General features: G+C 62.0%; 54 protein-coding genes (2 of these 54 running past the window's edge). 36 read left to right on the top strand and 18 right to left on the bottom strand.

Going from position 1 to position 57671, the window contains the following annotated elements:
• From nuoL to A4A58_RS07655, 11 genes are all read left to right on the top strand, one after another.
• Nucleotides 1-1968: the 3' portion of an NADH-quinone oxidoreductase subunit L gene (gene nuoL, locus A4A58_RS07705; RefSeq protein WP_068730882.1), read on the top strand. It extends 111 nt beyond the left edge of the window; only the last 1968 of its 2079 coding nucleotides appear in the window; its start codon lies beyond the left edge, outside the window; the stop codon is at nt 1966-1968.
• Between the two features lie 2 nt (nt 1969-1970).
• Complete coding sequence (locus tag A4A58_RS07700; protein WP_068730881.1) at nt 1971-3488, top strand: NADH-quinone oxidoreductase subunit M; 1518 nt, start codon at nt 1971-1973, stop codon at nt 3486-3488.
• Nucleotides 3489-3513: 25 nt separating this feature from the next.
• Nucleotides 3514-4950, top strand: coding sequence for an NADH-quinone oxidoreductase subunit NuoN (gene nuoN, locus A4A58_RS07695; protein ID WP_068730880.1), 1437 nt, complete (start codon nt 3514-3516; stop codon nt 4948-4950).
• On the top strand, nt 4951-5769 hold the full coding sequence (locus A4A58_RS07690) for a biotin--[acetyl-CoA-carboxylase] ligase (protein ID WP_068730879.1): 819 nt from the start codon (nt 4951-4953) through the stop codon (nt 5767-5769).
• Complete coding sequence (locus A4A58_RS07685; protein ID WP_068730878.1) at nt 5766-7430, top strand: ribonuclease J; 1665 nt, start codon at nt 5766-5768, stop codon at nt 7428-7430. The genes A4A58_RS07690 and A4A58_RS07685 overlap by 4 nt, the downstream gene beginning before the upstream one ends.
• Nucleotides 7431-7461: 31 nt before the next feature.
• Entirely contained in the window at nt 7462-7884 is a 423-nt protein-coding gene (gene mce, locus A4A58_RS07680) for a methylmalonyl-CoA epimerase (protein ID WP_068730877.1), read from the top strand.
• A gap of 7 nt (nt 7885-7891) precedes the next feature.
• Nucleotides 7892-8167 carry a DUF1467 family protein gene (locus tag A4A58_RS07675; RefSeq protein WP_068730876.1) on the top strand — a complete coding sequence of 92 codons (276 nt, stop codon included), beginning with the start codon at nt 7892-7894 and terminating at the stop codon, nt 8165-8167.
• Between the two features lie 56 nt (nt 8168-8223).
• Nucleotides 8224-8604 (top strand): hypothetical protein, encoded by a 381-nt coding sequence (locus A4A58_RS07670; protein WP_068730875.1) that lies wholly within the window; start codon nt 8224-8226, stop codon nt 8602-8604.
• A 567-nt stretch (nt 8605-9171) separates the two neighbouring features.
• On the top strand, nt 9172-10491 hold the full coding sequence (proS, locus tag A4A58_RS07665) for a proline--tRNA ligase (RefSeq protein WP_068730874.1): 1320 nt from the start codon (nt 9172-9174) through the stop codon (nt 10489-10491).
• A gap of 76 nt (nt 10492-10567) precedes the next feature.
• A complete protein-coding gene (locus A4A58_RS07660; RefSeq protein WP_068730873.1) occupies nt 10568-11848 on the top strand; it encodes a lipoprotein-releasing ABC transporter permease subunit in 1281 nt (426 codons plus the stop codon).
• Between the two features lie 9 nt (nt 11849-11857).
• The gene (locus A4A58_RS07655; protein ID WP_068730961.1) at nt 11858-12556 is read left to right on the top strand and encodes an ABC transporter ATP-binding protein; all 699 of its coding nucleotides are present in this window, start codon (nt 11858-11860) and stop codon (nt 12554-12556) included.
• Nucleotides 12557-12615: 59 nt separating this feature from the next.
• Here the strand turns inward: A4A58_RS07655 and A4A58_RS07650 are convergent, their stop codons facing one another.
• Entirely contained in the window at nt 12616-12915 is a 300-nt protein-coding gene (locus A4A58_RS07650) for a DUF3551 domain-containing protein (RefSeq protein WP_068730872.1), read from the bottom strand.
• A gap of 671 nt (nt 12916-13586) precedes the next feature.
• On the opposite strand from A4A58_RS07650, the gene dnaE reads away from it, so the two are divergent.
• Entirely contained in the window at nt 13587-17066 is a 3480-nt protein-coding gene (gene dnaE / locus A4A58_RS07645) for a DNA polymerase III subunit alpha (RefSeq protein WP_068730871.1), read from the top strand.
• A gap of 12 nt (nt 17067-17078) precedes the next feature.
• Here the strand turns inward: dnaE and A4A58_RS07640 are convergent, their stop codons facing one another.
• Entirely contained in the window at nt 17079-17306 is a 228-nt protein-coding gene (locus A4A58_RS07640) for a hypothetical protein (protein WP_068730870.1), read from the bottom strand.
• 518 nt (nt 17307-17824) lie between these two features.
• Here A4A58_RS07640 and A4A58_RS07635 point away from each other — a divergent pair.
• The 11 genes from A4A58_RS07635 to fabZ all read left to right on the top strand — a co-directional run bounded on the left by A4A58_RS07635 (nt 17825) and on the right by fabZ (nt 29640).
• On the top strand, nt 17825-18817 hold the full coding sequence (locus tag A4A58_RS07635) for a 30S ribosomal protein S2 (RefSeq protein ID WP_068730869.1): 993 nt from the start codon (nt 17825-17827) through the stop codon (nt 18815-18817).
• Between the two features lie 200 nt (nt 18818-19017).
• Nucleotides 19018-19941, top strand: coding sequence for a translation elongation factor Ts (gene tsf / locus A4A58_RS07630; RefSeq protein WP_068730868.1), 924 nt, complete (start codon nt 19018-19020; stop codon nt 19939-19941).
• Between the two features lie 67 nt (nt 19942-20008).
• Nucleotides 20009-20725, top strand: a complete 717-nt coding sequence (pyrH, locus tag A4A58_RS07625; RefSeq protein ID WP_068730867.1) for a UMP kinase — start codon at nt 20009-20011, stop codon at nt 20723-20725.
• A 70-nt stretch (nt 20726-20795) separates the two neighbouring features.
• Complete coding sequence (gene frr / locus A4A58_RS07620) at nt 20796-21353, top strand: ribosome recycling factor (protein ID WP_374725665.1); 558 nt, start codon at nt 20796-20798, stop codon at nt 21351-21353.
• 90 nt (nt 21354-21443) lie between these two features.
• On the top strand, nt 21444-22199 hold the full coding sequence (locus A4A58_RS07615) for an isoprenyl transferase (protein ID WP_068730865.1): 756 nt from the start codon (nt 21444-21446) through the stop codon (nt 22197-22199).
• A gap of 5 nt (nt 22200-22204) precedes the next feature.
• Nucleotides 22205-22915, top strand: coding sequence for a phosphatidate cytidylyltransferase (locus tag A4A58_RS07610; protein ID WP_068730960.1), 711 nt, complete (start codon nt 22205-22207; stop codon nt 22913-22915).
• Nucleotides 22916-22919: 4 nt separating this feature from the next.
• Nucleotides 22920-24143: a 1-deoxy-D-xylulose-5-phosphate reductoisomerase gene (gene dxr, locus A4A58_RS07605; RefSeq protein WP_068730959.1), complete on the top strand. Its 1224-nt coding sequence runs from the start codon at nt 22920-22922 to the stop codon at nt 24141-24143.
• A 43-nt stretch (nt 24144-24186) separates the two neighbouring features.
• Nucleotides 24187-25338: an RIP metalloprotease RseP gene (rseP, locus tag A4A58_RS07600; protein ID WP_068730864.1), complete on the top strand. Its 1152-nt coding sequence runs from the start codon at nt 24187-24189 to the stop codon at nt 25336-25338.
• A 173-nt stretch (nt 25339-25511) separates the two neighbouring features.
• Nucleotides 25512-28046 carry an outer membrane protein assembly factor BamA gene (bamA, locus tag A4A58_RS07595; protein WP_068730863.1) on the top strand — a complete coding sequence of 845 codons (2535 nt, stop codon included), beginning with the start codon at nt 25512-25514 and terminating at the stop codon, nt 28044-28046.
• 32 nt (nt 28047-28078) lie between these two features.
• On the top strand, nt 28079-29164 hold the full coding sequence (gene lpxD, locus A4A58_RS07590) for a UDP-3-O-(3-hydroxymyristoyl)glucosamine N-acyltransferase (protein ID WP_068730862.1): 1086 nt from the start codon (nt 28079-28081) through the stop codon (nt 29162-29164).
• Nucleotides 29161-29640: a 3-hydroxyacyl-ACP dehydratase FabZ gene (gene fabZ, locus A4A58_RS07585; protein ID WP_068730861.1), complete on the top strand. Its 480-nt coding sequence runs from the start codon at nt 29161-29163 to the stop codon at nt 29638-29640. The genes lpxD and fabZ overlap by 4 nt, the downstream gene beginning before the upstream one ends.
• Before the next feature lie 128 nt (nt 29641-29768).
• Here the strand turns inward: fabZ and A4A58_RS30215 are convergent, their stop codons facing one another.
• The 4 genes from A4A58_RS30215 to A4A58_RS31435 form a co-directional block, all read right to left on the bottom strand.
• Nucleotides 29769-30593: a hypothetical protein gene (locus A4A58_RS30215; protein WP_139069800.1), complete on the bottom strand. Its 825-nt coding sequence runs from the start codon at nt 30591-30593 to the stop codon at nt 29769-29771.
• Nucleotides 30594-30745: 152 nt separating this feature from the next.
• On the bottom strand, nt 30746-31399 hold the full coding sequence (locus A4A58_RS07575) for a hypothetical protein (RefSeq protein WP_139069799.1): 654 nt from the start codon (nt 31397-31399) through the stop codon (nt 30746-30748).
• 119 nt (nt 31400-31518) lie between these two features.
• Nucleotides 31519-31761 carry a response regulator transcription factor gene (locus A4A58_RS31440; RefSeq protein WP_068730858.1) on the bottom strand — a complete coding sequence of 81 codons (243 nt, stop codon included), beginning with the start codon at nt 31759-31761 and terminating at the stop codon, nt 31519-31521.
• Nucleotides 31758-32015, bottom strand: coding sequence for a response regulator transcription factor (locus tag A4A58_RS31435; RefSeq protein WP_068730857.1), 258 nt, complete (start codon nt 32013-32015; stop codon nt 31758-31760). The genes A4A58_RS31440 and A4A58_RS31435 overlap by 4 nt, the downstream gene beginning before the upstream one ends.
• 156 nt (nt 32016-32171) lie before the next feature.
• Between A4A58_RS31435 and lpxA the strand changes: the two genes are divergently transcribed.
• From lpxA to lpxB, 3 genes are read left to right on the top strand one after another with little or no spacing between them, the layout of a single operon-like run.
• Complete coding sequence (gene lpxA / locus A4A58_RS07560) at nt 32172-32975, top strand: acyl-ACP--UDP-N-acetylglucosamine O-acyltransferase (protein ID WP_068730856.1); 804 nt, start codon at nt 32172-32174, stop codon at nt 32973-32975.
• A 23-nt stretch (nt 32976-32998) separates the two neighbouring features.
• Nucleotides 32999-33880, top strand: a complete 882-nt coding sequence (locus A4A58_RS07555; RefSeq protein ID WP_068730855.1) for an LpxI family protein — start codon at nt 32999-33001, stop codon at nt 33878-33880.
• Nucleotides 33877-35037 (top strand): lipid-A-disaccharide synthase, encoded by a 1161-nt coding sequence (gene lpxB / locus A4A58_RS07550; RefSeq protein ID WP_068730854.1) that lies wholly within the window; start codon nt 33877-33879, stop codon nt 35035-35037. Before A4A58_RS07555 ends, lpxB begins: the two co-directional genes overlap by 4 nt.
• A 66-nt stretch (nt 35038-35103) precedes the next feature.
• Here the strand turns inward: lpxB and gltA are convergent, their stop codons facing one another.
• The gene (gene gltA / locus A4A58_RS07545) at nt 35104-36408 is read right to left on the bottom strand and encodes a citrate synthase (RefSeq protein ID WP_068730958.1); all 1305 of its coding nucleotides are present in this window, start codon (nt 36406-36408) and stop codon (nt 35104-35106) included.
• Between the two features lie 154 nt (nt 36409-36562).
• Nucleotides 36563-37987: a glutamate--tRNA ligase gene (gltX, locus tag A4A58_RS07540; protein ID WP_068730853.1), complete on the bottom strand. Its 1425-nt coding sequence runs from the start codon at nt 37985-37987 to the stop codon at nt 36563-36565.
• 199 nt (nt 37988-38186) lie between these two features.
• Here gltX and A4A58_RS07535 point away from each other — a divergent pair, with 199 nt between their 5' ends.
• Together A4A58_RS07535 and A4A58_RS07530 are read left to right on the top strand one after the other, a co-directional pair.
• Complete coding sequence (locus tag A4A58_RS07535) at nt 38187-39857, top strand: glutamine--tRNA ligase/YqeY domain fusion protein (protein WP_068730852.1); 1671 nt, start codon at nt 38187-38189, stop codon at nt 39855-39857.
• Nucleotides 39858-39958: 101 nt separating this feature from the next.
• Complete coding sequence (locus A4A58_RS07530; protein WP_068730851.1) at nt 39959-42241, top strand: ComEC/Rec2 family competence protein; 2283 nt, start codon at nt 39959-39961, stop codon at nt 42239-42241.
• Nucleotides 42242-42259: 18 nt separating this feature from the next.
• Here the strand turns inward: A4A58_RS07530 and lexA are convergent, their stop codons facing one another.
• The 4 genes from lexA to A4A58_RS07510 form a co-directional block, all read right to left on the bottom strand.
• On the bottom strand, nt 42260-42982 hold the full coding sequence (lexA, locus tag A4A58_RS07525) for a transcriptional repressor LexA (RefSeq protein WP_068730850.1): 723 nt from the start codon (nt 42980-42982) through the stop codon (nt 42260-42262).
• Nucleotides 42983-43284: 302 nt separating this feature from the next.
• On the bottom strand, nt 43285-43854 hold the full coding sequence (locus A4A58_RS07520) for a GNAT family N-acetyltransferase (protein ID WP_276509735.1): 570 nt from the start codon (nt 43852-43854) through the stop codon (nt 43285-43287).
• 21 nt (nt 43855-43875) lie between these two features.
• The gene (locus A4A58_RS07515) at nt 43876-46233 is read right to left on the bottom strand and encodes an Orn/Lys/Arg decarboxylase N-terminal domain-containing protein (RefSeq protein WP_068730849.1); all 2358 of its coding nucleotides are present in this window, start codon (nt 46231-46233) and stop codon (nt 43876-43878) included.
• A 158-nt stretch (nt 46234-46391) separates the two neighbouring features.
• Nucleotides 46392-47600, bottom strand: a complete 1209-nt coding sequence (locus A4A58_RS07510) for a molybdopterin molybdotransferase MoeA (RefSeq protein ID WP_068730848.1) — start codon at nt 47598-47600, stop codon at nt 46392-46394.
• Nucleotides 47601-47708: 108 nt separating this feature from the next.
• On the opposite strand from A4A58_RS07510, the gene A4A58_RS07505 reads away from it, so the two are divergent.
• Genes A4A58_RS07505 through A4A58_RS07495 form a run of 3 tightly spaced genes read left to right on the top strand, consistent with a single transcriptional unit; the run spans nt 47709 to nt 48968 of the window.
• Nucleotides 47709-47999 carry a hypothetical protein gene (locus A4A58_RS07505; RefSeq protein WP_068730847.1) on the top strand — a complete coding sequence of 97 codons (291 nt, stop codon included), beginning with the start codon at nt 47709-47711 and terminating at the stop codon, nt 47997-47999.
• A gap of 57 nt (nt 48000-48056) precedes the next feature.
• Nucleotides 48057-48239, top strand: a complete 183-nt coding sequence (locus A4A58_RS07500) for a CbtB domain-containing protein (RefSeq protein WP_068730956.1) — start codon at nt 48057-48059, stop codon at nt 48237-48239.
• 3 nt (nt 48240-48242) lie between these two features.
• Entirely contained in the window at nt 48243-48968 is a 726-nt protein-coding gene (locus tag A4A58_RS07495; RefSeq protein WP_068730846.1) for a CbtA family protein, read from the top strand.
• Here the strand turns inward: A4A58_RS07495 and A4A58_RS07490 are convergent.
• Nucleotides 48965-49591: an HAD-IA family hydrolase gene (locus A4A58_RS07490; protein ID WP_068730845.1), complete on the bottom strand. Its 627-nt coding sequence runs from the start codon at nt 49589-49591 to the stop codon at nt 48965-48967. The two genes, A4A58_RS07495 and A4A58_RS07490, sit on opposite strands and share 4 nt — an antisense overlap.
• A 246-nt stretch (nt 49592-49837) precedes the next feature.
• On the bottom strand, nt 49838-50386 hold the full coding sequence (locus A4A58_RS07485) for a MarR family winged helix-turn-helix transcriptional regulator (protein ID WP_081421770.1): 549 nt from the start codon (nt 50384-50386) through the stop codon (nt 49838-49840).
• Between the two features lie 233 nt (nt 50387-50619).
• Between A4A58_RS07485 and A4A58_RS07480 the strand changes: the two genes are divergently transcribed.
• From A4A58_RS07480 to A4A58_RS07465, 5 genes are all read left to right on the top strand, one after another.
• Nucleotides 50620-51768: a cytochrome P450 gene (locus A4A58_RS07480; RefSeq protein WP_244499697.1), complete on the top strand. Its 1149-nt coding sequence runs from the start codon at nt 50620-50622 to the stop codon at nt 51766-51768.
• A gap of 7 nt (nt 51769-51775) precedes the next feature.
• Nucleotides 51776-52099, top strand: a complete 324-nt coding sequence (locus A4A58_RS07475) for a 2Fe-2S iron-sulfur cluster-binding protein (protein WP_068730843.1) — start codon at nt 51776-51778, stop codon at nt 52097-52099.
• 68 nt (nt 52100-52167) lie between these two features.
• A complete protein-coding gene (locus A4A58_RS07470; RefSeq protein ID WP_068730842.1) occupies nt 52168-53382 on the top strand; it encodes an ABC transporter substrate-binding protein in 1215 nt (404 codons plus the stop codon).
• Between the two features lie 185 nt (nt 53383-53567).
• Nucleotides 53568-53744, top strand: a complete 177-nt coding sequence (locus tag A4A58_RS30760) for a hypothetical protein (protein WP_158005663.1) — start codon at nt 53568-53570, stop codon at nt 53742-53744.
• Between the two features lie 232 nt (nt 53745-53976).
• On the top strand, nt 53977-54339 hold the full coding sequence (locus A4A58_RS07465) for an H-NS family nucleoid-associated regulatory protein (RefSeq protein WP_158005662.1): 363 nt from the start codon (nt 53977-53979) through the stop codon (nt 54337-54339).
• Between the two features lie 5 nt (nt 54340-54344).
• Here A4A58_RS07465 and moaC read toward each other — a convergent pair whose 3' ends face one another.
• From moaC to A4A58_RS07445, 4 genes are all read right to left on the bottom strand, one after another.
• On the bottom strand, nt 54345-54866 hold the full coding sequence (gene moaC / locus A4A58_RS07460) for a cyclic pyranopterin monophosphate synthase MoaC (protein ID WP_068730840.1): 522 nt from the start codon (nt 54864-54866) through the stop codon (nt 54345-54347).
• 2 nt (nt 54867-54868) lie between these two features.
• Nucleotides 54869-55675 (bottom strand): indole-3-glycerol phosphate synthase TrpC, encoded by an 807-nt coding sequence (trpC, locus tag A4A58_RS07455; RefSeq protein ID WP_068730839.1) that lies wholly within the window; start codon nt 55673-55675, stop codon nt 54869-54871.
• Nucleotides 55676-55682: 7 nt separating this feature from the next.
• Nucleotides 55683-56702, bottom strand: coding sequence for an anthranilate phosphoribosyltransferase (gene trpD, locus A4A58_RS07450; protein WP_068730838.1), 1020 nt, complete (start codon nt 56700-56702; stop codon nt 55683-55685).
• Nucleotides 56703-56820: 118 nt separating this feature from the next.
• Nucleotides 56821-57671, bottom strand: partial view of a peptidylprolyl isomerase gene (locus A4A58_RS07445; RefSeq protein ID WP_068730837.1) — the final stretch only. It continues 1075 nt past the right edge of the window; only the last 851 of its 1926 coding nucleotides appear in the window; its start codon lies off the right edge, out of view — the gene reads right to left on this strand; it ends in the stop codon at nt 56821-56823.

The raw sequence follows: 57671 nt of genomic DNA, 5'->3' as shown, positions 1-57671 counted from the left end.
CATGACGACCACGGTCACGGCGATGCCAGCGCACATGCTGCGCATGGGCATGACGATCATGGTCACGATGATCACGACGACCATCACCATGTTGCCGAGCCGGCCGCGCTCGGCTCGCGTGCGGCCGAGCTGATCACCGCCGGTCTGCTGGTGGTGTCGGCGGTGCTGTCCTGGATGACCTTCGTGGACGTCGCCTTCATGCATCACGATGCCCGTATCGTGCTGCTGAACTGGATCAATTCGGGCGACCTGCAGCTGTCCTGGACGCTGCGCGTCGATACGCTGACCGCCGTGATGCTGGTCGTCGTCACCACGGTGTCGTCGCTCGTGCACATCTATTCGCTCGGCTATATGGAAGATGATCCGAACCGGCCGCGCTTCATGGCGTATCTGTCGCTGTTCACCTTCATGATGCTGATGCTGGTGACGGCGGATAACCTGCTGCAGCTGTTCTTCGGCTGGGAAGGCGTGGGTCTGGCCAGCTACCTGCTGATCGGTTTCTGGTTCAAGAAGCCCTCGGCCAATGCGGCGGCGATCAAGGCGTTCGTCGTCAACCGCGTCGGCGACTTCGGCTTCCTGCTCGGCATCTTCGCGCTGTTCATGCTGGTTGGCTCGACCGATCTCGACACCATCTTCGCCAGCGCGCCTAGCCTGACCGGCAAGACGATCAACTTCTTCGGCTGGCACGCCGATGCGCTGACACTGACCTGTCTGCTGCTGTTCGTCGGCGCCATGGGCAAGTCAGCCCAGTTCCTGCTGCACACCTGGTTGCCGGACGCGATGGAAGGCCCGACGCCTGTGTCGGCGCTGATCCACGCGGCGACCATGGTCACCGCGGGCGTGTTCATGGTGGCGCGCATGTCGCCGCTGTTCGAGCTCGCGCCGAACGCGCAGGCCGTCGTGATGCTGGTCGGCGCGACCACGGCGTTCTTCGCGGCGACTATCGGTCTGGTGCAGAACGACATCAAGCGCATCGTCGCTTACTCGACCTGTTCGCAGCTCGGTTACATGTTCGTGGCACTGGGGACGGGGGCTTACTCGGTCGCCATGTTCCACCTGTTCACGCACGCCTTCTTCAAGGCTCTGTTGTTCCTAGGCTCGGGCTCGGTGATCTACGCGATGCATCACGAGCAGGACATCCGGAAGATGGGTGGCCTGTGGAACAAGATCCCGTTCACTTATGCGATGATGACCATCGGCACACTGGCGCTGACCGGATTCCCGTTCACGGCCGGCTACTTCTCGAAGGACGCGATCATCGAAGCGGCTTACGCCTCGCACAATCCGTTCGCCTTCTACGGCTTCCTGATGACCGTCGTCGCGGCCTTGCTGACCTCGTTCTATTCATGGCGTCTGGTGTTCAAGACGTTCCATGGCGAGCCGCACGACAAGAAGCATTACGATGCCGCACATGAAGCGCCGCTGTGGATGCTGGTCCCGCTGGCCGTGCTGGGCATCGGATCGTTCGCCGCCGGCTTCCCGTTCAAGGAGCTGTTTGCTGGTCATCATGTCGGCGAGTTCTTCCGGGAATCGCTGAAGATGAACCCGCACATCATCGAGGAGATGCACCACATTCCCGGCTGGGTGCCCTATGTGCCGACCGTGATGATGGTGCTCGGTTTCCTGATTTCGTATCTGTTCTATGTTCGCAAACCCTACCTGCCTGTCGAGCTCGCGAACCAGCATCCGCTGCTCTACAAGTTCCTGCTCAACAAGTGGTACTTCGACGAGCTCTACGAGATCATCTTCGTTCGCCCGGCCAAGTGGATCGGCCACTTCCTCTGGAAGAAGGGCGACGGCATGATCATCGACGGCCTCGGGCCTGATGGTGTCTCGGCCCGCGTGCTCAATATCACGCGCGGCGTGGTCAAGCTGCAGACCGGCTACCTCTATCACTATGCCTTCGCGATGCTGATCGGCGTCGCCGGGTTGATCACCTGGTTCATCTTCGGCCTGGGGGGCCAGTAACAATGGCGTCCGTCATGACATGGCCGGTTCTTTCGGTCGTCACTTTCCTGCCGATCGTCGGCGCGATCCTGATTTATCTCAGCCGCGGCGATGACGAGGCTGCGCAGGGCAACGCCCGCTGGATCGCGCTCTGGACCACGCTGATCACTTTTGCGGTCTCGCTGATCCTGGTGATGCGCTTCGATCCGTCGAACGGCGACTTCCAGTTTGTCGAAAAGGCGCCGTGGCTGGCCGCGACCATCAACTACCATATGGGTGTGGACGGCATTTCGCTGCCCTTCGTGATCCTGACCACGGCCCTGATGCCGTTCTGCATCCTGTGCAGCTGGAAGTCGGTCACCAAGCGCGTTCGCGAATACATGATCGCGTTCCTGTTCCTGGAAACGCTGATGATCGGCACCTTCTCGGCGCTGGATCTGGTGCTGTTCTATCTGTTCTTCGAAGGCGGCCTGATCCCGATGTTCCTGATCATCGGCATCTGGGGCGGCCCGCGCCGCGTCTACGCCTCGTTCAAGTTCTTCCTCTACACGTTCCTCGGCTCGGTGCTGATGCTGCTGGCCATCATGGCGCTGTACTGGAACGCCGGGACGACCGATATCCCGACGCTGATGCACACCGCCGTGCCGCGCAGCCTGCAGACATGGGCGTGGCTGGCATTCTTCGCGTCCTTCGCGGTCAAGATGCCGATGTGGCCGGTACACACCTGGCTGCCTGACGCGCATGTGGAAGCGCCGACGGCAGGTTCAGTCGTGCTGGCCGCGATCATGCTGAAGATGGGCGGTTACGGCTTCCTGCGCTTCTCGCTGCCGATGTTCCCGGATGCCTCTCTCTATTTCGCACCGATGGTCTGGACGCTCTCCGTGATCGCGATCGTCTACACGTCGCTGGTCGCGCTGATGCAGGAAGATATCAAGAAGCTGATCGCCTACTCGTCGGTCGCGCATATGGGCTATGTGACCATGGGCATCTTCGCCGGCACGACACAGGGCGTCTCCGGCGCAGTGTTCCAGATGGTGTCGCACGGCATCGTGTCGGGCGCTCTGTTCCTCTGCGTCGGCGTCGTCTACGACCGCCTGCATACCCGCGAGATCGCGGCCTATGGCGGCCTCGTCAACCGGATGCCGATCTATGCGGCGCTGTTCATGGTGTTCACCATGGCCAATGTCGGTCTGCCCGGCACCTCCGGCTTCGTCGGTGAATTCCTGACGCTGATCGGCACCTTCAAGGTCTCGATCCCAACGGCGACATTCGCCAGCATCGGCGTAATCCTGTCGGCGGCCTATGCACTGTGGCTGTACCGCAAGGTCGTGTTCGGTGAACTGACCAAGCCGGCGCTGCAGGGCATCAAGGACATCACGTTCCGGGAAGGCCTGGTGCTGGTGCCGCTGGTCATTCTCACCATTCTGTTCGGAGTCTATCCGAAGCCGGTGCTCGACATGTCGGCGGCTTCGATCCAGCTCCTCGTTAACAATTACGCTGCTGCAACGTCTGCCGTGAAGGCAGCCGCGCTGCTGCAATGACCGCAGCAGATCAGGATAACGCGCAATGACGATTACGACCGCCGGATATTCCCTGCTGCCCGTACTGCCGGAGCTGATGCTCGCGGTTGGGGCCATGGTGCTGCTGATGATCGGTGCCTTCAACGGACCGAAGGTCACGGGCCTGGTCACCACGCTTGCCGTCTGCCTGCTGGTGGTGGTCGGTGCGGCTGAAATCATGCTGCCCGCCGGCAAGCATGTCACCTTCGGCGGCAGCTTCATCGTCGATGACTATGCGCGTTTCCTGAAGGTGCTGGCGATCATCGCGTCGGCCGTGACGTTGATCCTGTCGCGCGAATTCCTCGCGGACCAGTCCCGTCGCATTTTCGAATACGCCATCCTGGTGCTGCTCTCGACGCTCGGCATGATGGTGCTGATCTCGGCCGGCGACCTGATCATGCTGTATCTCGGCCTCGAACTGATGAGCCTTGCGCTCTATGTCGTCGCAGCCTCCAACCGCGACAATGCAAAGTCGACCGAAGCCGGCCTGAAGTATTTCGTGCTGGGCGCGCTGTCGTCCGGTATGCTGCTCTACGGCGCTTCTATGATCTACGGCTTTACCGGCACGGTGTCCTTCGCCGGCATCGCCGCCGAAGCCAAGACCGGCAGTATCGGCCTGGTGTTCGGGCTGGTGTTTTTGCTTGCCGGCCTCTGTTTCAAGGTTTCGGCTGTGCCGTTCCACATGTGGACGCCCGATGTCTACGAAGGCGCACCGACGCCCGTTACCGCCTTCTTCGCCTCGGCCCCGAAGGTTGCAGCACTCGCTGTGTTCACCCGGGTCACGCTGACGGCGTTCCCAGGCATTGTCGTGCAATGGCAGCAGGTCGTGGTGTTCGTGTCGCTGGCCTCGATGGTACTGGGCTCGTTCGCCGCCATCGGCCAGTCTAACATCAAGCGCCTGATGGCCTATTCGTCGATCGGCCATATGGGCTTTGCGCTGGTCGGTCTTGCCGCCGGCACGCAGGAGGGGGCGCAGGGCGTGCTGGTCTATATCGCGATCTATGTCGCGATGACCCTCGGCACCTTCGCCATCATCCTGACCATGAAGCGGGGTGGCCAGCCTGTTGAGACGATCAAGGATTTCGCTGGCCTGTCGCGCACCAATCCGATCATCGCCTTCTTCTTCGCGATGTTCCTGTTCTCGCTGGCAGGCGTGCCGCCGCTGGCCGGTTTCTTCGGCAAGTTCTACGTCTTCATGGCGGCCATCAAGTCGGGCCTGTTCGTACTGGCCGTGGTCGGTGTGTTGGCCAGCGTGGTGGGCGCGTTCTACTACCTGTCCATCGTGAAGCTCATGTATTTCGACGAGCCGGTCGGGAAGCTCGATCCGATGCGCGTTGAACTGCGCACGGTGCTGGCTGTCGCGGGTCTCTTCAACGTGCTGTTCTTCGTCTATCCGGCGCCTCTGGTCAGCGCGGCGGCATTCGCAGCGAAGTCGCTGTTCTAGATGGTATTTTCGCTCGGTCCCCGAGCCCTCGCGGCGGGCACGAAGCTCGCCGCATTCGACTCAACCGGTTCGACCAATACTGAAGCCATGGACCGCGCGCGCACAGGCGAGCGCGGTCCGATGTGGTTTGTCACAACGGAACAGACCGCGGGACGTGGGCGACGGCATCGGCCGTGGGTCGCTCCCCGCGGGAACCTCGCCAGTTCGGTTCTGGAAGTTCTTGATGTGACGCCGTCAGTTGCGGCGACACTGGGCTTCGCCGCTGGCGTTGCCGTTGAGAAGGCACTCCGACAGATCAGCGTCGAAGCTGCGATGCGGGCGCCGCAGTCGGCCGCGAATGACTATCGGCTGAAATGGCCGAACGACGTTCTGGCTGGCGGACATAAGCTTGTCGGAATGAATCTGGAGGCGGAGGCAGCGCCGAACGGCCAGCTTGCTGTTGTCGTCGGCATCGGCACCAATGTGGTGGCGGCCCCCGACAATATGCCTTATCCGGTTGCTTGCCTGCATGCGATGGGCGTCAGCGCCAGCGCCGAAGACCTGTTTGCGGCGCTTTCGGACACCTGGCAGGAGATGCGCGGCATCTGGGATTCCGGCCGCGGGTTTGCCGAGATCCGGCGACAGTGGTTGGAACGCGCAGCAGGGATCGGTCAGCCGGTGTCCGTGGACAACGGGGTACAGACGATTTCGGGAATTTTCGACACCATTGATGAGGCCGGTTGTATGATTGTCGCGACAGCGGATCGCCGGCGAATCCCTATTACCGCCGGCGACGTTCATTTCGGATCGGCCGCGTCGACAAGGACAGCACGCAAATGACGCGACCCAACGAATTGACCTTCGCACCGCTGGGAGGCGTCGGCCAGATTGGCATGAACCTGTCGATCTATGGCCTGGCCGGGAAGTGGCTGGCGATCGACCTCGGCGTCTATTTCGGTGACGAGGAACATCTGCCCGGCATCGATCTGGTGATGCCCGACGTGCGCTTCCTGGAAAAGGAAAAGAAGAACCTCGTCGGTCTCGTCCTCACCCACGCCCATGAGGATCACTTCGGCGCCATTATCGACCTGTGGCCCAAGCTGAAATGCCCGATCTATGCGACGCAGTTCAGCGCCGCATTGTTTGAAGCCAAATGCGCCAGCGAGCGCAATCCGCCGAAGATCCCCGTCACCGTGGTGCCATCGGGCGGCCGCATCAATCTCGGCCCGTTCGATCTCGAATTCATTCCGGTTGCGCATTCGATTCCGGAATCCCACGCCATCGCGCTGCACACGCCGCTCGGCACCGTGCTGCATACCGGTGATTGGAAGATTGACCCGACGCCGATCATCGGCCTGCCAACCGACGAAAAGCGGCTGCGCGAACTCGGCGATGCCGGCGTGCTGGCCATCATCGGCGACTCCACGAATGCGGTGCGCGATGGCCGCTCACCGTCCGAAACGGAGGTTGCCGCCACGCTCACCAAACTGGTGAAGGCTGCCAAGGGCCGCGTCGCCGTCACGACTTTTGCATCGAACGTGGCGCGGTTGCGGGCCGTTGCCGAAGCGGCGCAGGCCGCGGGCCGCGAAGTGGTGTTGGTCGGCCGCGCTATGGAGCGCGTCGTGCAGGTGGCCCGCGAATGCGGTTATCTCGATGGACTGCCGGCGTTCCGCAACGCCGACTATTACGGCCATTTCCCGCCGGACAAGGTGGTGGCGCTGTGCACGGGCAGCCAGGGTGAAGCGCGCGCGGCGCTGGCGCGTATCGCCAGCGACGACCATCCGATGGTGACCCTCAACAAGGGCGATACGGTGATCTTCTCGTCGCGGACCATTCCCGGCAATGAGAAGGCGGTCGGCACCATCATCAACGGTCTTGTCACGCAGGGCATCGAGGTGATCACCGATCGCGATGCGCTGGTGCATGTGTCCGGCCATCCGCGCCGCGACGAATTGCGCGACATGATCTCCTGGGTGCGGCCGCAGCTGCTGATCCCCGTCCATGGCGAGGCGCTCCATCTTCATGAGCATGCCAAGCTCGCGCGCGCCTGCGGCGTGCCGCGGACCATGATCGTCAAGAACGGCGACCTGGTGCGCCTGGCGCCCGGCGATGCTGCCGTCATCGACGAACTGCCGTCTGGCCGCATGTTCAAGGATGGCCTCATTCTCGAGGACTCCAAGTCCCGCGCCGTAAGCGAGCGGCGGCGGCTGTCCTTTGCCGGCTGTGCTTTCGTGGCACTGGCCGTGACCATGAAGGGCGAACTGGTCGATGACCCTGCGGTCGACCTGATCGGCATTCCCGAAAAGAACCTCAAGGGCGAGGTGATGGAAGATGTCGTGTTCGACATCATCGTCAACGTCGTCGAGAACCTGCCCAAGGCGCGCAAGCGCGATCCCGATGCGATGGCGGAGTCGGTGCGACGCGCGGTCCGCTCGTCACTCGCCGATCAATGGGGCAAGAAGACGATGTGCTACGTTCACATCCTGCAGGTCGAAGACTAAAAGCAAAGAAACAAAGACTACGGAGGACACCATGCTGGGCCGGCTCAATCATGTGGCGATTGCCGTCGCCGATGCGGAGAAAGCTGCGAAGATCTACGGCACCGCCTTCGGCGCCGAGATTTCCGCGACCGTGCCGCTGCCGGAGCATGGCGTGATCACGGTGTTCGCGACGCTGCCGAATACCAAGATCGAGTTCATCCAGCCGCTCGGCGCGGATTCGCCGATCGCCAAATTCGTCGAGCGCAACCCTGACGGCGGCATTCATCACATCTGTTACGAAGTGCCGGATATCATCGCGGCACGCGACAACCTGATCAAGGAAGGCGCGCGCGTGCTTGGCGACGGCCAGCCGAAGATCGGCGCCCACGGCAAGCCTGTGCTGTTCCTGCATCCCAAGGATTTCTCGGGCGCGCTGGTAGAGATCGAACAAGCTTCCGAAATCGAACAGTCCTGAGGACACGATGGCCTATACGATCTCGACGTCGCTCGCGGTCTATTTCGTCATCTGGTGGATCACGCTGTTCCTGACGCTGCCATTCGGCGTGCGCAGCCAGCATGAGGACGGCAAGGGCACCGACGGCACCGATCCCGGTGCGCCTGTGCTGGCCCGGATGGGGCGCAAGCTGATCTGGACCACGGTGATTTCCGCGGTGCTGTTCGCCGCCGGCATGTATGCGTATCGCATGGGCTACTTCAACATCGAGAGGCTCTCGAAGCTGATGGGCGTGCCGATCTGAGAGCGATCTTTAACCTGCGGAGTCTGTCCTTTCAGGTGTCGATACGGAGCTGACGCATGAAGCGCTTTCTGCTTTTTCTGTTGCTTGGGCCGGCTGTCGGCTTTGCGGTTTTCGAGCTGCGCGAAATTGCCAGCGGCAGGATCATCGGCGGCTTTCCCGGCTTCATCATGGGATTGCCCTTTGCCTACTGGTTCGGGCTGATCCCGTCGCTGGTGATGTGGCTTGAGGACTGGTTTCTGGAAGACAAGATGCGGCTATGGCCGAAGGTGCTGACCTCGGCATTGACCGGCTATGTGGTGAGTATCGGGATGATGTTGATCTGGACGTCGGTGTCGATTCCGCTGCGTCAGATCCTTACATTCGGGATCGTCGGCGCGGTGCAGGGCCTGGTCTGTTCGTGGCTGTCGGGCATCAAGCCGAAGGGTGGTGCGCTGTAATACGCAGCGCGTTGCATCTCCGAAAAAAGGCCGGCATTGAGCCGGCCTTTTTTGTCTCGGACGATATGAAGCGTCGCTATCGTTGTCGGGAATCTGTCGAAAAAAAAGAGCAGGGCCGCAGCCCTGCTCGGAAAATTGTGTCGACCCTATTACCCCAAACTTTGGATTTTATCCTTGCTTAGCGGGTTGACGCTGCTTGAGCGCGTCAGGGCTCCTCCCGAGACTTGGACCACCAGACTCTGTCCTTACGAACCGCCTGAGGCGTGAGTCGTAGCTTAACTTTTTTTGTTTGTCACCAATTTCGGCAATGTGTGTTCAAAATTTAGGCCAAGGGTAGAATCGCGACCTTTTACGCGATTTCCGGTCACGCTGGGTCGCTCTGGCCGACATCGGAAATGGCGATATTTGACAGCCTGGGAGGCAATTCGCCAGGCGAACGGAATTAAGCCCCGATTGCCGGCTCCATGTCCTAGACTGTCCGGCGTCCGACCTGTCGCCCTTGTATTTTGGCGGCCGATCCGGTTTCACTCGCGTTCTCCCGTGTCCCTCCGATTCCCAGGCCTAACCATGCGATTGTCGCGCTATTTTCTGCCCATTCTCAAGGAAACGCCGAAGGAAGCCGAGATCGTCTCGCACCGGCTGATGCTGCGCGCGGGCATGATCCGTCAGGAGGCCGCCGGCATCTATGCCTGGTTGCCGCTGGGCCTGCGGGTGCTGAAGAAGATCGAGCAGATCGTCCGCGAGGAGCAGAACCGGGCGGGCGCCATCGAACTTCTGATGCCGACATTGCAGCTCGCCGATCTCTGGCGCGAAAGTGGGCGCTACGACGCCTATGGGCCCGAGATGCTGCGCATCCTCGACCGCCACAAGCGGGAGCTTCTCTACGGGCCGACCAACGAAGAAATGATCACCGAGATCTTCCGCGGCTATGTGAAGTCCTACAAGAGCCTGCCGCTGAACCTGTACCACATCCAGTGGAAATTCCGCGACGAGCAGCGTCCGCGTTTCGGCGTGATGCGCGGCCGCGAATTCCTGATGAAGGATGGCTATTCATTCGACATCGATGAGGCAGCAGCGAAGCGCTCCTATAACCAGATGTTCGTCGCTTATCTGCGCACCTTTGCGCGGATGGGCCTGAAGGCGATCCCGATGCGCGCCGAGACCGGCCCGATCGGCGGCGATCACAGCCACGAATTCATTGTGCTTGCGGAGACCGGCGAGTCCGGCGTGTTCTGCGACAGCGACGTCCTCAATCTGCCAGTGCCGCCAGCAGACATCGATTACAACGGCGATCTCACGGGCATCATCGATCAGTGGACCTCGATCTATGCGGCCACCGAAGACGTTCACGACGCCGCGCGGTTCGAGAGCGAAGTGCCGGCCGAGCGGCGGCTCAACACCCGCGGTATCGAAGTCGGCCAGATCTTCTATTTCGGCACCAAATATTCCGACGCGATGAAGGCGACCGTCGCCGGCGCCGACGGCGCGGAGACGGCGATCCATGGCGGCTCCTACGGCGTCGGCGTGTCGCGGCTGCTGGGTGCGATCATCGAAGCCTGCCACGACGAGAACGGCATCAAGTGGCCCGAGGAAGTGGCGCCGTTCCGCGCCGCCATCCTCAACCTGAAGCAGGGGTCGGCCGATACGGATGCGGCCTGCGAGGCGCTCTACAAGGAGCTCTCGGCCAAGGGCGTCGATGTGCTCTATGACGACACCGACCAGCGCGCCGGCGGCAAGTTTGCCACCGCTGACCTGATCGGTGTGCCCTGGCAGATCCTCGTTGGCCCGAAGGGGCTGGCCGAAGGCAAGGTCGAGCTGAAGCGGCGCGATGACGGTTCGCGTGAGAATATCAGTGCCGCTGAGGTCGTCGCAAAGCTGACGTCCTGACGACTTATCCACTGCGTGGTCGCCGCATCACTCACGATGCGGCTAGAATAAGCCCGATTCGTATGGGAGTCGGGCGATGGATGATGCCATGAGCGAGCCAGTTCGAACCCCACCCTTCGCCGCCTTCGAATGGCTGCTGTCCGGACGCTATCTCCGTGCGCGCCGTAAAGAGGGATTCATCTCCGTCATTGCCGGCTTCTCGTTCCTCGGCATCATGCTCGGCGTCGCCACGCTGATCATCGTGATGGCCGTGATGAACGGCTTCCGTAAGGAGCTGCTCGACAAGATCCTGGGTCTGAACGGGCATCTGCTGGTGCAGCCGCTGGAAAGTCCTCTGACCGACTGGAAGGATGTCGCCGACCGCATCAGCGGCGTGAATGGCATTCGTCTCGCGGCGCCGGTCGTGGATGGCCAGGGACTGGGATCATCCGCGTTCGGTGCTGCCGGCATCTTTATCCGCGGTATCCGCTCTGGCGATCTCAATAACCTCACGTCGATCGCCAAGAACATCAAACAGGGCACGCTCGAAGGCTTCGATGACGGGCAGGGTGTGGCGATCGGTCGGCGGCTGGCAGATCAGCTCTCGATCCATGCCGGCGACATGATCACGCTGATCTCGCCGAAGGGGGCGGTGACCCCGATGGGCACGACGCCGCGCATCAAGCCGTACAAGGTTGCTGCCGTCTTCGAGATCGGCATGTCCGAATATGACTCGACCTTCGTGTTCATGCCGTTGGCCGAGGCGCAGACATATTTCAATCGCCCCTCTGACGTGACCTCGATCGAGGTCTACACCAACAATCCCGACAGGATCGACGAGTATCGCAAGCTCGTGACCGAGGCGGCCGGGCGGCCGATCTTCATCGTCGATTGGCGGCAGCGCAACTCGACCTTCTTCAATGCGCTGCAGGTCGAGCGCAACGTCATGTTCCTGATCCTGACGCTGATCGTGCTGGTGGCGGCGCTGAACATCGTCTCCGGCCTGATCATGCTGGTGAAGGACAAGGGCAGCGACATCGCGATCCTGCGCACCATGGGCGCCTCTCAAGGCTCGATCATGCGGGTGTTCCTGATCACGGGTGCTGCGATCGGCGTGGTTGGCACGCTGGTCGGCTTCTTCGTTGGACTACTGGTCTGCTTCAACATCGAGACGATCCGGCAATTCATCTCGTGGATGACATCCACGGAGCTGTTCTCGCCGGAACTGTATTTCCTGTCCAAGCTGCCGGCCGAGGTCGACGTCGGCGAAACCAGCGCGGTGGTCATCATGGCGCTGACGCTGTCGTTCCTGGCGACCCTCTACCCGTCGTGGCGCGCCGCGCGCCTCGATCCCGTCGATGCGCTAAGATACGAGTGAGTGACTGATATGGCGCAAGGGGCAGATGATGTACCGGTGGTCTATCTCCACGATATCAAGCGGCAATACACCCAGGGCGAAAGCGTTCTGACCATTCTTGACAATGCCAAGCTGGCATTATGGGCGGGGCAGTCGGTCGCGCTGGTGGCGCCGTCCGGCTCGGGCAAGTCGACGCTGCTGCATATTGCCGGCCTGCTCGAGAGCCCGGATGACGGCGAGGTCTATGTCGGCGGCACCGCGACCTCGGGCCTGTCGGACACCGAGCGCACCCAGATCCGCCGCACCGATATCGGGTTCGTCTACCAGTCACATCGGCTGCTGCCGGAATTCACCGCGCTGGAAAACGTCATGCTGCCGCAGATGATCCGCGGCCTGAAGCGCTCCGAGACGGTTGCCCGCGCCAAGGAAATCCTGGCCTATCTGGGTCTGGCCGAACGCATCACCCATCGCCCTGCGGAGTTGTCGGGCGGCGAGCAGCAGCGCGTTGCAATTGCCCGCGCGGTAGCCAATGCGCCGCGCGTGCTATTTGCGGATGAGCCGACGGGAAATCTCGATCCGCATACCGCGGATCACGTCTTCAAGGCGCTGATGCAGCTGGTGAAGGCGACCAAGGTGGCGATGCTGATCGCGACCCACAACATGGAATTGGCCGGCCGCATGGACCGGCGGGTGTCGCTGGAAAACGGCAAGGTCGTCGAACTCGACTGACCCCGCCACTCGTTTCATTTGAGAGAGAAAAAGCGAGGCGCCGCGGACGGCGCCATCGCTCAGTAGCTGCTCTTACGCTTGCGCTTCACGCGCGGCTGCTGCGGTGCGTAGCTCTGCGCATAGGCCAGTGCAGGATTGGCAAAGCAGGTCAGGCCGATGCCCGATGCCGTCGCGGCGCACTGCGCATAGGTGCGGTAGCTGCAGTCGTCGTCATCATAGAGCGAGCGCATGCAGAACGGATAACCGCTCGGCGTGTTGAACGAGAACGGGCCGGGATCGGTGCGCTGTGCTGCGGCTGGCGTGACATTGAGGGCCGAAACGGCGCCGAGGGCGACCAGGGCAAGCAGGGCTGCGCGCATCGAATTCTCCTGCCGACTCAGATGGCCGGCTGCATGTGATCTCTGACCGGCACAAAGCCGGTCTGACCGGTATTCGTCAACTCACAAAGCCGGATTCCGCTCCGCATCTGGCGTCGGAAACATGCCGTAACAGGGCTTGTTCGGCACATGCGACGCTATACGGCGCAGGTGATTCCCGGCGAGGGAGAGTTGGCTGGTGGGCGCAAAGCGTGCCGGCTCGCCGTCTTAACCATTCGGAATATGAGGCGCGGCGCGCCGGATCGGCCGCTTGACTCCAGGAACAGAATGAGAACAATGTTCTTCATATGTTCCAGAGATCACGGAGGCCACCATGTTGAAGACCTTTGTTGAAGAAGCCGCTGCACTGGCATCGATCGTTCTGTTCGTCGGCATGATTGCGGTCTGGGCGCAACTGATCCCCCAGCTCTGATCCTGCTCCCGGACGCTGGCTGCGAAGCCGGCGCCGGAACACCAGGGAAGCGCTCCCCGGGGAATGACAAGCATCCCCTAGGGAATGCGGGGACGCTTCCGGGCCCGAGCGGGTTTCACATGGACTTGGCCGGGGGCAGGCATCACCATGGGGCAGCGAGTCGGCCTGAACAGGCTGCCGCGATCCCCAGTGTCGATGACTGCCCAGATCGGGCGCTGCAAAGTCCGGAACGCCCCACGCCATGAGTCAGAAGCCCGCCGCGTCGAATGCCGGATTTGTCCATCTCCACGTGCATTCGGCCTATTCGCTGCTGAAGGGCTCGATCAAGATCCAGAAACTGGCGGAACTGGCGAAGGCCGACCACCAGCCGGCGCTGGCGCTGACCGACAGCGACAACATGTTTGGCGCGCTGGAATTCTCCGAAAAGCTGGTGGGCTACGGCATCCAGCCGATTACCGGCTGCGAGGTCGCGATCGATTTCGGCGACCAGGATCCCAACGCCCGTAATGCGCTGAACGCCGTGATGCCGCGCATTGTGCTGCTGGCCGCCAAGGAGCGCGGCTATCAGAGCCTGATGAAACTCAACTCGCGCGCGTTTCTGGAAACCCCGGTCAATCATGCGCCCCACATCAAGCTGGAATGGCTGCTGGAGGAAACAGAAGACCTGATCGCGTTGAGCGGCGGTCCTGACGGCCCGATCAATCAGGCGCTGCTCGCCGATCAATCCGCGCTTGCCGCTGCGCGCTGCGACCGGCTCGCGTCGCTATTCGGCGATCGGCTCTATATCGAACTGCAGCGTCATGGCGCCGAGAAGGAGCGCCGCGCCGAAGCCGGTTTGATAGACTTGGCTTACGCCAAGGGCCTGCCGCTGGTGGCGACGAACGAGCCGTATTTTGCCGCCGCGGATGACTATGAGGCCCATGATGCGCTGCTATGCATCGCCGGTGGCAGGATCATTGCCGAAACGGACCGCGAGCAGCTCACCACCGATCATCGCTTCAAGACCCGCGCCGAAATGGCGGTTCTGTTTGCCGACATTCCCGAGGCATTGGCGTCAACCGTCGAAATTGCCGAGCGCTGCTCGTTCCGGCCAAAGACGCGCAAGCCGATCCTGCCGCGCTTCACGGTGGGCGCCGGCAGTAACGCCGAAGGTGCGGCCCAGGAGGAATCCGACGAGTTGCGCCGTCAGGCCGAGGAGGGCCTGCGCAAACGTCTCGCCGTCCACGGCGTGTCACAGGGCAAGAGCGAAGAGGAATACCACGCGCGGCTCGACTTCGAACTCAACGTGATCTCCCGCATGAACTATGCGGGTTACTTCCTGATCGTGTCCGACTTCATCAAATGGGCGAAGGCGCAGGGCATTCCGGTCGGACCGGGCCGCGGTTCGGGCGCTGGCTCACTGGTCGCCTGGGTCTTGACCATCACCGACCTCGATCCGCTGCAGTTCAATCTGCTGTTCGAACGCTTTCTCAATCCGGAGCGCGTGTCGATGCCGGACTTCGACATCGACTTCTGCCAGGACCGCCGTGGTGAGGTGATCTCTTATGTGCAGCAGCGCTACGGCCGCGATCAGGTCGCGCAGATCATCACCTTCGGTACGCTGCAAGCGCGCGGCGTGTTGCGCGACGTCGGCCGGGTGCTGCAGATGCCCTACGGCCAGGTCGACAAGTTGACCAAGCTGGTGCCGCAAAATCCGGCCGCACCGGTGACACTTGCAGCCGCGATCGAGGGCGAGCCGAAACTCCAGGCGCTCCGCGACGAGGATCCGATCGTCGCCAAAGCCTTCGATATTGCGCAGCGTCTCGAGGGCCTGACACGCCACGCTTCGACCCACGCCGCAGGCATCGTGATTGGCGACCGGCCGCTGTCGCAGCTCGTGCCCATGTATCGCGATCCGAAATCGGACATGCCGGTCACCCAGTTCAACATGAAATGGGTTGAGCCAGCAGGTCTCGTGAAGTTCGACTTCCTCGGCCTGAAGACGTTGACGGTGCTTGACGTCGCCGTGAAGCTGCTCAAGCAGCGCAATATTGACGTCAATCTTGCGACCACGCCGATTACCGATCCCAAGAGTTACGAAATGCTGGCGCGCGGTGAAGTGGTCGGCGTGTTCCAGGTGGAAAGCCAGGGTATGCGGCGCGCGCTTGTGGACATGCGCCCCGACCGTTTCGAGGACATCATCGCGCTCGTCGCGTTGTATCGTCCGGGCCCGATGGCGAACATCCCGACCTATTGCGCGCGCAAGCATGGCGATGAAGAGCCGGAATATCTGCATCCGATCATCGAGCCGATCCTGAAGGAAACCTTCGGAGTCATCATCTATCAGGAACAGGTGATGCAGATCGCGCAGGTCATGGCCGGCTATTCGCTCGGTGACGCCGACCTGCTGCGCCGCGCGATGGGCAAGAAGATCCGCGCCGAAATGGAAAAGCAGCGCGAGATCTTCGTTGCGGGCTCTGTCAAGAACGGCGTGCCGAAGGGGCAGGCCGATACGATCTTCGATCTGCTGGCAAAATTCGCCGACTATGGCTTCAACAAGAGCCACGCGGCGGCCTATGCGCTGGTGTCGTATCACACCGCCTATATGAAGGCGCATTATCCGGTGGAGTTCATTGCGGCGTCGATGACGCTCGACATGGGCAACACCGACAAGCTGTCGGAATTTCGCGCCGAGGCGCAGCGGCTCGGTATCAAGGTCGAGGCGCCGAACATCAATCGTTCGGGCGTCACCTTCGAGGTCAGCGACAACACGATCTATTATGCGCTGGCCGCGTTGAAAGGCGTCGGCGCTGGCGCCGTCGAGCTGATCGTCGCCGAGCGCAACAAGAATGGTTTGTTCACGTCGCTTGCCGACTTTGCGTCGCGCGTGAGCCCACGCGCCGTCAACAAGCGCATCATCGAAACACTCGCTGCGGCCGGCGCCTTCGATACGCTCGATCCACATCGTGCCCGCGTGCATGGCGGCGCGGATGCTATTTTGGCCTCCTGCCAGAGCGCCCACATGGATACGACAATCGGTCAGGGAAACATGTTTGGCGGCGCGGCCGATGCGCCGACCATCATGCTGCCGCAGATCGACAACTGGCTGGCGGCGGAGAAGCTGCGCAAGGAATACGACGCTATTGGCTTCTTCCTGTCCGGCCATCCGCTCGATGACTATGCGACCGCCCTGAAGCGACTGCGGGTGCAGAGCTGGGCCGAGTTCTGCCGCGCGGTCAAAACCGGCGCTACGGCGGGCAGGGTGGCGGCTACCGTCGTGTCCCGCATGGAGCGGAGGACCAAAACCGGCAACAAGATGGGCATCATGGGTCTGTCCGACCCGACCGGCCATTTCGAGGCGGTGCTGTTCTCCGAAGGGCTTGCCCAATACCGCGACGTGCTGGAACCGGGTACCGCGGTGCTGCTGCAACTCGGTGCCGAACTCCAGGGCGAGGACGTTCGGGCCCGGGTTCTCCACGCGGAGCCTCTGGATGCCGCCGCTGCCAAGACCCAGAAGGGGCTCAGGGTGACCATGAAGGACACCAAGGCACTGGATTCGCTGGTAAAACGCCTCCAACCACAGCCGAGCAATGCCGCCGGAGGAGGCGACGTCTCGCTGATCCTGCGCCTCGACCTGCAAACCGAGGTCGAATTCAAGCTCGAAGGCCGGTTCCAGGTGTCCCCGCAGATCGCCGGCGCCATCAAAGCGGTTTCCGGGGTGGAAATGGTCGAAACACTTTGATCGGGTGGGAGCTTAGGGGGCTAGAACGGCCTTTTTGACAGCCTGCTGCAGACTGATCGGGCCGAATAAGGATTTCGGATACAGGTAATCTTCCCCGGACTCATCAATGATGCGGAGGAGGCTGTTCTTCTCGGCTTCAGCATCCGGAAGAGCGACATAAATCTTCCGCCGCTCCAGCGAGGCGGCATAGCCATCATTGTCGAGGCATACGACGAGCCGCTGGGACGAAGTTTTTGTCATGGGCCACAATCAAAGAAGATGTTTGATCTTGTATTCCCGGCGACCGATGCCAGCCGCCTCGTACCAATGTAATTCGGCCAGCCGGACTTGACCATCGGCTAGTCGTACGCGGCAAACGTCCTTTCGCTTGCGCCATCGGCCCCGGCCATAAGCCCTTCGAAGCCGGGCAACCTCTCGGATTCCGGATCCAACAGCAATCGTTTCAATGTCGAGAATTCCGCCCAAAATCTCGAAATGCATCCAGTAGTTGTGGCGTTTGCTGCTTGTTGGGTCAAGATCAGGGTACCTGTTGTGACTGGTGCAGGAGCCGCGGCGGGGGTGGGACAGGCGATTTCATCCGCTCCCCCCGGTCCATATTGCCTTGCTTCTCCCCAGAATCCGGCTATAAGCCGGCCCATCTCACACGGAAGCATGGCTTAATCGCCGTCCGGTGGCATCCGGGCTGCACGGCAGAATCCTCTGCCCGAACGCTCGTTTGCTCACACGCTTCCGGAGGAAACAACCGGAGAATTGATACTATGGCACTACCCGAATTTTCTATGCGTCAACTGCTCGAAGCTGGCGTCCACTTTGGCCACCAGTCGCACCGTTGGAATCCGAAGATGGCGAATTACATCTTCGGCGCACGCAACAACATCCACATCATCGACCTCGCGCAGACCGTGCCGTTGCTGCACACCGCGCTGAAGGCTGTAAGCGACACCGTCGCCAAGGGCGGCCGCATCCTGTTCGTCGGCACCAAGCGCCAGGCGCAGGACGTCGTTGCCGAAGCTGCGAAGCGCTCGGCGATGTACTTCGTCAATTCGCGCTGGCTCGGTGGCACCCTGACCAACTGGAAGACCATCTCCGGTTCGATCAAGCGTCTGCGTCACCTCGACGAAGTGCTGAACTCCGGCGACGCGTCGGCCTACACCAAGAAGGAACGTCTGACGCTGCAGCGCGAGCGCGACAAGCTCGATCGCTCGCTGGGCGGCATCAAGGACATGGGCGGTCTGCCCGACCTGATCTTCGTGATCGACACCAACAAGGAAGACATCGCGATCCAGGAAGCCCAGCGTCTGGGTATCCCGGTCGCGGCGATCGTCGACACCAACTCGGATCCGAAGGGCATCACCTATGTGGTCCCGGGCAACGACGACGCCGGCCGTGCGCTGTCGCTGTATTGCGACCTGATCGCACGTGCTGTCATCGACGGCATCTCGCGCGCCCAAGGCGACTCGGGCTTCGATATCGGCGCATCGGCTGCCCCGGTGGCTGAGGCCATCCCGGCTCCGGAAGCAGGCTTCCAGGGCCTGGCCGGTCCGCGTGGCACCGCCGACGATCTCAAGAAGCTCACCGGCGTGTCCGGTGCGATCGAGAAGAAGTTCAACGACCTCGGCATCTTCCACTACTGGCAGCTGGCCGAACTCGATCACGACACCGCCCACAAGATTGGCGAAGAAGTTGGTCTTCCGGCCCGTGCCGACGGCTGGGTCGCCCAGGCCAAGGGTCTGACGGCGGAAGCCGAGTAACGCGCAGGCGTGATCCCGGAACCGGTGTCCCGGTTCCGGACAAAATCATGCCGATGCGACAGCCAAGAAACTATTGTGCGGCCGTCATCCCGGCCGCACTTTCCATCTCTACACTTCTCTCGATGATAGTTCCTGCGGCGTAACGCGATTGACCAGCACCGGCTGGCTCGCAGGCGCCCTGACAGGCAAAGGGTTCAACGATGGCAACGATTACTGCAGCGATGGTCAAGGACCTCCGCGAAACCACCGGCGTCGGCATGATGGATTGCAAGAACGCACTGGCTGCCAATGACGGCGACATGCAGGCGTCAATCGACTGGCTGCGCGCGAAAGGCCTGTCCAAGGCCGCCAAGAAGGCTGACCGCGTTGCGGCTGAAGGCCTGATCGGCGTTCTCACTGCCGGCAACAAGGGCGTCGTGGTCGAAGTCAATTCCGAGACCGACTTCGTCGCGCGCAACGATCAGTTCCAGGGCCTGGTCAAGATGATCGCCCAGGTCGCGCTCAAGGTCGGCTCCGACGTTGAGGCCATCAAGGCGCACAAGGTTGGCGACGTCACTGTCGAGACCGCGATCACCGAAGCCATCGCCACCATCGGCGAAAACATGACCCTGCGCCGCGCCGCGACGCTGGAAGTCTCGGCCGGGGTCGTGTCGAGCTACGTGCATAACGCCGTGATCGAAGGTCTCGGCAAGATGGGCATCATCGTCGCGCTGGAATCCACCGGCAAGGCTGACGATCTCGCGACCCTCGGCAAACAGATCGCGATGCATGTCGCTGCTGCCAACCCGCAGGCGCTGGACTCGGCCGGCCTCGATCCGGCCGTCGTTGCTCGCGAGAAGGAAGTGATGGCCGACAAGTATCGCCAGCAGGGCAAGCCGGACGCGATGATCGAGAAGATCGTCGAGAACGGCCTGAAGACCTATTACAAGGAAGTCTGCCTGTTGGATCAGGCCTTCATCCACGACACCGGCAAGTCGGTGGCGCAGGCCGTCAAGGAAGCCGAAGGCAAGGTTGGCGCGCCGATCAAGCTCGCTGGCTTCGTGCGCTACGCGCTCGGCGAAGGCATCGAGAAGCAGACTTCGGACTTCGCTGCCGAAGTTGCCGCCGCCAGCGGCCAGAAGTAAGACGAATTGGAAGACCTCCCGGCGATCTACGCCGGGAGCTGCCGCCTCGAAAGGAAGCGATCGCATCATGGGTGAGCCGCTCTATCGTCGCGTAGTGATCAAGGTCTCGGGTGAGTCTTTCGCCGGAGGCCAGTCATTCGGTATCGATCAGCCGACTATCGACCGCATTGCCGTCGATCTCATTGCAGCCCAGAAACTTGGTGTCGAAGTCGCGGTCGTCGTCGGCGGCGGCAATATCTTCCGCGGCGTCGAAGTCTCCTCGCGTGGTGTGTCGCGCCCGACCGGCGATAGCATGGGCATGCTCGCTACCGTCATGAACTGCCTGGCACTGGAAGCTGCGATCGAGCGCCACGCCGTGCCGGCCCGTACGCTGTCGGCGATGGTGATGCCGCAGGTCTGCGAACTCTTCACACGTGCTGCCGCACACAAATACCTGTCCGAGGGCCGCATCGTGCTGCTGGCCGGCGGTACCGGCAATCCGTTCTTCACCACTGACACGACCGCAGTGTTGCGCGCTGCCGAGATCGGCGCATCGGCCGTGCTGAAGGCGACCAATGTGGACGGCGTCTACAGCGCCGATCCAAAGAAGGATCCGAACGCGACACGCTTCGAGCGTCTCAGCCATTCGCAGGCGGTGGAGGGGAACTACAAAGTCATGGATGCGACGGCTTTCGCGCTTGCCCGCGAGACCTCGCTGCCTATCATCGTGTTCTCGATCGCCGAACCGGGTTCGATCGGCGCCATTTTGACTGGTACTGGCCGCGGCACCATCGTCGCGGGCTGATTTTAGACGGGTTCGGAGCGCCATACCCGCTTCGCACCAGCAGGATACAAGGGAGAGCTGCATGGCCACCATGGCCCCATTCGACATCAACGACCTCAAGCGCCGTATGCAGGGCTCGACCCAGTCGCTGAAGCATGAGCTTGGCGGCTTGCGCACCGGACGTGCGGCAGCCTCGATGCTGGAGCCGGTCCAGGTGGAAGCCTATGGCAGCCACATGCCGCTGAACCAGGTTGCGACCGTCAGCGTTCCCGAGCCGCGCCTGCTGTCGGTGCAGGTTTGGGACAAGTCGATGGTCAAGGCGGTGGAAAAGGCGATCGTCGATTCCAATCTCGGCCTCAGCCCGGCGACCGAAGGCCAGATTCTGCGGCTGCGCATTCCCGAACTGAACACCGAGCGCCGCAAGGAACTCGTGAAGGTCGCGCATAAATATGCCGAGGCGGCCAAGGTTGCGGTGCGCCACGTCCGCCGCGACGGTCTCGACATCATCAAGAAGCTCGAGAAGGCTCACGAGATTTCTGAGGACGACCAGAAGCGCCACGATACCGAAGTGCAGAAGGTCACGGACAGCATAATCGCTGAAATCGATCAGTTGCTGGCGGCTAAGGAAAAGGAAATCATGACGGTTTAAGCGTCAGAAGCCGCTTTTAAGCTGTTGAAAAGCGTATGGTCCGCAAATTGGTCACATATGTGCCGGACCATAGGCTGGGGATTTTAATCGATGTCGAATGCCGCCGCGCCCGCAAATGATGGATCGGACCGATCCACGCCTTTGCATGTCGCGATCATCATGGACGGCAATGGACGCTGGGCTGCAGCGCGGGGGCTTCCGCGCGCCGAGGGCCATCGCCGCGGCGTCGAGGCACTTCGCCGTGTGGTGCGGGCATCCAACGAACTCGGCATCCAGTATCTGACGATCTTCTCGTTCAGCTCCGAGAACTGGTCGCGGCCCGCATCCGAGATCAGCGATCTGTTCGGCCTGCTGCGTCGCTTCATCCGCAACGACCTTGCCACGCTGCATCGCGACGGCGTGCGGGTCCGTGTGATTGGAGAGCGCCAGGGCCTCGATTCCGATATCGCGTCATTGCTGAAAGAGGCCGAGGACCTGACGCGGGGCAACACCCAGCTCAATCTCGTGGTCGCCTTCAACTACGGCTCGCGGCACGAGATCGCGACGGCTGCGCAGCGCCTTGCGCGCGAGGTTGCCGAGGGTAAGCGGACGCCCGAAAGCATCAATGTCGATACGCTCGGCCAGTATCTCGACGCGCCTGATATTCCGGACCCGGACCTGATCATCCGCACGTCGGGTGAACAGCGGCTGTCGAACTTCCTGATGTGGCAGGCTGCCTATAGCGAGTTCGTATTCGTGCCCATCCACTGGCCGGATTTCGACAAGGCCGCGCTGGAAAGCGCCATTGCCGAATATGCCCGCCGCGAGCGGCGCTTCGGCGGTCTCGCCGCGAAAACCGGTTCGTGACCGGCGTGACCCAGGACGACAGTACGCCGAAGCAGGCGGATGACCGGGGGCTGCGCAATCTCTTGATGCGCATCCTGGCCGCGCTGGTGCTGATCCCTGTCGCGATTTTCGCCGCCTATGCCGGTGGCTGGCTGTGGTTCGGCCTCGTGACGCTGGTATCGGTTGGTCTCTTCCTGGAATGGCGGGCCATCGTCGGCAATCATGTCGGCTGGATCGGGCTCGGCGTCGTCTATGCCTTGGCTGCGTTTGCGGCGTCCATTGTCGTGCGCCTCGATCCCGTCTGGGGCTTCTCGGCGCTGATGTTCATTCTGTTGGTGGTCTGGATGACCGACATCGGCGGCTATTTCGCCGGGCGCGGCATCGGCGGCCCGAAACTGTGGCCGCGCGTCAGCCCGAAGAAGACATGGGCCGGCGCCATCGGCGGCTTTGTTCTCAGTCTCGCCGTGGCTGCCGGTTTTGCCATGAATGGTTTGGGAAGCCTGCTGCCGCTGCTCGTGATCGCAACCGTGCTGACGGTGCTGTCGCAACTCGGCGATCTCTTCGAGTCCGCGGTCAAACGCAAGTTCGGCGTCAAGGATTCCGGCCAGATCATTCCTGGCCATGGCGGTCTGCTGGATCGCCTCGATGGCTATGTATTCGCGGTGGTTGCTGCTGCGATGATTGGTCTTTTACGCGGCGGCGCAGATGGCGTCGGCCGCGGTCTTATGGTTTGGTGATTTGATGAGCGCTGTTCCCCTGCGAAATAACAAGCCCGCCGCGTCCAGTCTGCGCAGCATCACTGTCCTCGGTGCGACCGGTTCGATCGGCGACAGCACCATGGATTTGCTACGAGCCTCGCCCGAGCGGTACCAGGTGGAGGCTTTGACGGCTAACGGCAACGTCGAAGGCGTGGTCAAGCTGGCCAAGGAATTCAACGCGCGCTTTGTGGCCGTCGCTGATGAATCCAAGCTGGACGAACTCCGCGCGGCACTCGCCGGCACCGGGATCGCCAGTGGAGCAGGGGATAGCGCCATCGTTGAGGCTGCGGAGCGTCCGGCCGACTGGCTGATGGCCGCCGTATCAGGCGCCGCCGGCCTGAAGCCCGCGCTCGCCGCCGTCGACCGCGGTGCAACCGTCGCGCTGGCCAACAAGGAATGCCTCGTTTGCGCTGGCGATTTCTTCATGGATCGTGCCGCCAAGGCTGGCGCCTGCATCCTGCCAGCGGACAGCGAGCACAATGCGCTGTTTCAGGCGCTGGCCTCCGGCAGCCGCGAGGAGCTGACCCGTGTGATCATCACCGCGTCGGGCGGACCGTTCCGCACCTGGGCTGCCGCCGATATCGAGCAGGCGACGCTGGCGCAGGCGCTGAAACATCCGAACTGGTCGATGGGGCAGAAGATTACCATCGACTCCGCATCGATGATGAACAAGGGTCTCGAAGTGATCGAGGCGTCCTATCTGTTCGCGCTGGCACCGGACGAGATCGACGTGCTGGTGCATCCGCAGTCAATCATTCACGGCATGGTCGAGTTCCGGGATTATTCGGTCATGGCGCAGCTGGGTTCGCCGGACATGCGCACGCCGATCGCGCATTGCCTGGGTTGGCCGGACCGCATCCCGGGCCGGGCCGCACCGCTTGATCTCGCCAAGATCGGCTCGCTGACCTTCGAGGCACCGGATTACGCGCGCTTCCCTGGCCTGAAGCTGGCCTATGACGCGCTGCGCACCGGCAGCGGCGCGACCACCGTCTACAACGCGGCCAATGAGATTGCTGTGGCTGCCTTCACCGCCCAGAATATCCGCTTCGGCGCCATCGCACGCCTGGTCGAAGCGACCATGAATGAATGGGTGCGGGCAGGGAATTTGGCGCCGTTGTCATCGGCGGATGACGCTATTGCTGTTGACCATAAAGCGAGAAAAATGGCTGCCACCCTCTTGCCTCAAATTGCCGCAAAGGCATCCTAGAGCATTGGGGACGGGGCCTTTGGCCTCGCGTTAGGGGATCGGGATGCTTGAGTTTTTCCAACATAGTTTCAATACGTTAAGCCACGGCTTTATCGGCTATATCATCCCCTTTCTGTTTGTCCTGACGATCGTGGTGTTCTTCCACGAACTCGGCCACTTCCTGGTCGCTCGCTGGAACGGCGTTAAGGTCCTGACGTTCTCGCTCGGCTTCGGTCCCGAGCTGGCCGGCTTCAACGATCGCCACGGCACACGCTGGAAGATTTCCGCGATTCCGCTTGGCGGCTACGTGAAGTTCTTCGGTGACGAGAGCGAAGCCTCGACCCCCTCAAGCGCCGCGCTGGTAGGCATGACGGTGGATGAGCGCAAGGGCAGCTTCCATCACAAGCGGGTTGGCCAGCGTGCGGCCATCGTGGCTGCTGGTCCGATCGCCAATTTCATCCTCGCGATCGTCATTTTCACCTGTCTGTTCACGTTCTTTGGCAAGCCGAGCACGACCGCCAAGGTCGACAGCATTCAGGCTGGTAGCGCGGCCGAGAAGGCTGGGTTCCAGTCGGGCGACATCATCAAGGCCATCGATGGCAAGGTCATTGGCAGTTTCTCTGACATGCAGCGCATCGTCGGCACCAAGGCCGGCGAGCAGCTGGCCTTCAGCGTCAAGCGCGGCGAAGTTACGGTTGAGCTGAAGGGCACACCAGAACTTCGCGAAGTCAAAGACAGCTTCGGTAACGTCCATCGTCTCGGCGTCCTCGGCATTACCCGCGCGACCGCGGTTGGCGAAGCGACCACCGAGCGGGTCAATCCGGCGACCGCTTTCGTACTGGGCGTCAAGGAAACCTGGTTCGTCGTGGACCGCACCATCGCCTATATCGGCGGTGTGTTCACCGGACGCGAGGCGGCCGACCAGATCGGTGGTCCGATGCGAATCGCCCAGATCTCGGGGCAGGTGGCGACAATCGGCCTGACCGCCCTGATTCACTTGGCGGCGGTTCTGTCGATCTCGATCGGCCTCCTCAACCTGTTTCCAGTTCCGCTTCTCGATGGCGGTCATCTTTTGTTCTATGCGGTCGAGGCCGTTCGCGGGCGCCCGTTATCGGAGCGCGCGCAGGAGATGGGCTTCCGCATTGGCCTCGGTTTAGTGCTGATGCTGATGGTATTTGCGACCTATAACGACATTCTTCACTTGGCTTCGTCATGATCGAGGCTGGGGGGAACGTGGCCGATGGGCAACGTCTTGGAATGAAATTAGAATTGCAGCGCGAAAGGTCGTTTGCCAGTCAGGTAAAATTGGCTACAAGCTGGGCCACTAAAGGGATTCTGTCAGACCGTAGGGGTGCGGGCTGGCGATGGAATGATAAGGGCGCTTTGCGCATGATTTTTGGTTTGCGGGGTTTCCGGGGCGGCCTTCTTGCTGCTTCGATCTTGGTCGCCATGCCGGTCGCCGTTACAGCGACTGCTGCGCTCGTTTCTTCGACTGCCGTGGCTCAGACCGCCGCTTCGATTGTTGTTGAAGGCAATCGTCGCGTGGATGTGGAGACCATCCGCTCCTATTTCCGTCCCGGCCCGAGCGGCCGGCTGGATCAGGGCACCATCGATGACGGCCTCAAGTCGCTCATCGAGACCGGCCTGTTCCAGGACGTGAAGATCAATCAAGCCGGTGGCCGTCTGGTCGTCAGCGTCGTCGAAAACCCGGTCATTGGCCGCATCGCCTTCGAAGGTAACAAGAAGGTCAAGGACGACCAACTGAACGCCGAAGTGCAGTCGAAGCCGCGGGGGACGTTGTCGCGCCCGATGGTGCAGGCAGACGCGCAGCGCATCTCCGAAATCTATCGTCGCTCTGGCCGTTACGACGTCAGCGTCGTTCCGGAATTTATCGAGCAGCCGAACAACCGCGTCGACCTGATCTTTACGATCAACGAAGGTGCGAAGACCGGCGTGAAGTCGATCCAGTTCATCGGCAACAACTATTACTCGTCCTACCGCCTCAAGGACGTCATCAAGACCCGTGAATCGAACCTCCTGAGCTTCCTGGCTTCGGGCGATATCTATGATCCGGACCGCATCGAAGCCGATCGCGACCTGATCCGCCGCTATTATCTGAAGAACGGCTTCGCCGACGTTCAGGTCGTGGCCGCGCTCACCGAATACGATCCGAACCAAAAGGGCTTCCTGGTCACCTTCAAAATCGAAGAAGGCCAGCAGTACCGCGTGTCGTCGGTCGACTTCTCGTCCACCATTCCGCAGTTCGATCCGAACTCGCTGCGCAGCTTCTCGCGCGTCGGCGTCGGCTCGCTCTACAACGCGGAAGCGCTGGAGAAGTCGGTTGAGGAAATGCAGATCGAAATGTCGCGTCGCGGCTACGCCTTTGCCGTCGTGCGTCCGCGTGGCGATCGCAATTTCGAATCTCACACCGTTACCATCGGTTTCACGGTGGAGGAGGGTCCGCGCGTCTATATCGAGCGCATCAATGTGCGCGGAAACACGCGTACCCGTGACTATGTCATCCGCCGCGAATTCGATCTCGCCGAAGGCGATGCCTATAACCGTGCGCTGGTTGATCGTGCCGAACGCCGCCTGAAGAACCTCGACTTCTTCAAGAGCGTGAAGGTGACGACCGAGCCAGGTTCGTCCAGCGATCGCGTGATCCTGGTCGTCGATCTGGAAGAAAAATCCACCGGCGACTTCTCGGTCTCGGGCGGCTACTCGACCACCGACGGTGCGCTCGGCGAAGTCAGCGTCTCGGAACGTAACTTCCTCGGTCGTGGCCTGTTTGCGAAGGCATCGGTTCAGTACGGCCAGTATGCCCGTGGCTACTCGCTGTCCTTCGTCGAGCCCTACCTGCTCGATTACCGCGTCGCGCTCGGCCTCGATTTTTATCAGCGCGAGCAGCTGTCCAACAGCTACATCTCGTACAACACCAAGACGCTTGGCTTCAGCCCGCGCCTCGGTTTCCAGCTGCGTGAAGATCTCGCGCTGCAGCTGCGCTACTCCGTCTATCAGCAGGAGATTTCGCTCCCGGCGACGTTGAGCAACTGTAACAACCTTCCAGGCAGCCCAACTGCGACCAACACGCCCGGCTACCTGAATTCGCTGTTCCCGGGTTCGGTTAATCCCGCTGATGCCAATACATGGGGCTGTTACGCCGATGGCGAATCGTCGCTGCCGGTTCGCCGTGAACTGGCCAGCGGCAAGACGCTGACCTCCGCGCTCGGCTACACGCTGAACTACAACACCCTCGACAACAACAAGAACCCGACCGACGGTCTGTTCCTGGAGTTCAAGCAGGACTACGCTGGCGTCGGCGGCGACGTGACCTACTTGAAGACCACGATCGATGCGAAGTACTACACCCCGCTGGTGGCCGACATCGTTGGTTTGCTGCGTGTTCAGGGTGGTATGCTGAACAAGGTCGGCGAAGACATCCGCATGCTGGATCACTTCCAGATGGGTCCGAACCTGGTGCGTGGTTTCGCGCAGAACGGCATCGGCCCGCGTGACATCAGCTACGTTGCGCTGGGATCCTATGGTGACGCGCTCGGCGGTACCAAATATTGGGGCGCTTCGGCCGAATTGCAGATGCCGTTCTGGTTCCTGCCGAAGGAAGTTGGCATCAAGGGCGCAGTCTATGCCGATGCCGGCGGTCTCTGGGACTATCAGGGACCGACGAGCTGGGCTCAGACTGGCGAAGTCAATACCGCCGGCTGCGTGAAGGCGAGTGCGACGAGCGTCGGTAATTGCGCCGGCATGACCTATGACGATGGCAATGTCGTGCGGTCGTCGGTCGGTGTGGGCCTGATCTGGCAGTCGCCTTTCGGTCCGCTGCGCTTCGACTACGCAGTGCCGATCACCAAGGGCGCCTATGATCGCGTGCAGCAGTTCAAGTTCGGCGGCGGAACTTCGTTCTGAGTTTGATCTCCGGCCGGACCGCGACGGGTGGAATGGCTCTGCCGACGTTCTTCAAGCAATCGCCGTCGTTGACGCTGGCTGAAATAGCCGCGTCAACGAAGGCGCGACTGGTCGACCCCACGCGGGCCGATCAGATCGTGACCGGGGTGGCCGCGCTCGACGAGGCCGGCCCCCATCACCTGACCTTCTTCGAAAACCTCCGTTACATCGATCAGCTGACCCGCACCAAGGCCGGTGCCTGCCTGGTGAGTGAGAGCTTTAAGGGCGACATTCCGGCTCATGTGACGGTGCTGCGCGCCAAGCGGCCCTTCGCTGCCTTCGTGGAGCTGGCCTGCGAGCTGTATCCGGAGACATTGCGTCCGACCTCCGGCTTCGCCATTTCCGGCATCGCAGCTTCCGCCGTCATCCATCCTTCGGCTCAGCTCGAGGACGACGTTACAGTGGATCCGCTGGCCGTGATCGGTCCGGATGTCGAGATCGGATCCGGAACCATCATCGGTTCGGGCGCGGTGATCGCGGCCGGGGTCAAGATCGGCCGCGATTGCAATATCGGCGCCGGCAGCTCGCTGCAGTTCACCCTGATCGGCAACAACGTCCTGGTGCATCCTGGCTGCAAGCTCGGCCAGGACGGCTTCGGCTTCGTGTTCGGGCGAGACAAGCACATCAAGGTCCCGCAGACCGGCCGTGTCCTGATCCAGAACGACGTCGAGATCGGCGCCGGCACTACGATTGATCGCGGCAGCCTGCGCGATACCGTGATTGGCGAGGGGACCAAAATCGACAATCAGGTCCAGATCGGCCACAATGTGACGATCGGACGGCACTGCGTGATCGCTGCCAAATGCGGCCTTGCAGGCAGTCTGACCATCGGCGACAACGTCGCGCTGGGCGCCATGGTGGGCCTCAACAATCACATTACGATTGGCGATGGCGCACAAGTTGCAGCAATGGCCGGAGTGAAAGACAGCATTCCGCCGCGCGCGCGGTGGGGTGGCATCTTTGCCCGGCCGACCAAGCAATGGTTCCGCGAGATCCTCGCGGTTGAGAGACTCGCCCGCGAGAGCATGCCGGGAACGGATGCGGCGACGCAGGATACGAAAGACGAGGGGCGGGAATGAGCCAGGATTTACCAAGCGATGGCGCATCGCCGATCATCATCGAGACGGTCGACATCAACACCATCCTCAAGACCCTTCCGCATCGCTATCCGTTTCTTCTGATCGATCGTGTCGTCAACATCCGCAAGGACTTCAGCGGCATTGGTATCAAGAACGTCACGATCAACGAACCGGCATTCCTCGGGCATTTCCCTGATCGCCCGGTCTATCCCGGCGTGTTGATGATCGAAGGCATGGCGCAGACAGCGGGCGTGATCGGCATCTCGTCCGTCGAAGGCACCGAGAAGCCGCGTGCGGTGTATTTCCTCACCATCGACAAGTGCAAGTTTCGTAAGCCGGTGATGCCTGGCGATACGATCGAATATCATCTGCACCTGATCGGCCGGAAAAAGGCGATGTGGTGGTTCCATGGCGACGCCAAGGTAAATGGCAAGGTCGTCGCCGAGGCCGATGTCGGTGCAATGCTGACAGACTGAGGTCGACCGCTCAGTCCGCGTCATTCGTCTAGAGCCTCGGTTCCGATAGAAGCGGAACCGAGGCTCTAGCTTTTTGTTTAGACGCGTTTTCTTGATGCGAACCGGTACCCACTTCGCTCGAAAACGCGCTAGCGCTGCCGAACACGCATCGTGACGACGCCGCCATGTATAGCCAGTTCTATCGAGCTCGGCGGCGTGGTGCCCTGGCCCAGCGTATAGACGATGCTCACGGTCGATTGGCTCTGAGTCCCGATCTCGTGCACCGCGGGTGCGTCAGACGGATGCGATCTTTTACCCGTCGGATCGATGAGAGACAGGCTCATCGACGAGCCATCGAGGCCCGGTAAGCCTGCGGGGCGCGTGATCACGATGTGCAATTCAAGAGCGCCGGTTTCGAGATTGAGCGCGGTATGCGCACCAATGAGTTTCTCGGTCGCCGACAAGCCAACCAAAGCCGGTGTTGGAGGAGTCTCTGCCACGGTCGTAGTCCCTTCTACCGTCCATCCTTTTGTTGCAAGGACGGCACCGCCGGCTGACGTGTCGATCAGTTTTCCCTGGAATGAAAAGTAGACGACGTATGTGGTCCCTCGCACCACGTTCTTGAATCCGGGCGCATCATACATCGAGAACTGGCACCCGTCCGGACGTGCAGGGTCATAACGATCATACGGGTGCTGTGGACAGGTTCGATGCCCGTACGCCGTACAGCTGCCCGACGGACAGCCATCTTCCTGATATGCCGCTGGTAGCAGCACCACAGCTCCGCACAACACGAGGGCGACCACGCTGCCATTGGCCGTGTTCTGGCCCATGACATATTGGCGATATTCACCAGCCGAGCAGGTGCCGGTGAATGTGGCGGAACAGTTGAACGGAGCGTCGAAATTGGCGCCGTGAATCGCCGGTGCGAGATTCCCGGTCGGTGTGACAAAGGATGAATAGGCTACAGCCATGTGGACCTCTTGTGATGTCAGCATGTGAATTGGAGGGGATGGTTATGCGGTGCCGCCGCCCGCTGCGGCGGCACCGATCTCGGCGCACATGGTGCAGATCCAGATCAGGATTTGGTGCGGCCAGGACGCAGGCCTTCACCGAAGCCGATCGATCAATAGTACTGAGGGGAGAAGGAGCCGTCGGGGTTCTGCGTGACCACAGCGCTGGTTTGCGCGCGACCCGTGAAGTTGACGTTGCCGGCCTTGGTCGAGGCTGCGGTGTAATCGATGATCTGACCGGGCGTGTATGCGCCATCGGCGACATAGAAGTTGATCACAGGTGTCACGTTGAACGTGTCGTTCGGCTCTGCGATGAAGGTAGCGACCGGCGACGGGATGCTTGGAACGTTGCCGGGACGCGCCAGACCGAACAAGTATCCGTTGGATGCCGTGAAATCGTTGTTGGCGATAATCCTGTAAGAGCCGGTCATCGCGCCGCCCGGTGTAACGGTGCCGAACCCGATGGGCGTCGTTCCGGCGAAGGTGACGCTGTCCTGCAGAGTGACATCGACCGCAGCAGCGCCGCTCTGGCCCATGGTTGTCCCTGGAGCGACGGGCATGGTTGCAGTCGCCCAGTAGGCGAAAGTCTCGTCGGTGTACTCGACCGTATCCGTTCCACCCGGCAGGATGCCGTTGAAAGTCACCCACGCGTTGCTGTAAACGACCGGCTGTCCGCCCGTCGATGTCACAGCGGGTGGTTGCATGAAGAGAACATAATTCTTCGCGAATCCAGAGTTGTTCAGAACCTTGATCGTGTATTTGGCCATGTTGCTGCTCCTGGCTGAATGGTGACGGGTCGGCGACAACAAGCGGCCTTGCGAAGCGAGGAAGCATTGCGGCTTGCGTGATGTCGTGACGATGTCGCGGATAACAACCATAGCGTGCATCAACCATTGGTTGTGCGATATGGCTCCGATGGCGTATTGACGAAACCGAGCCGCCTCGTCGCATCGATCAGCTCGGCAAGGCTGTGGACGTTCAGGTTGCGCATCGCGTTCTCGCGATGCTTGCGGACGGTGAGGGGGCTGATCCCGAGTTTGCGGGCGATCTGCTTGCTGGTGAGGCCAACAGCAATGAGCCGCGCGACGTCGATTTCGCGCGGTCGGAGGATAGGTCGGCTGCCGATCAAAAAGACCGGTCGTGTCTTTCCCGCTGATCGACCTGTTGCGATGTCTCGCCAACTTGCGACGTGTTGGCGAAAGATGTTTTGGCGAAGGCGGTAAGTTGCGCCGTGGTTCCCAGCCGCATCTTGTGCAGGATGCTCGCGCGATGTTTGCGGACGGTGAACTCGGAAATGGCGAGCGCGCGGGCGATCTGTTTGCAGCTCATCGACTGCTCAACCAACGATAATACTTCCTCCTCCCGATTGGTCAGAAGCGCCATGAAAGGTCATTCCGTACTGGTCCATAAAGAACATATCATGAACATATTGAGTTCAGCAAGGTTCCAGTGGCGCTTGTCGGCGCGGCACTGGACAGTCCACGTGACGCGGGTTACGCAGCGGAAAATCCTAGAAATCTGCAGGAACTGGACTTCTCGATGAGCAAGATCGATCCAACCGCCCGCGTCGCCGACGGTGCTGTCATTGGCGAGGGCGCCGAAATCGGACCCTTCTGCATCATCGGACCACACGTCACGATCGGTGCAGGCACGAAGCTGCTATCGCATGTCAACGTGACGGCGCAGACGACTATCGGCGAGAACTGCACGATCTATCCGTTCGCCTCATTGGGCACGCCCCCGCAGTCGCTCAGCTACAAGGGCGAACTGACCAGACTGACCATCGGCAATGGCTGTACCATCCGCGAGTCCGTGACCATGAATGCGGGTACTGTCGCCGGCGGCGGCATCACGTCGGTGGGCGATCGCGGCTACTTCATGAACTGCGCCCATGTCGGCCATGATTGCCACGTCGGCAATGACGTGATCTTCGCGACCTCGGCGACGCTTGGCGGCCATTGCGAGATCGGCGATTTCGTTTTCATGGGCGGGCTGTCGGCCGTGCACCAGTTCACCCGCATTGGCTCCCAGGTCATGGTCGGTGGCATCTGCGGCGTGCGCGGCGACATCATCCCGTTCGGGCTTGTGAATGGTCAATATGCGGCGCTGGAAGGCCTCAACATCATCGGCATGAAGCGCCGCAAATTCACGAAGGAGCGCGTCGCCGCCGTGCGCTCGTTCTATCAAAAGCTGTTCCATGGCGCGGGCGTCTTCGCCGAGCGGCTTGAGCGCGTGCAGCCTTTGGCAAATGACGATCCGGCGATTGCAGAAATCCTGACATTCATCGCGGGTGCCAAGCACCGCGCACTGTGTCTGCCCGAGGATAGCAAGAACAACTCTTGAGTTCGGGTATCGCGGGGCGAACCATGACCGACCAGGCTCAAGCGCAGGATCTGCAAGAACGTCCGCCGATAGGCTCGCCGTTCGGGATCATCGCCGGCGGCGGCTCGCTGCCCTTCGCCGTCGCGGACTCGTTGCAGGCGCGCGGCATCAAGCCAGTGTTGTTCGCGCTGAAGGGGTTCTGCGATCCGGCGCTGGTGGCCCGATTTCAGCACCACTGGATTCCCATCGGCCAGTTTGGCCGTTTGCTGAAGCTGATGCGCAGCGAAAATTGCCGGGATCTCACGTTCATTGGCACGCTGGTGCGGCCGGCAATCTCCGAGATCAGGCTGGACTGGGCAACGCTTCGCGTGATGCCGAAAGTGTTTCGCGCGTTTCGCGGCGGTGACGATCATTTGCTGACGAGTATCAGCCGCCTGTTCGAGCATGAAGGTTTTCGTTTGCTGGGGATCAAGGACGTCGCGCCGGATGTGCTGATGCCTGCGGGCAGCGTGACACGTGCCGTACCGGATCAAGACGCTGAAGCCGATATCGCGCGTGGGCGCGAAGTCCTGCGCGCCTTAAGCCCGTTCGATATCGGCCAGGCTACCGTAGTGATCGACGGGCATGTGGTGGGGATCGAGGATATCGAAGGTACCGATGGATTGCTGGCCCGCGTGGCGCTTCTACGTGAGCAGGGACGTATTCGCGCCAAGGCAGGGCGGGGCGTACTGGTGAAGGCGCCGAAGAGCGGTCAGGATCTGCGTTTCGATCTGCCGACATTGGGGCCGCGGACGATCGAGCGCGCTGCGGCCGCGAAGCTCGCCGGCATCGCCATTGTCGCAGGCAATACGATCGTCGCCGAACCGCAGCAGATGATTGTCGCCGCCGATGCCGCAGGTCTTTTCGTGACGGGACTTCCGACGTGACGAAGACGATCTATCTCATCGCCACCGAAGAATCCGGCGACCGTCTCGGCTCAGCGCTGATGAAGGTGCTGCGCCAGCGGCTCGGCGACGATGTGCGCTTCGAAGGCGTCGGCGGTTCGTCGATGGCGCGGGAAGGACTGCAATCGCTGTTTCCCATCGAGGAGCTTTCCATCATCGGCCTTGCAGCCGTCGTACGGAAATTGCCGTCGATCCTGCGGCTCATCACGCGCGCGACCAAGGATGTCCTACGCGCTAGGCCTGATGTGCTGGTCATCGTCGATAGCCCGGACTTCACCCATCGCGTCGCGAAGCGCGTGCGCCAGCGCGATCCCTCCATTCCCGTCGTCAACTATGTGTCGCCAACGGTGTGGGCGTGGCGGCCGGGGCGCGCGAAGGCGATGCGCGCTTATGTCGACCATGTGCTGGCGCTGCTGCCGTTCGAGCCGGAGGCCCATCAGCGGCTCGGCGGACCGCCATGTACCTATGTCGGTCATCCCCTGATCGAGCAGATCGATGCGCTGCGTCCCAATGCGGAAGAGCAGGCGCGTCGCGAAATGAAGCCGCCGGTGCTGCTGGTGCTGCCGGGTAGCCGTCGCAGCGAGATCCGTCATCACATGGCAACGTTCGGCGCGACGCTCGATCTGCTGAAAAAGCAGGGCACGCAATTCGAACTGATCCTGCCGACCATGCCGCATCTCGTCGAAGTCATCGCCGAAGCGCTCAAGGCGTGGCCGGTGCAGCCGCGGATCGTCGTGGGCGAAACAGAGAAGCGCGCGGCGTTCCGCATTGCGCATGCGGCCTTTGCCAAGTCGGGGACGGTGACGCTGGAGCTTGCATTGTCGGGCGTGCCGATGGTCACCGCCTACAAGGCCGGCAGCGTCGAGGCCTGGATCATCCGCCGCCGCATCACATCATCGTCGGTCATCCTCGCCAATCTGGTGATCGGCGAGAATGTCATTCCGGAGTTCATCCAGGAAGACTGCACGCCGGAAAAGCTTGCTGCGTCGTTGCAAGAGGTGCTGGCAGACACACAGGTGCGGCGCCGTCAGATCGAAGCCATGGCGCGATTGGATGGAATCATGGGCGTGGGACGGATGCTGCCGAGTGACGCCGCTGCCGCCGTCGTGCTCGCGACGATGCGCAAGGATGAGAAGTAGCTTGAACAAAAAATCGGCGGATCTTGCGATCCGCCGATTTTCTTTTCTAGCCTTTGCCGCAGCGTATTAGGCGCGCTTGGCGATGTCCACGTAGTCGCGGCGGGCAGCGCCCGTGTAGAGCTGGCGCGGACGGCCGATCTTCTGCTGCGGATCGCCAATCATCTCGCTCCACTGGCTGATCCAGCCGACGGTGCGGGCGACGGCGAAGAGAACCGTGAACATCGAGGTCGGGAAGCCCATCGCCTTCAGCGTGATGCCCGAATAGAAATCGACATTCGGATACAGCTTGCGGTCGATGAAGTACGGATCGGACAGCGCGATCTTCTCGAGCTCCATGGCGACGGCGAGCATCTCGTCGCCGCCATGGCCGGTTTCCTTGAGCACTTCATGGCAGGTCTGCTGCATGATCTTCGCGCGCGGATCGTAGTTCTTGTAGACGCGGTGACCGAAGCCCATCAGGCGGACGCTGGAATTCTTGTCCTTCACCTTGGCGATGAAGTCAGGAATCTTGTCGACGGTGCCGATCTCGGCGAGCATCTGCAATGCGGCTTCGTTGGCGCCACCATGTGCCGGTCCCCACAGGCATGCGATGCCGGCGGCGATACAGGCGAACGGGTTGGCACCCGACGAGCCGGCGATGCGGACGGTCGAGGTCGATGCGTTCTGCTCGTGATCGGCATGAAGCGTGAAGATCTTGTCCAGCGCCTTGGCGAGCACCGGATTGACCTTGAAGTCATCGCACGGCACGGCGAAGCACATCTTCATGAAGTTCGACGCGAAGTCGAGCGAGTTGGTCGGATACACGAAAGGCTGGCCGATCGTATACTTGTAAGCCATCGCGGCGAGCGTCGGAATCTTGGCGATCATGCGGATCGACGCGATTTCGCGCTGCTTCGGATCGTTGATATCAGTTGAGTCGTGGTAGAAAGCGGCGAGGGCGCCAACCGATGCGACCATCACGGCCATCGGATGCGCGTCGCGGCGGAAGCCCTGGAAAAAGCGGCTCATCTGGTCGTGAACCATCGTATGATTGGTGACCAATGCGTCGAACTTTGCCTTCTGCGTCTTGGTCGGGAGTTCCCCATACAGCAGCAGGTAGCAGGTCTCGAGGAAATCGCCCTTAGCAGCGAGCTGCTCGATGGGGTAGCCGCGGTATTCGAGGATACCGGCATCGCCATCGATATAGGTGATCTTGGACTGGCAGCTGCCCGTCGAGGTGAAGCCCGGATCGTAGGTAAACATCCCGGACTGGGCGTAAAGCTTGCCGATGTCGATGACATCAGGGCCGATCGTCCCGCTGTGAATCGGAAGGTCGAAGCTCTTGCCGTCGACTGTCAGCGTTGCGGATTTGGTATTGGTTTTTGCGTCCATCGCGTGGTCCCCGATGAGATCGTTGAGGGGCCGGCAAACCACCGACATTTCAGGAGAAATGGGGAGGCTAGCCGGGAATTCCAGAGCATTCGCCAGAATGCGTAGCGTATTGCTGTGTGCGCTGCAAGGCGGGCAAAAGCAGCCTACAGCTATGCTAAATAGATGCCTGATCGGCGAGCCGGTCCAGGCATTCCTGCCGTCCCAATACCGCCAGAACATCGAAAATGCCGGGCGATGTGGTCTTGCCGGTCAGCGCCACGCGAAGCGGTTGCGCGACCCCGCCAAGCTTGATGCCAGCTTCCTCGGCAAAGGCGCGGGTAGCGGCTTCGGCATTTGCTGCGGTCCAGTCGGTGACGGCTTCCAGTGCCGTGCGCAACTTGCCGATCAACACACGGGTTTCCGGCGTCAGCGCGGCCTGCGCCTTCGGCTCCATCGCCAGTGGGCGATCGGCAAAGATGAAATTGGCGCCGTCGATTAGTTCGATCAGCGTCTTGGCGCGTTCCTTCAGGCCCGGCATGGCGCGCAGCAATTGGGCGCGGGTGGTGTCGTTGAGCTTCGGCTTCAGGTCCAGTCCGCCGGGCACGTAATTCAGCACGTCCTCGAACATGGTCACGAGGGATTGATCGTCGGTGTGACGGATGTAGTGACCGTTGAGACTTTCGAGCTTGGCGAAATCGAAACGCGCGGCGGAGCGGCCGATCCCCGACAGGTCGAAGGCGTCGATCATCTCCTGGGTCGAGAAGATTTCCTGATCACCATGGCTCCAGCCGAGCCGCACCAGGTAATTCCGCAGGGCAGCCGGCACATAGCCCAGCGCGCGATAGGCTTCGACGCCGAGCGCGCCGTGGCGCTTTGAGAGTTTCGAGCCATCGGGTCCGTGGATCAGCGGAATATGCGACATGCTGGGCACGGTCCAGCCGAGTGCGTCGTAGATCTGCTTCTGGCGGGCGGCGTTGATCAGATGGTCGTCGCCGCGGATCACATGCGTCACGCCCATGTCGTGGTCGTCGACGACCACCGCCAGCATATAGGTTGGATTGCCGTCGCCGCGCAGCAGCACGAGATCGTCCAGATTCTCGTTCTGCCAGACCACTCGCCCCTGCACCTGATCCTCGATCACGGTCTCGCCGGTGAGCGGCGCCTTCAGGCGGATCGTCGGCTTGACGTCGGGGCGCGGATCCGACGGATCGCGATCGCGCCACAGCCCGTTATAGAGCTTGGACTTGCCCTCGGCGCGGGCAGTCTCGCGCATCTGCTGCAGCTCCTCGGCTGAGGCGTAGCAGTAATAGGCCTTGCCCTCGGCCAGCAGCTGTTCGGCGACTTCGCGGTGCCGACCGGCACGGGCAAACTGGTAGACGGTGTCGCCGTCCCACTCGATGCCCAGCCACTTCAATCCGTCGATAATGGCGTCGATCGCGGCATCCGTTGAACGCTCGCGATCCGTATCCTCGATCCGCAGCAGCATCTTGCCGCCGGTCTTCTTGGCATAGAGCCAGTTGAACAGCGCGGTGCGTCCACCGCCGATATGGAGGAAGCCGGTCGGCGAGGGGGCGAAACGGGTAACGACGGGAGCGGTCATATCAGCGGGTTCGATCGAGTTCGGTGTGAGTGTTGGCGGGCGTTTATCACAACGACAGGGCGCTGTCTCACGGCGAATAAACGCGGATTTGGGACCGGAACCGCATCGGAAAAGGTCCTTTCGCGTGATCTGCCCCCTGATCCGGCCTTGGCGCGGCCTTCCGGATTTGGCACATAGAGCGCAGCTTGAAAGGCAGCAAATGACAGACGAATCGGTATCCGACGCAGGCCGTGACTTCATCCGCGACATCGTTGCGGCGGACCTGCAATCCGGCAAGCACAAGAGCGTGGTGACGCGCTTTCCGCCGGAGCCCAACGGCTACCTGCATCTCGGCCATGCCAAGTCGATCTGCCTGAATTTCGGCGTTGCCGAGGAATTCGGCGGCCACTGCAACTTGCGCTTCGACGACACCAATCCGACCAAGGAAGAGCAGGAATATATCGACGCCATCCAGCGCGATGTGCGCTGGCTCGGCTTCGACTGGGGCGAAGGCAACCTGCATTACGCCTCGGACTATTTCGAGCAGCTCTATGACTGGGCGGTGCATCTGATCCGCACCGGCAAGGCCTATGTCGACGACCAGTCGCAGGAAGAAATCCGCGTCAGGCGCGGCACTTTGACGGAGCCCGGCCAGAACAGCCCGTTCCGTGACCGCGCGGTCGACGAGAACCTCGATCTGTTCGCCCGGATGCGCGCCGGCGAATTCCCGAACGGCGCCCGCGTGCTGCGCGCCAAGATCGACATGTCGTCGGGCAACATCAACCTGCGCGATCCCGTGATCTATCGTATCCTGCATGCGCATCACCCGCGCACGGGCACCGCTTGGAGCATCTATCCGAGCTACGACTTCGCGCACGGTCAGTCGGATGCCATCGAACACGTGACGCACTCGATCTGCACGCTCGAATTCGAGGATCACCGGCCGCTTTACGACTGGTGCCTGGAAAACCTGCCGGTGCCATCGCGGCCGCATCAGTATGAATTCGCGCGCCTCAACATGACCTACACGCTGCTGTCGAAGCGCGTGCTGACCGAACTTGTCCGCGGCGGCCATGTCACGGGCTGGGACGATCCACGGATGCCGACGCTCGCAGGCCTGCAGCGCCGCGGCATTCCGGCCGAAGCACTGCGCGAATTCGTCAAGCGCATCGGCGTCGCTAAGGCCAACTCGACCGTCGATATCTCGATGTTCGATTTCGCCGTGCGCGAGACGCTGAACCGAACGGCGCAGCGCCGCATGGCGGTGCTGAAGCCGTTGAAGGTGGTGATCGAGAACTACCCGGAAGGGCAGACCGAGCAGCTCGAAGCGATCAACCATCCCGACGACGAGGCGCTCGGCAGCCGGCAGATTCCGTTTGGCCGCGAGCTCTACATCGAGCATGACGACTTCATGGAAGAGCCGCCGAAGAAGTTCTTCCGCATGGCCCCGGGTCGTGAGGTCCGCTTGCGTTATGGCTATTTCATCACCTGCAAGGACGTGGTGAAGAACGCCGCCGGTGAAGTCGTCGAACTGCGCTGCACCTATGATCCCGAGACCCGCGGCGGCAATGCGCCGGACGGCCGCAAGGTCAAGGCGACCATCCATTGGGTGAGCGCCGCAGATGCCGTGCAGGCGGAAGTACGCGTCTACAATCAGCTGTTCGCCGATCCGCAGCCCAATGCGACCGAGTTCGCATCACAGCTCAATCCGGACTCACTGGAGACGCTGACCGGCGCCATGCTGGAGCCGGCGCTGGCGAGCGACAACACAAGCGATGTCGTGCAGTTCGAGCGTCAGGGCTACTTCTGTCGCGACAAGGATTCAGCGCCGGGCAAGCTGGTCTTCAACCGGACGGTCGGCTTACGCGACAGCTACGCTAAGTTGGCCTGATCAACCTCAGGATTAGTTTTCGTATTCTGCATCCGTTCCGCTAGTCGCCGTTTGCCCTTCCGATAGCATTCGGAAGGACAGGCGTGGCGTGCGGGCGTTCGATGGCGCGGGGCGGGGATCAGCAACAGCGGCGGGGCCGATCCGGCACGGCGACCACATGGCCGCCGCCGGCCACGGCAGGCATCGCTCTCCCGTCAGCGACGTCGTCGACATCGGGCTTCGGGACGCTCTGGACGTGGGTGCGGGCCGAAGCTGGTCCCGGTCGCTTGCTGCCTTGGGTGCCGATCGCTTTCGGCACCGGCATCGCGCTGTATTTTGCCGCTGAGCATGAGCCGGTGGCATGGGTTGCCGCTGCGACGGCAAGCCTTCTTTGCGTAGCTGCGTTTTTGCTGCGGCGGCAGCGATGGTTTCCCTTGATCTTGCTCATTGCGGCCATCGCGGCCGGCTTTGCGATGGCTGCCATGAAAACCGCACGTGTGGCTCATGAGGTTCTGGCGAAGCCGCTCTATTCCGTCGCGCTTACCGGCTTCGTCGAAACGCACGAGGAACGGGAGCGCACGGATCGCTTCGTGCTGCGCGTTGCCACGATGGACAGCCCGCGCGCCGCACCGAAACTCACCCGTGTGCGGCTGTCGGTGAAGAAGGGCACGGCGCCTGTCGTCGGCAGCTTCGTCGAATTGAAGGCAAGGCTGCAGCCGCCGCTGTCGCCGCTCCGGCCGGGCAGCTACGACTTCGGACGGGATCTGTATTTTCAAGGGATCGGCGCATCTGGCTTCGTGATGGGCGGCATCAAGGCAGTCGATCCCCCGATACAGCCGGGTGTATCGCTGCGCTATTCGGCGACCATGCAGGGGCTTCGCGACGCCATCGACGCGCGAATTCGTACGGTGCTCTCGGGCGATAGCCGCGCCATTGCCACGGCGCTGCTCACAGGGCGTCGCGATGCGATTTCGGCTGACGTCAATGATGCGATGTTCATCTCCGGCCTCGGTCATGTGCTGTCGATCTCCGGCTATCACATGGCCGTCGTGGCTGGCGTGGTGTTCTTTGCGATCCGCGCGTTGCTGGCACTGATCCCCGTGCTGACGGTGACGTTCCCGATCAAGAAAGTCGCAGCGGCTGCGGCATTGCTCGCGGCGCTATTTTATCTGCTGCTGTCCGGCGCCGAGGTCGCCACGCAGCGTTCGTTCTTCATGACGGCCGTCGTGCTGATCGCTGTCATGGTCGATCGCCGCGCGGTGACGTTCCGCACGCTGGCGGTGGCGGCAATGGTCGTTCTGATCGTGGCGCCGGAGGCGCTGGTGCATCCGAGTTTTCAGATGTCATTCGCGGCGACGCTGGGGCTCGTCGCATTGGTGCAGATCGGCATGCCCGCGCTGTTTGCCTCGCCCGATCATTCCGCGACAGCGCGCATGGCGCTATGGGGCGGACGCGAGATCGCGATGCTCGTGCTGGCTTCGCTGGTCGCGGGCCTTGCCACGACGCCCTATGCTGCCTTTCACTTTCATCGCGTCACGCCCTTCGGCGTTCTCGCCAATCTCCTGGCGATGCCGGTGGTCTCGGCGCTGGTGATGCCGGCGGGTATTCTCGGTTTGGTGGCCATGCCGTTCGGCTTTGACGGTGTGTTCTGGCGGCTGATGGATGTCGGCATCCAGTGGATGATCGTGGTCACGCAATGGGTGGCAGCCTTGCCCGGCGCCATCGGCCGGATGCCGGCCTTCGGCACCGGACCGCTGATAGCAGCCAGTATCGGCATCATCGTGCTCGGATTGCTACGGACGCCCTTGCGCCTTGCGGGAGTTGGCGTGCTTGCGCTCTCGATCGTCTGGGCACTCCTCGTGAAGCAGCCAGATGTGCTGATCTCGGGGGATGGTCACAGCGTTGCGGTACGGGGCAAAGACGGGCGCCTGCACATGATGCGCAGCGCTAAGGATGCGTTTCTCGCGAAGGAGTGGCTTGCTGGTGATGCCGACGCCCGGCTGCCAACGGATGCCTCTCTCAGCCATGGCGTGTCCTGCGACAGCGACGGATGCATCACGCCGCTTGCCGACGGTTCGTTGGTGGCGCTTGTACTGCAGCCGGGCGCATTCACGGATGATTGCGAGAAAGCGGCGCTCATCATCACGACGCGACAACCGCCAAAGGATTGCCGTGCGCTGGTGATCGATCAGGATCGCTTGCAACGAAATGGTGCGGTGAGCCTGCAGCGAACCGCGAACGGCTTTACGATCGATGCCGTGCGACCGCGGGGTCTGGACCGTCCGTGGTCGCGCGCCATTCCTGATGAGCCCCAGCACGATCTGATCCCGAACAGTCGTACGCCACAAAATCGGCCGGTGGATGCGACGCCGGCGGAAACCGATCTTCAACCCGAAGATCAGTAGTCCGCCGAGGCGATAGCCTCAGTAACGCCGATACAGACCAATCAGCTTGCCCTGAATGCGCACCCGGTTAGGCGGCAGGATGCGGACTTCGTAAGCATCGTTCGCTGGCTCCAGCGCGATCGACGCGCCGCGGCGGCGGAAGCGCTTCAGCGTGGCTTCCTCGTCGTCGATCAGGGCCACCACGATGTCGCCGGTGTCGGCGCTTTCGTTGCGCTGGATCAGCACGGTATCGCCGTCGAGAATTCCGGCGTCCTGCATGGAATCGCCGCGCACTTCGAGCGCGTAATGTTCGCCGGAGCCGAGCATGTCCGCGGGCATGCTGATCGTGTGGCTGCGGGTCTGCAGCGCCTCGATCGGCGTACCCGCCGCGATCCGGCCCATGACCGGGATAGCAACCGTGCGGCCATTGTCATCATCGCCGCTGTTGCTGGCGATGCTGGCGGCCGAACGCACCTTGCCAAGCGTGCCTTCGATGACGCTGGGCGTGAAGCCGCGGCGGCCGGTACCGCCGGTGACCGGCGCGCCGAGCTCTGGCAGCTTGATGACTTCGATGGCACGGGCGCGATTGGGCAGACGGCGTATGAAGCCGCGTTCTTCCAGCGCTGTGATCAGACGATGGATGCCGGACTTGGATCGCAGGTCGAGCGCATCCTTCATCTCGTCGAAGGAGGGCGGGACGCCAGCTTCCTTCAGCCGTTGATCGATGAATCGCAGAAGTTCGTATTGTTTGCGCGTGAGCATCTGAAGCCATCCTCAGTTGACGGTGTCGGCCGCCGCGTGCGTTTCAAAGGGCCTTCGAACAGTGAGCCTCAATCCAGAGACGATCGTTCGAAGATCGGTTGCGCGAGTTCGGGCACTCTCAAACTACTCAAAGCCACAGAATCTCGAAACAAATCATGAACGAACACTATATGTTCCATATGTGTTCTGCAATGCTTAATTTGCCGTCAACAGAACGCACGTTGAGCGCGGTTTGAGGAGGCTGTTCCTCACCAGTCGTCGATCCTCGACGGACATGGAAAATGCTTCCGCGGTCGCTTGGGCTACGCGGACGTCATGCGCCCAATGGGCGGCGGGGGAGTCGTGGAGCCGGTGGCCAGTGAGCGCTGAACCATGATCGTGTCGGCCCAGCGGCCGGAGCGATAAGCGACGCCGGGCAGCAAGCCGACGCGGGCAAAGCCGAAGCTTTCATGAAGGCCGAGGGAGGCCGTGTTATCGGCATCGATATAGCCGATGATCTGCCGAAAGCCGGCCGCCGCGCAGACGTCGATCAGTTCGCGCATCAGCAGCCGGCCGATGCCCCGGCCGACATGTCCGTGGTGGATATAGATCGAATGCTTGACCGTGTAGCGATAGGCCGGTCGCTTCCGAAATAGCACCACATAGGCATAGCCGACGACCTCGCCGCCTTGCGTGGCGACGAGATGCGGGAACCGTTTGCTGCGCAGGTTCTTGCGCCGGTCGCGCAGATCATCGGGCTGCGGCGTGTCGGCGTCGCTGACGCCTTCCTCGACGCCTTGCCGGATGTGCCGGCGATAGATCGCCAGCATGGCGTCGACGTCGGTGTCGCGCGAGGGTCGTATGACGACCGGCTGTTCGAGTTCCGTTGGCAAATCTGGCTCCTTACGTGCTCCCTATTCGGAGACCACGTAAGTGTAAAGCCGGATCCGGCCATTGGCGTCGACCTTGCGGTAGATGCCCTGGATTTCAACGTCGAAGCCCGGGAACGTGTTGAAGCAGGTCTCGAACATCCTGAGATAATCGATCATCGGCTTTGACCGTTCGGTGAGCCGTTCTCCGGGGACGATCGTGGCGATGCCCGGCGGATAGACCACGAACGGCGTCGTCGCGACGCGCCCGAAGATCTCGTCGATGGGAAGGTAGTCGACGTCGTTACGCACCAGACAGCGGGCCGCATCGTGCGGCGACATGGCGATCTCCGGCAGATGGTCGGCGGAGAATTGCCTGGTCTGAAGTTCGCTCACATTGGCCTCGCGGAAGAACCGGTGCATGTCGCCGCACAGATCCCGCAGGCGTATGCCCGCATAACGCGCGGGCCTGCGCCTGGCGAATTCCGGGATGACGTCTTCAAGCAGTGCGTTGTCGTCGTGTAGTTTCTTGAACGCCACGAGACCGCTGATCAGCGTGCCGGCCTTGCTAGCCTCCACGCCGGGCGTCAGCAGGAAGAGCAACGAGTTAAGGTCGTTTTTCTCCGGCACGATGCGGTTCTCGCGCAGGAACTGCGCCACCACCGGAGCAGGGATGCCGTGTTCCGCATAGCCGCCGGTGGTGCGGTCGAAGCCGGGTGTCAGCACTGTCAGCTTGTTGGGATCGGTCATGGTGAAACCGGCTTCCATGCCGGGGAAGCCATGCCAGGCGGCGTCAGGCGCGAGCTGCCAATAAGCCGGATTGGTGGCCAGCTGGTCAGTGCCGATGCTTTCCCAGGGCACATTGTGAACAGCGCCTTCGCTGGCTGCGTCGGGAATCGCGACGCGCTCGGGCACGAAGGGTTCGAAGAACCAGCGACGCTCGGCGCGGGTTTCCTTCTCCTCGAATTCGCGGCGCACCGCGCGCATCTTCTTGCGCAGCTCGATGCCGAGCCGGATCGTGTCGTCCCACAACACTTCGCCAGAACGGCCCTTCATCATCTGCGCGCCGACATCCAATGACGCGAACAGCGGGTAGAACGGCGAGGTCGAGGCGTGCTGCATGAAGCTTTCATTGAAGCGCCGATGCTCGACGCGGCGCTTCTGCCCGCGGATGTGCCGATCCTTCATGTGGATCTGCGACGCCTGAGAGAAGCTCGCGAGCTGCTTGTGGGTTGACTGCGTCGCGATGATACCCGGCGAATCCGGGCCAAGCTCCTTGAGCCCCATGGCGAAGCGGCCGGCATAGAGCGGATGGAATTTCATGAAGCCGGCCCAGGCTTCGTCGAACAGGATATAATCGCAGAGATGGCCGATGCGCGCGATGATCATCTCGGCGCTGTAGATGGTGCCGTCATAGGTGCACTGTTCGACCACGGCGACGCGGAACGGGCGCGGGCGTTTCCAGGCCTCGGGATCCGTGACGAGCGGGTTGATACGGATGCGCTCGCGTAGCGCGTCCTCGTCGAGCGCATCCCAGTTCATCGGGCCGATCAGGCCCCAGGGATTGCGCGTCGTTGGCACATAGATCGGCACACCGCCTGAAATCATCAATGCGCCGTGCAGGGCCGCCTTGTGGTTGTTGCGATCGAACAGCACCAGATCGCCATCGGTGACCAGAGCCGATAGCGCGACCTTGTTGGAGGTCGAGGTGCCGTTGAGCACGAAATAGGTTTTCTCCGCCCCGAAGATCTGCGCGGCTTCCTTCTGCGCCTGCAGCGCAGGCCCCTCATGGGTCAGCAGATCGCCGAGATCGAGCACCGAATTGTCGAGGTCGTCGCGAAACACGGCTTCGCCGAGATGTTCCATGAACACGCGGCCGATCGGGCTGCGGCTGTAGAACACGCCGCCATTGTGGCCCGGGCAGGTCCAGAGCTGGTTGCCTTCCTCGGCATAGTCGACCAGCGCGCCGAAGAACGGCGTCTTCAGTGTCTCGGCATATTGCTTCAACCGGCTAATGAGATTCTTGGCGATGAACGGCGGGGTTTCCTCAGACAGGAAGACATAGCCGTCGATGAAATCGAGCACCTCGACCGGGACGTCTTCAAACCGCTTGCGACGGATCAGCAGGATGATGGGGAAGTCGAGGCCCCGTTTGCGCATCAGGTTGATCAGCGCCGCGGTCTTGCCCTCGAGGCCCTTCTTGCCCCAGTCGACCACCATGCAGCCGATCGCCGCGTCGGTCTGGACCGCGATCGTGGCGTCTTCGAGCTTGCGCGCCTTGACGACCTCGAAGCCGGAACGCTCGATCTCATCGACGATCTGATTGAGGCGAATGCCCTCGAGATCGTCGGCGTCGAATGTTGGCATCGCAAACAGGAAATTGAAGCGTTTGAAATAGTCCATTTGTGCACCGATCTTGTTTCGCAGCGATGTCTCGCTGCGTTACGTGACAATTCAGTGACTGAAGCCGCGTTAAGGTATCTCAGTCAGAAAAAAGCTCAGAGAACATGCCGCGCGGCGGAAGTTCCGGTGGCCCGGCATTCCATCGCGCATCTCGGCCTTTAAACAGGCAGTCGCATGATCGCGCAGGAATCGCCAGCGGCGGCGGCGGGAGCGAATGGCTTGCGGATCAGAAGTCCTTCGGCAACAGCCAGATTTCCTAGCAGCGACGAGTCCTGTTTCATCACCGGCGTCGCCACCACGGTGCCGTCGGCGCGGGTTTCCAGGCGCGTGCGCAGGTAATCCTCGCGCTGGTCGTTGGCTGCGAGGTCGCGGCCGAGCACCGCGGGTTCGAGCGCGTGAGCGACCTCGATTCGGCCGGACAGCGCGCGCAGCAGCGGCACCATGAACAGGAAGCCGCAGACATACGACGAGACGGGATTGCCGGGCAGGCCGATGACGCGCATGTCCTGGCGGCGTCCGTGCATCATCGGTTTGCCCGGCCGCATGGCGATGCGCCAGAACGCCATCTCGACGCCGGCATTGATCAGGGATTGCTGCACGAGGTCGTGGTCGCCAACCGACGCGCCGCCGGTGGTGATCAGCACGTCGGCCTTCAGATCGATCGCGCGCTGAATGGCTGATGTGGTCGCCTCCAGCGTGTCGACGGCGATACCGAGATCGATCACCTCGGCGCCTTCGGCTCGGGCCAGTGCACGCAGTGCGAAGCCATTGGAGAGCACGATCTGGCCGGGGCCGGGGACCGCACCGGGCATTACCAGTTCGTCGCCGGTGGCAAGCACCGCAACGATCGGCCGTCGCCGCACGGGCAGTGACGGATGGTTCATGCCGGCAGCAAGCGCCAGATCGCGATCGGTGAGGCGGGTGCCGGCGCGCAGCAGGACATCACCTTCGTTGAAATCGACGCCGGCAGGGCGGATATGCTTGCCGGAAATTGCAGCTTCGTTGATCCCGACGACGTCGCCATCGCGCGTTGTGTCTTCCTGGATTACGACGGCGTCGGCGCCAGCGGGCAGCACGCCGCCGGTGAAGATTCGCAGAGCTTCACCGGTCTGCAGCGGGCGGTCGAACGGCTTGCCTGCGGCGATCTCGCCGATGACGCGGAGCTTGGCACCCAAAGTCGCATCGGCGGCGCGCACAGCATAGCCGTCCATCGCTGACATGGGCTCCGGTGGCTGGGTGCGCAGCGAAGCGATGTCGCGGGCGAGCACGCGGTGGAACGCGTCTTCCAGCGGCACCATCTCCTCAGGCAGCGCATCGGCGCCCGCGAGAATAGCGGCCATGGCATCGGTAACCGGCATCAGGGCCATCGCGGGGATCTCCGGCAGTGTGGGCGCCCGTCATAGCGGAGAGCGGGAGCGGACGCAAAACCACCGGCGCTTTGGCAGGGCAGGGAAACACGGTAGACATCGGCGATCATGACCGACAACCACGCCGCAACCGCCGATGAAGCGCCTGTCTGGCGGGCAGATGTCGATGCGCTGGCATTCCGGCCGTCCGGCCATCGCGGGCTGTGCATGGTGCACCGTCACGCGTTCCGTACGCTGCTCCGGCGCTACCCGTCGCCGGAGGAATGCGCAGCCTATTTTCAAGACCACAGAGCGGTGTTCCAGGCGGCGGCCAGCGCCAAGCTCGTGCGTGCGTCGGTGGCGGCGGATGCGAATTTTCATCTGACCAGCCGCGATCTCGCCCGCGCGATGCAAAATTAACGGTCGCGCCGCCGGTGCAACTCGGCTAAATTGACCGTCTATTTCGCGAGGATTCCGATGCAACAGACCCAGACCGCCCAGATCTCCGCCATCACCACCGACGTCAATGTCGTCGTGCAGGCCGTTCTGGCCATGGCGCTCGGTCTGTTCATCGTCGGTGTGGTCGGCTTCTCGCATATCAGCGCCGTCCACAATGCGGCCCATGACACGCGCCACGCCAACGCGTTTCCCTGCCACTAAGACATGTCAGTTTTCAGGTCGATCGTCTTCTCGGCAGCGCTGGCTGGCGTGATCACTGGCGCTGCCATCACCGGCGCCCAGATGGTCGGGACCATTCCCCTGATCCAGAAAAGCGAAGTTTATGAGCGCAAGGCGGAAGCTCCGGCTGCTGTTGCGCCGACGGCTGCCGCGCAGCCCGCCCATACGCACGACCATGGCGCCGCCGCCCATAGCCATGAGGCCGAATGGGAGCCCGCCGAGGGCTTGCAACGCAATGCCTTCACCACGGGCGCCAACATCCTGACCGCCATCGGTTTCGCGCTGCTGCTGGCCGGTGTCTTCGCGCTGCGTGGCCGGACCGTGAGTTGGCGGGAAGGGCTGTTCTGGGGCCTAGGCGGTTTCGTTATCTTCACGGCGGCGCCCGGCCTCGGCCTGCCGCCGGAATTGCCCGGCATGCCTGTCGCCGATCTCGCACTGCGTCAGACATGGTGGATCGGCACCGCCTGCGCCACTGCGGCGGGGCTCGGCCTGCTGGTGTTCCGCAAGGCGTCATGGGCCGCCATTCTCGGCCTCGGCCTGATCGTGCTGCCTCATCTGATCGGGGCACCGCAGGCACCTGCGGGCCATACCGATGTCCCGGAAGCCCTGTCGCACAGTTTCGTCGTTGCAGCGACGCTGACCAGCCTGCTGTTCTGGGCACTGCTCGGCGTGCTCACCAGCGTCGCCTTCCAGCGCATCTCGCGGGCTTAAAGCCCGAGTGCCTTGAGCGCCTCGGCGACGGATGTCGGCGAGGTGACGTGGACGGCCTGCAATCCGCAAGCACGGGCAGCGTCGATATTATCGGCAAGATCGTCGAAGAACACGATGCGGTCGGCGGGGACGCCGATTTCCGAGATGACGTGCTCATAGGATTTTGCATCGGGCTTGCGAAGTCCGATCGAGGACGACAGAAACACCGTACGGAAGTGACTGAGCAGATCGGCATGGTGTTCCGAGAAATGCGTGACATGCGCGACATTGGTGTTTGAGAACGCGTAAAGCGGCCAGCGCTTCGAGGCATGCGCGAGGAGTTCGGCGATGCCCGGCATCTCTCCGACGAAGATCGCATTCCAGCCTTCGAGAAATTGTGCCGGCGTCAGATCGATACCGAGTGTGTCGTGCAGATGCGCAAAGAATGCGTCGTCGGAAATCTCGCCGCGCTCGTGTCGCATATAGACGTCACCGCGTGCAAACCGGCTCACGATGTCGTTCGGTGCACAATGCGCATAGTCCGACCAGATCTTCAGCACGCGCGTGAAATCGATATCCAGCACGACGCGGCCGAGATCGAACAGCAGGGCGTCGGCGGAATTTGGCGTAAGCGGCATCGTCATCTGTATCCCTTGGCTCAACGATTGAACATGTTGCGGCGCAGGTTAGCGGATGATGGCAGAAAATCCTTGCGCCCTCGTGACAAACCGTCCCGATATTTTTTTGTTGCCTAGGCAACTAATTCGTGAGAGCCTTTCCAAAGAGGCGTTACCGAGAGCAGTCAACTGCCGCGCCCCGCAGGGAGAGGAACGATGGTGGACCGCTTGTGCGGGACAGCGCTTGATGCTGCGTGCGCGGTCCGTGCCGGCTTAGCCGGTCACAGCGCCGAGATTGCTGTGAATGCGTCGCAGCAAGTCGATCAGTACTTCGCGTTCGCTTTCATCCAGACAGGACAGCAGCTTTCGTTCGCGTTCCAGCGCGGTCACGATGACGGCGTCATGGGTCGTGCGACCCTTCGTGGTCAGCGTAATCGAGTGGGTGCGCGCGTCGTCCGGGTCGGCATTGATGGCGACCAGGCCGCGCTCTTCCAGCAAGGCAAGCGTGCGGCTGACCGGTCCCTTGTCGAAGCCGATGACGTGGCAGATGCGCGAGGCGGGAATGCCGGGCTCGATCGCCAGCAGCGACATGATGCGCCATTCGGTGACGTTCACGCCAAAGCGCTTCTGATAGAGCACGGTCGCGTTGCGCGACAGCTTGTTCGCAATGAAGGTGATAAAGGCCGGCACATAGCGCTCGAGATCGAGCAACTGCCCGCCTTTGGAAGCAGGGGCTCTCGCGGCGACAGTCCGGACATTGACCTTTGTCGCTTTCGCCTTGGCGGGCTTTCGAACCGTCTTGCCCGATCCATTCTTGCTCATGCACCACGATCCTGCCTGCCAGCGTGACGTCGTCGAAATCGGCGAGATCACGTGGTCCTGAGGAATAGAGACACGCAGCCACAATTGCCAACAAGAAAATATGGGAGGTTCACATGGTTGCCACGGTCACGACGGCATCGCCCCACACCCCGCCGGTGCTGTCCTTTGGCGGAGGCGTGCCGGACGACGCATCGTCTCAACCCATTGTCCATCTCGACGTCGATCCCTTCGCCATGGACTTCTTCGCCGATCCGCACCCCACCCACGAGGTGCTGCGTCAGGCGGGGCCGGTGGTGTATCTCGACAAATGGAACGTCTACGCGGTCGCGCGCTATGCCGAAGTTCATGCGGTCCTGAACGATCCCGCGACGTTCTGCTCGAGCCGGGGCGTGGGTCTCAGCGACTTTGCCAGGGAGAAGCCGTGGCGCCCGCAGAGCCTCATCCTCGAAGCCGATCCGCCGGCGCATACGCGCACGCGCGCGGTACTCAACAAGGTCCTGTCACCCGCGGTGATGAAGCAACTGCGCGATGGCTTCGCTGCGGCAGCCGATGCCAAGGTCGACGAACTGCTGGAGCGGCGCAGTTTCGACGCGGTCGCGGATCTTGCCGAAGCCTATCCACTATCGGTGTTCCCCGATGCGATGGGACTGCAGAAGGAGGGCCGCGAAAACCTGCTGCCTTATGCCGGTCTTGTCTTCAATGCCTTCGGTCCGCCGAACCAGCTGCGCCAGGACGCCATCGAACGCTCAGCGCCTCATCAGGCCTATGTCGCCGCGCAATGCCAACGCGATAATCTTGCACCCGGCGGTTTCGGCGCCTGCATCCATGCGCGGGTCGACACCGGCGACATCACCGCCGACGAGGCGCCGTTGCTGGTGCGCTCATTGCTGTCGGCAGGACTGGACACGACGGTAAACGGTATCGGCGCTGCCGTTTATTGCCTGGCGCGCTACCCGCAAGAATTCGCGCGGCTGCGCAGCGACCTGTCGCTGGCGCGCAATGCTTTCGAGGAGGCCGTGCGTTACGAAAGTCCGGTGCAGACCTTTTTCCGCACCACGACCCGCGACGTCGAGATCTGCGGCTGCCGTGTCGGAGAAGGCGAGAAGGTGCTGATGTTCCTGGCCGCCGCCAACCGCGATCCGCGCCGCTGGGCCGATCCCGAACGCTACGACATCACCCGCAAGACGTCCGGCCATGTCGGCTTCGGCTCCGGCATCCACATGTGCGTCGGCCAGCTCGTGGCACGTCTGGAGGGTGAGGTGATGCTATCAGCGCTGGCGCGCAAGGTCGCGTCGATCGAGATCACCGGCGACGCCAAGCGCCGTTTCAACAACACGCTGCGCGGGCTGGAGAGCCTGCCGGTCACCTTCACGCCTGCCTGAGGATTCCATGCCGAGCATTACGTTCATTCATCACGACACCCGTGCCGAGACGGTCAGCGCCAATGACGGCGATAGCGCGATGTATACGGCGCTGCTGCATGGTGTCGACGGCATTACGGGCGAATGCGGCGGAGGCGCGGTCTGCGCCACCTGCCACGTCTATGTCGACGACAACTGGCTGGGCAAAGTTGGCACAGTCGGTGCCGACGAGGATGAGTTGCTGGAGGGTGTCGCCAGCGAGCGGCTGCCGAACAGCCGGCTGTCGTGCCAGATCAAGATCACCGAGGCGCTCGATGGCCTCGTGCTCCGACTGCCGGAGCGACAGGTGTAATTCGCAAGCAAGACCGCGACCGGCAACGTCCGGACCCGCGTAATCAAGGTTAGAGGGGAGAGACGACTATGAAGGGCTTGAAGACAGTTTTGGCCGCTGCGGCATCCTGCGTGATGGCGACGGCGGTCCAGGCGCAGGTGTCCGACGATGTGGTGCGGGTCGGTGTGCTCAACGATATTTCCGGCGTGTTCCAGGACACCAACGGCATGGGCTCGGTGGAAGCCGCGCGGATGGCCGCCGAGGATTTCAACGGCGGCGGCAAGAACATCAAGGTCGAGATCGTCTATGCCGACCATCAGAACAAGGCGGATGTCGGCTCCGCCATCGCGCGCAAATGGCTCGATGTCGAAAAGGTCGATGCCATTGTCGACGTGCCGAATTCGTCGGTCGGTCTCGCCATCAACAATATCGCCCGCAACACCAAGATGACCTTCCTGGCCTCATCCACCGCGACGTCGGACCTCACGGGCAAGGACTGCTCGCCGAACACCATCCAGTGGGTCAACGACGCCTGGGCCACCGGTAACACCACCGCAGCAGCGATGATGCAGCGGGGCGGTGACGACTGGTACTTTCTCACGGTGAACTACGCGCTGGGGCAGGGCATCGAGGCCGAAGCCACCAATTACATCACGAAGAACGGCGGCAAGGTGCTGGGGTCATCGAAGCACCCGCTCGGCACCTCCGATTTTGCCTCGCTATTGCTGCAGGCGCAGAGCTCCAAGGCCAAGGTGATCGGCCTGGCTAATGCCGGCGCGGATGCCATCAATGCGGTGAAGCAGGCTGGCGAGTTCGGCATGCAGGACGGCCCGCAGAAGCTGGTCGCGTTCCTGATCTTCATCAATGACGTTCACGGCATGGGCCTGAAGACCGCGCAGGGCCTGTTGCTGACGGAATCCTTCTACTGGGACATGGATGATGACACCCGCGCCTTTGGCAAACGCTTTGCGGCGCGGCCGGGCATGAATGGCAAGATGCCGAGCGCCAATCAGGCGGGCGTCTATGCCTCCACGCTGGCCTATCTCAATGCCGTGGCCGCCAAGGGCAGCGACGATGCCAGTGTCGTCGTGCCGCAGATGAAGACCTTCAAGGGCAAGGACAAGCTGTTCGGTGAGGTCACAATCCGCGCCGATGGCCGCGTCATTCACCCGATCTATCTGTTCGAGATCAAGAAGCCCGCGGAATCGAAGGGGCCGTATGACTATTACAAGCTGCTCTCGACCATCCCCGCCGAAAAGGCGTTCCGGCCGATGGCCGAGGGTGGTTGTCCGATGATCAAGTAGCCTATCGCGCATCGATACCGGCAACATCAGTCGTTCCCGGTATCGATGTGGGGAAAAGTTGTGGGAATAGGCGGATCGGCCAGTAATTTTCTGCTCCGCACACAATGCATGCGGGCTATTTCAAACCTAAAAGGCTGTTTCACGTACCTAATGACATCGAAACCCTTTGATTTAAAGGATTTGGAATGTCGATTGTGGTTGGATTGATGATGGTGCTGCTGTTGCCCGCTGCGTGGTTGCTGGTCAAACGATATGAGCGTCATCTCGACGCGCAGATCGGGCCGTGGATCGTCAACGAGATGAAGCCGCAGCGCAGCCGGCAACGTCTCGTGCGCGAGCACCGTGATGACAGCGATCGCTGAAATCCGCCCCTATTCAGGTTACCGCAAAACTTACAATGCGCGCGCGTAACCAAGTAGTGCGCATTCACACTTGGCCTTGTCCTGCTTGGTAGTGCTGATCCCGCCACGATCGCCAGCCTGGGTCTCATCCTCCGGTTGGTCGCTTGATGTGGCCCGGGGCCGCCGCCAAACACCCCCCATGTCGCGCGCGGTCCCGGTTATTGTTTGTAAACAGGAACATGAGGGATCGATGATGGCGCAGGATCACGATTTCGCAGTGATGTCGGTGGACGCGCTCTGGGACCTTCATGAGAAGTTGCGCGTCGTGCTCGCCGCGAAGATGGCTGAGCAGCGACAGGAACTCGACGAGCGTCTGCGCGATCTCGAGCAGTTCTCAACCTCATCGAAGCGTGCTGTCGCAGCATTGCAGCCGAAGGCCGGTCCGGTCTATCGCAATCCGGAGCAGCCGTCGCAGATCTGGTCGGGCAGGGGTCTGCGTCCGCGCTGGCTGGTGTTTCAGCTCACCGCGGGGCGCTCGCTGGATGAGTTTCGGGTCGAGCCTGACAGCATCTTCAGCATGCCATCGGATGTATCGCAGGCGCACAAGAGCGCCTGATGCCATCAGTCGGCGGCGTTGTCGGTCACGAGATAATGGCCGGACTTGCCACCCTTCTTCTCGATCAGATGAATGCCTTCGATGCGCACGCCGCGTTCGACGGCCTTGATCATGTCGTAGATCGTCAGGCACGCAACTGATACCGCCGTGAGCGCTTCCATTTCGACACCCGTCGGGCCTGTAACCTTCACCAACGCGCGCACGCGGCAACCCGGCAGTTTCTTGTCGGGCGTGATGTCCAGGGTGACTTTCGACAGCGCCAGCGGATGGCACAGCGGGATCAGATCCGATGTGCGCTTTGCCGCCATGATGCCGGCGATACGCGCCGTGCCGAGCACGTCGCCCTTCTTGGCGTTGCCGGAGACGATCATGTCGAGCGTCGCCTTGCTCATGATCACCAGACCTTCGGCCACCGCGATGCGTTCGGTCGCCGGTTTCTCCGATACATCGACCATGCGGGCCTCGCCCGAGGAATCGATGTGGGTGAGGGCCGGGGCCTGCTTCGATTTTTTCGTCTTGCCGGCCATGATCAATGCGTTCCGTTCGCGCGCTTGAGCAGCGTCTGCGTCGCCGCCGCGACGTCCGCCTGCCGCATCAGGCTTTCGCCGACCAGGAAGGTGGAAATGCCGACGCGCGCGAGACGGGCAAGATCGTTCGGCGTGAAGATGCCGCTCTCGCCGACCTTCAAACGATCCCGGGGGATCATCGGTGCCAGCGTTTCGCTGGCGGTCAGCGTGGTCTCGAAGGTGCGCAGATTGCGGTTGTTGATGCCGATCATCGGCGAGCGCAGGTTCAGTGCGCGTTCCAGCTCCGGCTGGTCGTGGATTTCGATCAGCACGTCCATGCCGTGGTCGATGGCGGCGTCTTCGATGTCACGCGCCTGCGCATCGTCGAGTGCAGCCATGATGATCAGGATGCAATCGGCGCCATGGGCACGGGCCTCGACCACCTGATAGGTGTCGAACATGAAGTCCTTGCGCAGCACCGGCAGTTTGGTCGCGGCGCGCGCCGCGACCATGAAGTCGAGATGCCCTTCAAAGGACGGCGTATCGGTCAGGACCGAGAGACACGCGGCGCCGCCGGCCTCATAGGCTTTGGCCAGCGTCGGCGGGTCGAAGTCCTCGCGAATGAGCCCCTTGGACGGCGACGCCTTCTTGATTTCGGCAATCAGCGCAAACTCGTTCTTGTCGAGCTTCTTGTGGATCGCGGTCATGAAGCCGCGCGGCGCCGGCGCAGTCTTGGCCAGCGCTTCGACGGATGCGAGCGGATGGGCGCGCTTGGCGGCCGCGATTTCCTCGCGCTTATAGGCTTCGATCTTGGTCAGGATGTCGGACATGGTCGTCTCACAGGTTGGCGTTGGAGACGGCGACCAGTCGCTTCAGCTTCTCGAGCGCCGCGCCGCTGTCGAGTGACTTCTGACCGAGTGCCACGCCTTCCTTCACGTCCTTGACCTTGCCGGCCACGATCAGGGCCGCGGCTGCATTGAGCAGCGCGACGTCGCGGAAGGCGCTCGGCTTGCCATCGAGCACGGCCTGCAGTGAGGTGGCGTTTTCCTGCGCGTCGCCGCCCTTCAGGGAATCCGGACCGGTGCGCGACAGACCAGCGTCCTCGGGCGAAATCTCGAAGCTGCGGATATTGCCGTTTTCCAGCGCCGCCACGAAGGTCGGGCCGGTGAGGGTGATTTCGTCAAGACCGTCGGAGCCGTGCACGACCCAGGCGGACTCCGAGCCGAGGTTCTTCAGCACCTGTGCCAGCGGCAGCACCCATTGCCGCGAGAACACGCCGACCATCTGCCGGGTGACGCCGGCGGGATTGGACAGCGGCCCAAGCAGATTGAAAATCGTGCGCGTGGCAAGTTCGACACGGGTCGGGCCGACATTCTTCATCGCGGGATGATGCGCCGGCGCGAACATGAAGCCGATGCCGGTTTCCTTGAGGCAGCGGCTGACGTCGTCGGGCGTGAGGTCGATCTTGACGCCAAGGGCGGCCAGCACGTCGGCCGCGCCGGAGCGCGACGACAGCGCACGATTGCCGTGCTTGGCCACCGGCACGCCGCAGCCGGCGACGATGAAGGAGGCGCAGGTCGAGACGTTCACGGAGCCGGAACCGTCGCCGCCGGTACCGACCACATCGACAGCACCGGCCGGTGCGTCGACCCGCAGCATCTTGGCGCGCATCACCTCGACCGCGCCGGTGATCTCGTCCACGGTCTCGCCGCGCACGCGCAGCGCCATCAGCAGGCCGCCCATCTGCGACGGCGTTGCTTCGCCCGACATCATGCTGTCGAAGGCCGCCGAGGCTTCCTCACGCGAGAGGGAGGCGCCTGTCGCGACCTTGGCAATGATTGCCCTGAGATTGTCCATCGGATGCTTTCAGAGTGATGCACATGTCATTGCAGGCGACATCTGCGGCGAAGCCATCCAGCCTTTGCGTGTTGCGTCTGGATGGTTTCGCTGCGCCCGCAATGACGACGTGGGTTTCCTAATTGGTGTTGCTGTTCGCGGCGCCGGTGGCGATCGCAACGGCTTCTGCGTTGATCTTGGTGCCGATCTGCGCCTCGAGCCTGGTGACATACTGCGCGACCTGCTCATCGGTCAGCCCGCGCTGCAATGTCTCCTTCAGCTTCTTGGCGTCTTCGGAGGCCATATCAACCGCAGGCGCGGTGACATCGGTGATCCGGTAGACGATCCATTCCGACGGTGTGGCGCCCGATGTCGTATTTTGGGCCTGTCCGGCCGAATCCTTGACGCCGCGGAACACAGACTGGATGACGCCGGCCGAGAGAGAGGGATCGCTCGCGTCGCGCTTGAATGGCGCGGAGGTCACGACCTTGAGTCCGGCTGCGGCGGCTTCGTCGGCGAGCTTGGCACCGCTTTCGAGCTTCTTCGCCATGTCGACAGCCTTGTCGCGCAGACGCGTGGTGATCTGCTCTTCGCGCCAACGTGCCTCGACCTGCGGCTTCACTTCGTCGAGCGTACGGTCGCGCGCTGGCGTGACGCCGAGCACGTCGTACCAGATGTAACCGCCGCCGGCCTGCAATGCGTCGTTGTCGACACCGACATCGCTGTTGAAGGCCTGGCTCACGACGTCCACACCCGTGGGCAGGCCGGCAACGGGCTGGCCGTCCGGCGTACGACCGGAGCGATCGACGGCCTCGATGGTCACGGCGGTGAGGCCGAGCTTCTTGGCGGTATCGACGACATTGGCACCGCCACCGCGTTCGTCCTCGATCTTGTTATGCATGTCGGACACGACGGCACGGGCGCGCTCGATGGCAATATCGCGCTTCAGGTTGGCGGCAACGCTGTCATAGCTCGGCGTCGTGCCGGCCT

Origin of the sequence: Tardiphaga robiniae, assembly GCF_001618955.1 — a bacterium.
In the GTDB taxonomy this organism is placed as follows: Bacteria; Pseudomonadota; Alphaproteobacteria; order Rhizobiales; family Xanthobacteraceae; genus Tardiphaga; species Tardiphaga robiniae_A.
This window is presented reverse-complemented; position numbering and strand designations above follow the sequence as displayed.

Coding starts and splice junctions, on each gene's coding strand:
- A4A58_RS07690 (WP_068730879.1), top strand. CDS start 4,951: ATGGTATTTTCGCTCGGTCCCCGAGCCCTCGCGGCGGGCACGAAGCTC.
- tsf (WP_068730868.1), top strand. CDS start 19,018: ATGGCAACGATTACTGCAGCGATGGTCAAGGACCTCCGCGAAACCACC.
- A4A58_RS07475 (WP_068730843.1), top strand. CDS start 51,776: ATGCCGAGCATTACGTTCATTCATCACGACACCCGTGCCGAGACGGTC.
- A4A58_RS07515 (WP_068730849.1), bottom strand. CDS start 46,233: ATGGACTATTTCAAACGCTTCAATTTCCTGTTTGCGATGCCAACATTC.
- A4A58_RS07495 (WP_068730846.1), top strand. CDS start 48,243: ATGTCAGTTTTCAGGTCGATCGTCTTCTCGGCAGCGCTGGCTGGCGTG.
- A4A58_RS07635 (WP_068730869.1), top strand. CDS start 17,825: ATGGCACTACCCGAATTTTCTATGCGTCAACTGCTCGAAGCTGGCGTC.
- A4A58_RS30215 (WP_139069800.1), bottom strand. CDS start 30,593: ATGGCTGTAGCCTATTCATCCTTTGTCACACCGACCGGGAATCTCGCA.
- gltX (WP_068730853.1), bottom strand. CDS start 37,987: ATGACCGCTCCCGTCGTTACCCGTTTCGCCCCCTCGCCGACCGGCTTC.
- nuoN (WP_068730880.1), top strand. CDS start 3,514: ATGACGATTACGACCGCCGGATATTCCCTGCTGCCCGTACTGCCGGAG.
- A4A58_RS30760 (WP_158005663.1), top strand. CDS start 53,568: ATGTCGATTGTGGTTGGATTGATGATGGTGCTGCTGTTGCCCGCTGCG.
- proS (WP_068730874.1), top strand. CDS start 9,172: ATGCGATTGTCGCGCTATTTTCTGCCCATTCTCAAGGAAACGCCGAAG.
- bamA (WP_068730863.1), top strand. CDS start 25,512: ATGATTTTTGGTTTGCGGGGTTTCCGGGGCGGCCTTCTTGCTGCTTCG.
- A4A58_RS07655 (WP_068730961.1), top strand. CDS start 11,858: ATGGCGCAAGGGGCAGATGATGTACCGGTGGTCTATCTCCACGATATC.
- lexA (WP_068730850.1), bottom strand. CDS start 42,982: ATGCTCACGCGCAAACAATACGAACTTCTGCGATTCATCGATCAACGG.
- dnaE (WP_068730871.1), top strand. CDS start 13,587: ATGAGTCAGAAGCCCGCCGCGTCGAATGCCGGATTTGTCCATCTCCAC.
- A4A58_RS07555 (WP_068730855.1), top strand. CDS start 32,999: ATGACCGACCAGGCTCAAGCGCAGGATCTGCAAGAACGTCCGCCGATA.
- A4A58_RS07660 (WP_068730873.1), top strand. CDS start 10,568: ATGGATGATGCCATGAGCGAGCCAGTTCGAACCCCACCCTTCGCCGCC.
- A4A58_RS07505 (WP_068730847.1), top strand. CDS start 47,709: ATGACCGACAACCACGCCGCAACCGCCGATGAAGCGCCTGTCTGGCGG.
- A4A58_RS07535 (WP_068730852.1), top strand. CDS start 38,187: ATGACAGACGAATCGGTATCCGACGCAGGCCGTGACTTCATCCGCGAC.
- A4A58_RS07670 (WP_068730875.1), top strand. CDS start 8,224: ATGAAGCGCTTTCTGCTTTTTCTGTTGCTTGGGCCGGCTGTCGGCTTT.
- A4A58_RS07465 (WP_158005662.1), top strand. CDS start 53,977: ATGGCGCAGGATCACGATTTCGCAGTGATGTCGGTGGACGCGCTCTGG.
- moaC (WP_068730840.1), bottom strand. CDS start 54,866: ATGGCCGGCAAGACGAAAAAATCGAAGCAGGCCCCGGCCCTCACCCAC.
- A4A58_RS31435 (WP_068730857.1), bottom strand. CDS start 32,015: ATGGCGCTTCTGACCAATCGGGAGGAGGAAGTATTATCGTTGGTTGAG.
- gltA (WP_068730958.1), bottom strand. CDS start 36,408: ATGGACGCAAAAACCAATACCAAATCCGCAACGCTGACAGTCGACGGC.
- A4A58_RS07485 (WP_081421770.1), bottom strand. CDS start 50,386: ATGAGCAAGAATGGATCGGGCAAGACGGTTCGAAAGCCCGCCAAGGCG.
- A4A58_RS07640 (WP_068730870.1), bottom strand. CDS start 17,306: ATGACAAAAACTTCGTCCCAGCGGCTCGTCGTATGCCTCGACAATGAT.
- A4A58_RS07575 (WP_139069799.1), bottom strand. CDS start 31,399: ATGGCCAAATACACGATCAAGGTTCTGAACAACTCTGGATTCGCGAAG.
- frr (WP_374725665.1), top strand. CDS start 20,796: ATGGCCCCATTCGACATCAACGACCTCAAGCGCCGTATGCAGGGCTCG.
- lpxA (WP_068730856.1), top strand. CDS start 32,172: ATGAGCAAGATCGATCCAACCGCCCGCGTCGCCGACGGTGCTGTCATT.
- A4A58_RS07500 (WP_068730956.1), top strand. CDS start 48,057: ATGCAACAGACCCAGACCGCCCAGATCTCCGCCATCACCACCGACGTC.
- trpD (WP_068730838.1), bottom strand. CDS start 56,702: ATGGACAATCTCAGGGCAATCATTGCCAAGGTCGCGACAGGCGCCTCC.
- A4A58_RS07480 (WP_244499697.1), top strand. CDS start 50,620: ATGGACTTCTTCGCCGATCCGCACCCCACCCACGAGGTGCTGCGTCAG.
- pyrH (WP_068730867.1), top strand. CDS start 20,009: ATGGGTGAGCCGCTCTATCGTCGCGTAGTGATCAAGGTCTCGGGTGAG.
- A4A58_RS07470 (WP_068730842.1), top strand. CDS start 52,168: ATGAAGGGCTTGAAGACAGTTTTGGCCGCTGCGGCATCCTGCGTGATG.
- A4A58_RS07510 (WP_068730848.1), bottom strand. CDS start 47,600: ATGGCCCTGATGCCGGTTACCGATGCCATGGCCGCTATTCTCGCGGGC.
- trpC (WP_068730839.1), bottom strand. CDS start 55,675: ATGTCCGACATCCTGACCAAGATCGAAGCCTATAAGCGCGAGGAAATC.
- A4A58_RS07700 (WP_068730881.1), top strand. CDS start 1,971: ATGGCGTCCGTCATGACATGGCCGGTTCTTTCGGTCGTCACTTTCCTG.
- A4A58_RS07615 (WP_068730865.1), top strand. CDS start 21,444: ATGTCGAATGCCGCCGCGCCCGCAAATGATGGATCGGACCGATCCACG.
- A4A58_RS07675 (WP_068730876.1), top strand. CDS start 7,892: ATGGCCTATACGATCTCGACGTCGCTCGCGGTCTATTTCGTCATCTGG.
- rseP (WP_068730864.1), top strand. CDS start 24,187: ATGCTTGAGTTTTTCCAACATAGTTTCAATACGTTAAGCCACGGCTTT.
- lpxD (WP_068730862.1), top strand. CDS start 28,079: ATGGCTCTGCCGACGTTCTTCAAGCAATCGCCGTCGTTGACGCTGGCT.
- A4A58_RS07530 (WP_068730851.1), top strand. CDS start 39,959: ATGGCGCGGGGCGGGGATCAGCAACAGCGGCGGGGCCGATCCGGCACG.
- mce (WP_068730877.1), top strand. CDS start 7,462: ATGCTGGGCCGGCTCAATCATGTGGCGATTGCCGTCGCCGATGCGGAG.
- fabZ (WP_068730861.1), top strand. CDS start 29,161: ATGAGCCAGGATTTACCAAGCGATGGCGCATCGCCGATCATCATCGAG.
- A4A58_RS07685 (WP_068730878.1), top strand. CDS start 5,766: ATGACGCGACCCAACGAATTGACCTTCGCACCGCTGGGAGGCGTCGGC.
- A4A58_RS07490 (WP_068730845.1), bottom strand. CDS start 49,591: ATGACGATGCCGCTTACGCCAAATTCCGCCGACGCCCTGCTGTTCGAT.
- A4A58_RS07650 (WP_068730872.1), bottom strand. CDS start 12,915: ATGCGCGCAGCCCTGCTTGCCCTGGTCGCCCTCGGCGCCGTTTCGGCC.
- dxr (WP_068730959.1), top strand. CDS start 22,920: ATGAGCGCTGTTCCCCTGCGAAATAACAAGCCCGCCGCGTCCAGTCTG.